52 protein-coding genes and 1 pseudogene (1 of these 53 only partly in view) are annotated in these 57,671 nt (G+C 54.2%); 23 read left to right on the forward strand and 30 right to left on the reverse strand.

The window, feature by feature from the left end:
- Nucleotides 1-21 precede the first annotated feature (21 nt).
- A complete protein-coding gene (locus AB9F27_RS09180; RefSeq protein ID WP_335586065.1) occupies nt 22-906 on the forward strand; it encodes a sulfotransferase domain-containing protein in 885 nt (294 codons plus the stop codon).
- Between the two features lie 71 nt (nt 907-977).
- Here the strand turns inward: AB9F27_RS09180 and proB are convergent, their stop codons facing one another.
- On the reverse strand, nt 978-2,138 hold the full coding sequence (proB, locus tag AB9F27_RS09185; protein ID WP_039003646.1) for a glutamate 5-kinase: 1,161 nt from the start codon (nt 2,136-2,138) through the stop codon (nt 978-980).
- A 273-nt stretch (nt 2,139-2,411) separates the two neighbouring features.
- On the opposite strand from proB, the gene proC reads away from it, so the two are divergent.
- From proC to AB9F27_RS09200, 3 genes are all read left to right on the forward strand, one after another.
- Entirely contained in the window at nt 2,412-3,191 is a 780-nt protein-coding gene (proC, locus tag AB9F27_RS09190; protein ID WP_335586064.1) for a pyrroline-5-carboxylate reductase, read from the forward strand.
- A gap of 38 nt (nt 3,192-3,229) precedes the next feature.
- Nucleotides 3,230-4,510, forward strand: a complete 1,281-nt coding sequence (locus AB9F27_RS09195; protein ID WP_335586063.1) for a glutamate-5-semialdehyde dehydrogenase — start codon at nt 3,230-3,232, stop codon at nt 4,508-4,510.
- Nucleotides 4,511-4,737: 227 nt separating this feature from the next.
- On the forward strand, nt 4,738-7,545 hold the full coding sequence (locus AB9F27_RS09200; RefSeq protein ID WP_335586062.1) for an AMP-binding protein: 2,808 nt from the start codon (nt 4,738-4,740) through the stop codon (nt 7,543-7,545).
- Nucleotides 7,546-7,549: 4 nt separating this feature from the next.
- Here the strand turns inward: AB9F27_RS09200 and AB9F27_RS09205 are convergent, their stop codons facing one another.
- Nucleotides 7,550-8,314 (reverse strand): SDR family oxidoreductase, encoded by a 765-nt coding sequence (locus tag AB9F27_RS09205; protein WP_335586061.1) that lies wholly within the window; start codon nt 8,312-8,314, stop codon nt 7,550-7,552.
- Nucleotides 8,315-8,658: 344 nt separating this feature from the next.
- On the opposite strand from AB9F27_RS09205, the gene AB9F27_RS09210 reads away from it, so the two are divergent.
- Nucleotides 8,659-9,228, forward strand: a complete 570-nt coding sequence (locus AB9F27_RS09210; RefSeq protein WP_335586060.1) for a hypothetical protein — start codon at nt 8,659-8,661, stop codon at nt 9,226-9,228.
- Nucleotides 9,229-9,252: 24 nt separating this feature from the next.
- Here AB9F27_RS09210 and AB9F27_RS09215 read toward each other — a convergent pair whose 3' ends face one another.
- From AB9F27_RS09215 to AB9F27_RS09240, 6 genes are read right to left on the reverse strand one after another with little or no spacing between them, the layout of a single operon-like run.
- On the reverse strand, nt 9,253-10,107 hold the full coding sequence (locus AB9F27_RS09215; protein WP_335586059.1) for a PfkB family carbohydrate kinase: 855 nt from the start codon (nt 10,105-10,107) through the stop codon (nt 9,253-9,255).
- On the reverse strand, nt 10,104-11,162 hold the full coding sequence (locus AB9F27_RS09220; protein WP_335586058.1) for a sn-glycerol-3-phosphate ABC transporter ATP-binding protein UgpC: 1,059 nt from the start codon (nt 11,160-11,162) through the stop codon (nt 10,104-10,106). The genes AB9F27_RS09215 and AB9F27_RS09220 overlap by 4 nt, the downstream gene beginning before the upstream one ends.
- A gap of 2 nt (nt 11,163-11,164) precedes the next feature.
- Nucleotides 11,165-12,643: an argininosuccinate lyase gene (gene argH / locus AB9F27_RS09225; protein ID WP_335586057.1), complete on the reverse strand. Its 1,479-nt coding sequence runs from the start codon at nt 12,641-12,643 to the stop codon at nt 11,165-11,167.
- Complete coding sequence (locus AB9F27_RS09230) at nt 12,640-13,509, reverse strand: carbohydrate ABC transporter permease (protein WP_335586056.1); 870 nt, start codon at nt 13,507-13,509, stop codon at nt 12,640-12,642. Before AB9F27_RS09230 ends, argH begins: the two co-directional genes overlap by 4 nt.
- Entirely contained in the window at nt 13,509-14,396 is an 888-nt protein-coding gene (locus AB9F27_RS09235; protein ID WP_335586055.1) for a sugar ABC transporter permease, read from the reverse strand. The genes AB9F27_RS09230 and AB9F27_RS09235 overlap by 1 nt, the downstream gene beginning before the upstream one ends.
- A 60-nt stretch (nt 14,397-14,456) precedes the next feature.
- Nucleotides 14,457-15,716 carry an extracellular solute-binding protein gene (locus tag AB9F27_RS09240; protein ID WP_335586054.1) on the reverse strand — a complete coding sequence of 420 codons (1,260 nt, stop codon included), beginning with the start codon at nt 15,714-15,716 and terminating at the stop codon, nt 14,457-14,459.
- A gap of 105 nt (nt 15,717-15,821) precedes the next feature.
- Here AB9F27_RS09240 and AB9F27_RS09245 point away from each other — a divergent pair, with 105 nt between their 5' ends.
- From AB9F27_RS09245 to AB9F27_RS09260, 4 genes are all read left to right on the forward strand, one after another.
- Complete coding sequence (locus AB9F27_RS09245) at nt 15,822-16,988, forward strand: ROK family protein (protein ID WP_335586053.1); 1,167 nt, start codon at nt 15,822-15,824, stop codon at nt 16,986-16,988.
- A gap of 12 nt (nt 16,989-17,000) precedes the next feature.
- Nucleotides 17,001-19,340 carry a PIG-L family deacetylase gene (locus AB9F27_RS09250; protein WP_335586052.1) on the forward strand — a complete coding sequence of 780 codons (2,340 nt, stop codon included), beginning with the start codon at nt 17,001-17,003 and terminating at the stop codon, nt 19,338-19,340.
- Nucleotides 19,324-20,187, forward strand: coding sequence for a DMT family transporter (locus AB9F27_RS09255; RefSeq protein WP_335586051.1), 864 nt, complete (start codon nt 19,324-19,326; stop codon nt 20,185-20,187). The genes AB9F27_RS09250 and AB9F27_RS09255 overlap by 17 nt, the downstream gene beginning before the upstream one ends.
- 585 nt (nt 20,188-20,772) lie before the next feature.
- Nucleotides 20,773-21,462 (forward strand): L,D-transpeptidase, encoded by a 690-nt coding sequence (locus AB9F27_RS09260; RefSeq protein ID WP_369757663.1) that lies wholly within the window; start codon nt 20,773-20,775, stop codon nt 21,460-21,462.
- 177 nt (nt 21,463-21,639) lie between these two features.
- Here the strand turns inward: AB9F27_RS09260 and AB9F27_RS09265 are convergent, their stop codons facing one another.
- The gene (locus tag AB9F27_RS09265) at nt 21,640-22,209 is read right to left on the reverse strand and encodes a hypothetical protein (protein WP_335586049.1); all 570 of its coding nucleotides are present in this window, start codon (nt 22,207-22,209) and stop codon (nt 21,640-21,642) included.
- A gap of 269 nt (nt 22,210-22,478) precedes the next feature.
- Here AB9F27_RS09265 and AB9F27_RS09270 point away from each other — a divergent pair, with 269 nt between their 5' ends.
- The 5 genes from AB9F27_RS09270 (at nt 22,479) to AB9F27_RS09290 (ending at nt 27,045) form a co-directional block, all read left to right on the forward strand.
- Nucleotides 22,479-22,685 (forward strand): cold-shock protein, encoded by a 207-nt coding sequence (locus tag AB9F27_RS09270; protein ID WP_039003630.1) that lies wholly within the window; start codon nt 22,479-22,481, stop codon nt 22,683-22,685.
- Between the two features lie 182 nt (nt 22,686-22,867).
- Nucleotides 22,868-23,743, forward strand: a complete 876-nt coding sequence (locus tag AB9F27_RS09275) for a lysophospholipid acyltransferase family protein (protein WP_335586048.1) — start codon at nt 22,868-22,870, stop codon at nt 23,741-23,743.
- 140 nt (nt 23,744-23,883) lie between these two features.
- Complete coding sequence (locus AB9F27_RS09280; protein ID WP_335586047.1) at nt 23,884-25,362, forward strand: DUF4173 domain-containing protein; 1,479 nt, start codon at nt 23,884-23,886, stop codon at nt 25,360-25,362.
- Nucleotides 25,363-25,402: 40 nt separating this feature from the next.
- A complete protein-coding gene (locus tag AB9F27_RS09285) occupies nt 25,403-26,077 on the forward strand; it encodes a response regulator transcription factor (protein WP_335586046.1) in 675 nt (224 codons plus the stop codon).
- Nucleotides 26,074-27,045 carry a HAMP domain-containing sensor histidine kinase gene (locus AB9F27_RS09290; RefSeq protein ID WP_335586045.1) on the forward strand — a complete coding sequence of 324 codons (972 nt, stop codon included), beginning with the start codon at nt 26,074-26,076 and terminating at the stop codon, nt 27,043-27,045. The genes AB9F27_RS09285 and AB9F27_RS09290 overlap by 4 nt, the downstream gene beginning before the upstream one ends.
- A gap of 1 nt (nt 27,046) precedes the next feature.
- Here the strand turns inward: AB9F27_RS09290 and AB9F27_RS09295 are convergent, their stop codons facing one another.
- The 9 genes from AB9F27_RS09295 to AB9F27_RS09335 form a co-directional block, all read right to left on the reverse strand.
- A complete protein-coding gene (locus AB9F27_RS09295) occupies nt 27,047-29,716 on the reverse strand; it encodes an AAA family ATPase (protein WP_335586044.1) in 2,670 nt (889 codons plus the stop codon).
- Entirely contained in the window at nt 29,713-30,828 is a 1,116-nt protein-coding gene (locus AB9F27_RS09300) for a DNA repair exonuclease (RefSeq protein WP_335586043.1), read from the reverse strand. The genes AB9F27_RS09295 and AB9F27_RS09300 overlap by 4 nt, the downstream gene beginning before the upstream one ends.
- A gap of 146 nt (nt 30,829-30,974) precedes the next feature.
- The gene (locus tag AB9F27_RS09305) at nt 30,975-32,105 is read right to left on the reverse strand and encodes a TauD/TfdA family dioxygenase (RefSeq protein WP_369757664.1); all 1,131 of its coding nucleotides are present in this window, start codon (nt 32,103-32,105) and stop codon (nt 30,975-30,977) included.
- A 209-nt stretch (nt 32,106-32,314) separates the two neighbouring features.
- Nucleotides 32,315-33,952, reverse strand: a complete 1,638-nt coding sequence (locus tag AB9F27_RS09310; protein WP_335586041.1) for an ABC transporter ATP-binding protein — start codon at nt 33,950-33,952, stop codon at nt 32,315-32,317.
- Nucleotides 33,949-34,767, reverse strand: a complete 819-nt coding sequence (locus tag AB9F27_RS09315) for an ABC transporter permease (RefSeq protein ID WP_039003624.1) — start codon at nt 34,765-34,767, stop codon at nt 33,949-33,951. The genes AB9F27_RS09310 and AB9F27_RS09315 overlap by 4 nt, the downstream gene beginning before the upstream one ends.
- Nucleotides 34,764-35,720 carry an ABC transporter permease gene (locus AB9F27_RS09320; RefSeq protein ID WP_039003659.1) on the reverse strand — a complete coding sequence of 319 codons (957 nt, stop codon included), beginning with the start codon at nt 35,718-35,720 and terminating at the stop codon, nt 34,764-34,766. The genes AB9F27_RS09315 and AB9F27_RS09320 overlap by 4 nt, the downstream gene beginning before the upstream one ends.
- A 9-nt stretch (nt 35,721-35,729) precedes the next feature.
- The gene (locus AB9F27_RS09325; protein WP_369757665.1) at nt 35,730-37,316 is read right to left on the reverse strand and encodes an ABC transporter substrate-binding protein; all 1,587 of its coding nucleotides are present in this window, start codon (nt 37,314-37,316) and stop codon (nt 35,730-35,732) included.
- 95 nt (nt 37,317-37,411) lie between these two features.
- Complete coding sequence (locus AB9F27_RS09330) at nt 37,412-38,860, reverse strand: carnitine 3-dehydrogenase (protein ID WP_335586039.1); 1,449 nt, start codon at nt 38,858-38,860, stop codon at nt 37,412-37,414.
- A complete protein-coding gene (locus tag AB9F27_RS09335; protein WP_335586038.1) occupies nt 38,857-39,780 on the reverse strand; it encodes a 3-keto-5-aminohexanoate cleavage protein in 924 nt (307 codons plus the stop codon). Before AB9F27_RS09335 ends, AB9F27_RS09330 begins: the two co-directional genes overlap by 4 nt.
- A gap of 141 nt (nt 39,781-39,921) precedes the next feature.
- Between AB9F27_RS09335 and AB9F27_RS09340 the strand changes: the two genes are divergently transcribed.
- Nucleotides 39,922-40,875 carry a GlxA family transcriptional regulator gene (locus AB9F27_RS09340; RefSeq protein WP_335586037.1) on the forward strand — a complete coding sequence of 318 codons (954 nt, stop codon included), beginning with the start codon at nt 39,922-39,924 and terminating at the stop codon, nt 40,873-40,875.
- Between the two features lie 21 nt (nt 40,876-40,896).
- On the opposite strand, the gene AB9F27_RS09345 is transcribed toward AB9F27_RS09340, so the two are convergent.
- Nucleotides 40,897-41,799, reverse strand: a complete 903-nt coding sequence (locus tag AB9F27_RS09345; RefSeq protein ID WP_369757666.1) for an alpha/beta hydrolase — start codon at nt 41,797-41,799, stop codon at nt 40,897-40,899.
- A gap of 523 nt (nt 41,800-42,322) precedes the next feature.
- Here AB9F27_RS09345 and AB9F27_RS09350 point away from each other — a divergent pair.
- Complete coding sequence (locus AB9F27_RS09350; RefSeq protein WP_335586894.1) at nt 42,323-43,483, forward strand: exo-alpha-sialidase; 1,161 nt, start codon at nt 42,323-42,325, stop codon at nt 43,481-43,483.
- A gap of 71 nt (nt 43,484-43,554) precedes the next feature.
- Here AB9F27_RS09350 and AB9F27_RS09355 read toward each other — a convergent pair whose 3' ends face one another.
- Nucleotides 43,555-44,901: a DHA2 family efflux MFS transporter permease subunit gene (locus AB9F27_RS09355; RefSeq protein ID WP_369757667.1), complete on the reverse strand. Its 1,347-nt coding sequence runs from the start codon at nt 44,899-44,901 to the stop codon at nt 43,555-43,557.
- Between the two features lie 90 nt (nt 44,902-44,991).
- On the opposite strand from AB9F27_RS09355, the gene AB9F27_RS09360 reads away from it, so the two are divergent.
- Nucleotides 44,992-45,900 (forward strand): LysR family transcriptional regulator, encoded by a 909-nt coding sequence (locus tag AB9F27_RS09360; protein WP_335586892.1) that lies wholly within the window; start codon nt 44,992-44,994, stop codon nt 45,898-45,900.
- 264 nt (nt 45,901-46,164) lie between these two features.
- Here AB9F27_RS09360 and AB9F27_RS09365 read toward each other — a convergent pair whose 3' ends face one another.
- Nucleotides 46,165-46,605, reverse strand: coding sequence for a hypothetical protein (locus AB9F27_RS09365; RefSeq protein ID WP_335586891.1), 441 nt, complete (start codon nt 46,603-46,605; stop codon nt 46,165-46,167).
- 590 nt (nt 46,606-47,195) lie between these two features.
- On the opposite strand from AB9F27_RS09365, the gene AB9F27_RS09370 reads away from it, so the two are divergent.
- Nucleotides 47,196-47,495, forward strand: a complete 300-nt coding sequence (locus AB9F27_RS09370; RefSeq protein WP_335586890.1) for a hypothetical protein — start codon at nt 47,196-47,198, stop codon at nt 47,493-47,495.
- A gap of 3 nt (nt 47,496-47,498) precedes the next feature.
- Entirely contained in the window at nt 47,499-48,275 is a 777-nt protein-coding gene (locus AB9F27_RS09375; RefSeq protein WP_335586889.1) for a methyltransferase domain-containing protein, read from the forward strand.
- 163 nt (nt 48,276-48,438) lie between these two features.
- Here the strand turns inward: AB9F27_RS09375 and AB9F27_RS09380 are convergent, their stop codons facing one another.
- The gene (locus AB9F27_RS09380) at nt 48,439-49,113 is read right to left on the reverse strand and encodes a gamma-glutamylcyclotransferase (protein WP_335586888.1); all 675 of its coding nucleotides are present in this window, start codon (nt 49,111-49,113) and stop codon (nt 48,439-48,441) included.
- Nucleotides 49,114-49,978: 865 nt separating this feature from the next.
- On the opposite strand from AB9F27_RS09380, the gene AB9F27_RS09385 reads away from it, so the two are divergent.
- The 3 genes from AB9F27_RS09385 (at nt 49,979) to AB9F27_RS09395 (ending at nt 51,844) form a co-directional block, all read left to right on the forward strand.
- Complete coding sequence (locus AB9F27_RS09385; protein WP_335586887.1) at nt 49,979-50,347, forward strand: Arm DNA-binding domain-containing protein; 369 nt, start codon at nt 49,979-49,981, stop codon at nt 50,345-50,347.
- Nucleotides 50,295-51,062 carry a site-specific integrase gene (locus tag AB9F27_RS09390; protein ID WP_335586886.1) on the forward strand — a complete coding sequence of 256 codons (768 nt, stop codon included), beginning with the start codon at nt 50,295-50,297 and terminating at the stop codon, nt 51,060-51,062. Before AB9F27_RS09385 ends, AB9F27_RS09390 begins: the two co-directional genes overlap by 53 nt.
- Nucleotides 51,063-51,352: 290 nt before the next feature.
- The gene (locus AB9F27_RS09395) at nt 51,353-51,844 is read left to right on the forward strand and encodes a fasciclin domain-containing protein (RefSeq protein WP_335586885.1); all 492 of its coding nucleotides are present in this window, start codon (nt 51,353-51,355) and stop codon (nt 51,842-51,844) included.
- Between the two features lie 426 nt (nt 51,845-52,270).
- Here the strand turns inward: AB9F27_RS09395 and AB9F27_RS09400 are convergent, their stop codons facing one another.
- The 3 genes from AB9F27_RS09400 to AB9F27_RS09410 form a co-directional block, all read right to left on the reverse strand.
- Nucleotides 52,271-52,906, reverse strand: coding sequence for a DUF3047 domain-containing protein (locus AB9F27_RS09400; RefSeq protein ID WP_335586884.1), 636 nt, complete (start codon nt 52,904-52,906; stop codon nt 52,271-52,273).
- Nucleotides 52,907-52,935: 29 nt separating this feature from the next.
- A complete protein-coding gene (locus AB9F27_RS09405) occupies nt 52,936-53,232 on the reverse strand; it encodes a hypothetical protein (protein ID WP_335586883.1) in 297 nt (98 codons plus the stop codon).
- Between the two features lie 553 nt (nt 53,233-53,785).
- A complete protein-coding gene (locus AB9F27_RS09410; protein WP_335584944.1) occupies nt 53,786-53,914 on the reverse strand; it encodes a hypothetical protein in 129 nt (42 codons plus the stop codon).
- 293 nt (nt 53,915-54,207) lie between these two features.
- On the opposite strand from AB9F27_RS09410, the pseudogene AB9F27_RS09415 reads away from it, so the two are divergent.
- Nucleotides 54,208-54,336: pseudogene (locus AB9F27_RS09415) on the forward strand (integrase); the annotation flags it as partial.
- A 324-nt stretch (nt 54,337-54,660) separates the two neighbouring features.
- Here the strand turns inward: AB9F27_RS09415 and AB9F27_RS09420 are convergent.
- The 5 genes from AB9F27_RS09420 to secD form a co-directional block, all read right to left on the reverse strand.
- Nucleotides 54,661-55,098 carry a pentapeptide repeat-containing protein gene (locus AB9F27_RS09420; protein ID WP_335584943.1) on the reverse strand — a complete coding sequence of 146 codons (438 nt, stop codon included), beginning with the start codon at nt 55,096-55,098 and terminating at the stop codon, nt 54,661-54,663.
- Nucleotides 55,099-55,164: 66 nt separating this feature from the next.
- Entirely contained in the window at nt 55,165-55,365 is a 201-nt protein-coding gene (locus AB9F27_RS09425; protein WP_335584945.1) for a zf-TFIIB domain-containing protein, read from the reverse strand.
- Between the two features lie 94 nt (nt 55,366-55,459).
- Nucleotides 55,460-55,618 (reverse strand): hypothetical protein, encoded by a 159-nt coding sequence (locus AB9F27_RS09430; RefSeq protein WP_335584942.1) that lies wholly within the window; start codon nt 55,616-55,618, stop codon nt 55,460-55,462.
- Between the two features lie 41 nt (nt 55,619-55,659).
- Nucleotides 55,660-57,450, reverse strand: coding sequence for an SLC13 family permease (locus tag AB9F27_RS09435; protein ID WP_335584941.1), 1,791 nt, complete (start codon nt 57,448-57,450; stop codon nt 55,660-55,662).
- 177 nt (nt 57,451-57,627) lie between these two features.
- Nucleotides 57,628-57,671, reverse strand: the end of a protein-coding gene (gene secD / locus AB9F27_RS09440) for a protein translocase subunit SecD (RefSeq protein ID WP_335584940.1). 2,419 nt of this gene lie beyond the right edge of the window; only the last 44 of its 2,463 coding nucleotides appear in the window; the start codon falls outside the window, past its right edge — the gene reads right to left on this strand; its stop codon occupies nt 57,628-57,630.

The raw sequence follows: 57,671 nt of genomic DNA on the forward strand, positions 1-57,671 counted from the left end.
GTTTAAAAAGAGGATTGAGAAATGCGTGATCAATTTCCAAGCCCAAGCCAAGTTTACAACTCCGATGTGAGTAATTCGGATATTTGGTCGCGTTTTGATAACCGCCCCGATGATGTCTTTGTCTGTACCCCGCCCAAAAGCGGCACGACTTGGATGCAGTCGATATGTGGTATGTTGATATTCGGCGACCCAGAGGTAAATCCCGGCATTGGCACGATTTCGAAATGGTTGGACAGTAAATTCAACGATGAAAAAGAATTGATGGACACCCTGAAGGCACAAACGCATCGCCGTTATATTAAAACCCACACGCCGCTGGATGGCATAACTTACGACAAGAATTGCACCTATTTGTCGGTGCACCGGCATCCGATCGATGTGGTTTTTTCGGCGCAAAACCACATCAAAAATATGGCCAACGGCACCCTAGATAAATTTATCGCAGACGATATCAACGAAGGCTTTCGAACCTTTGTGGAAACCCCGTTTTCACCGTTGCAAAATGGCGGGGAATCCCTCGAAGGATTGGCCCTTCACTTCAAAAGTTTCCACAACGGGCATGCGTGCGCCAACATTCACATGTTTCACTATGCAGATATGGTCCGCGACCTTAGGGGGGCGGTCTCGAATTTGTCGGAAATATTGGAGTGCAACGATGACGACGATTTGATTGACGCCATTGTGGAGGCCGCGACCTTCTCTAGCATGAAAAAGAATGCGGACAAATTTGCGCCGTCTGCCAACAGAGGGATTTGGAAAGACAACGCCCAGTTTTTTGAAAGCGGTACGAGCAATAAGTGGGAAGGTATTCTGAGCGCCGAAAACTTGTCTTTGTATGACGCCAAAATGAAGGAGTTTCTCACACCTAAGGAAAGAGCGTGGTTCGAATTCGGCTCCAAGGGATAGGCCTGTTTGGCAGCAAAAAGGCGCGGCAACCCAATGCCACGCCCAATTCTATGTCTAAATAGCCCTAAGGGTTACAATTGCACGACGATTTTCTGGTCATCCTCGGGCGCATCATGCTGGAGATGGTTTTCTTCGAGAACCAGTATGTTTTCTGCCGCGATGATGTCACTTTTGGTCTTGTACCCAATCAGGTCCTCGACGGGCATATCCAAATGGCGCGCCACCAGCATGGTTTCCTCGGACGAGAAGTTCGTGAGGCCACGGGCCACCTCATCCCCGTCTTCGGTGTAGACGTGCAGCACATCGCCCTTGGTGAAATCGCCTTGGATCGAAATCACGTCGCTGCGGGTGATCCCACAGTCACCGGCAATTACAGCGGCTGCCACTTCGTTTGAAATAACCAGCGTCCCTGCGACCTGCAGACGGTTGCTGAGCCAGACTTTGAGCGGCGAGGCCTTCTCGCCAGTTACAAGACAGCGTGTATAGCGACGCTCGTTTTTCAGGACAGAGGAGACAGGCCGCTCAATAATCCCTTCGGCGATGATTGTTTCAACACCTGCGTTCTGTGCCATGTTGGCAGCCTGCATTTTGGTTAACATGCCGCCGCTGCCCAATGCACTAATACCAGTGGTGGACTCAAGGTGCTCCGTAACATCCTCGATTTCCGAGATGAATACGGCATCTGGATCGGAAGGATCACGGTCATAAAGCCCCTCGACACTGGTGAGGATGACCAGAAGATCGGCTTGAACCATTTGGGCCACTTTGGCAGAAAGACGGTCGTTGTCCCCCACCCGCAAGTCACGCGTCGCGACGGAATCGTTTTCGTTGATGATCGGCATGATGTCGTTTTCAAACAACCGCAACATGGTGTTTTTGATGTTTAGGAAGCGGCGCCGCTCTTCCATGTCCTCGACCGTCACCAGCATTTGCGCGACTTCCATGTCATGTTCGGAGGCGACCTGACGATAGGCATTCATCAAGAGCGGCTGGCCACAGGCGGCGGCCGCCTGCTTATCCAAAATGCCCGCATCTTCGGGCCGTTTACCGACCATATTCAACCCAAGTGCCACTGACCCAGAGGACGTCAGAATAATGTCGTGACCTTCTTTTTGAAGTTGAGCAAGATCGCTCAATAATCCGTTCAAGAAAGCATAGCGCAGGGTCAGTTTTTCGCTGTTTGCCAGTAGACTAGATCCGATTTTAACAACGATTTTCTTTTTCTTCGCCATGGTAGGTCTCCGATATCTTTTTGTTTTGAAAGGATAAAATGTGAACGGTTTGCGTCTTGCGACGCTGACCTGTAGCACTAACCCTTTCATTGATTCGGTGCGTTATACCACGTCCGCAACATGAGAATGCAAACAGGTCGCTGCTCTAGCCCGCCCAAAGAGGCGCGTTATGGACGTTCAGCGATGGGATGAAAAACTGGGCGGGCCGACATCTGCATGCTGCAATGCAGCGCGACGGATGCACGGGGCCAGCCCACGTAAAGGGAGACACAGATGAACATACTTCTGATTGGATGCGGCAAAATGGGGGGCGCGATGTTGCGCCAGTGGGCCGCCAGAGATGAGAACCAGTTTACCGTTGCCGACCCTGCCGCCACCGGCCTTCCAGACGGCGTTACCCATGTGACGGACGCAGCAGATGTGCCCGCCGGTGTCTTTGATGTGGTTCTAATCGCGATCAAGCCACAGATGATTGTGGATGTGCTGCCCGACTATGTGCATGCGTTGAAAACGGGTGGATGCTTTGTGTCCATCGCTGCGGGCTGCAGCATCGAGACGGTCGCGAAAATTGTGGGCGATGCGGCGATCATTCGCGTCATGCCAAATATGGCTGCGATGGTTGGCCTTGGCGTTTCTGGCATTTACGCCAATGACGCCTGTTCCAAACAGCAAGTTACGGACGTGACCGCATGGATCGCCCAAACAGGTAGCTGTGTGCAACTGGCCAACGAGGACGAGATCGATCGTTTAACCGCCGTCAGTGGTAGCGGTCCGGGCTATGTTTTCGAATTAATGCGCAGCTATGTTGCCGCCGCGAAATCCGTAGGGTTTGATCAAGAAACCGCAGAAAAACTGGTTTTTGACACCATTACGGGCGCCGTCGAAACGGCCCGTCAGTCGGAGTCCTCCCTTGAAGAGTTGCGAAATTCGGTGACCAGCAAAAACGGTACAACGCAAGCTGGGCTGGAGGCGTTGATGCACGACGGCCAGCTGCACGCGCTTTTTGAAAATACCGTACAGGCCGCCTATCGCCGCGCCGCCGAACTGAAATAGAAACGGCCTTCGAGCCGCCGTTTTAAGGAGACACGAGAATGGATGACATGAGCACACCTACGGAAGAGATGAACGTTGAAACCCTCGTCGCAGACCTTGGCCAGCGCGCCAAGGCTGCGGCGCGCGGCCTTGGTATGGCAACATCAGATCAGCGCAATCTAGCCCTCACAGAGGCCGCTAAAGCTTTACGCGCCCGCGCCTCCGAGATCCTGCGAGCCAACGCCAAGGATGTCGACAGTATCCGCGACAGCGGCAAGGACGCAGCCTTCGTAGACCGCCTTACCTTGACCGAAGACCGCGTGGCAGGCATGGCCGACGCGCTTGATGCCATTGCCGCCCAAGACGACCCGCTTGGCCGTACCCTCGCGACATTTGATCGCCCGAATGGCCTCAAAATCAACCGCGTCAGCGTGCCCATTGGCGTCATCGCGATGATCTATGAATCGCGCCCGAACGTGGGATCAGATGCAGGGGCCCTATGTGTGAAATCCGGTAATGCCGTTATTTTACGCGGCGGTTCGGAAAGTTTGTATTCCTCGCGCGTGATTGTCGCTTGTTTGGCGCAGGGGTTGAAGGCGGCGGGCCTGCCCGAGGACGCCGTGCAATTGGTGAACACGCGGGATCGAGAAGCGGTGAAACTCCTGTTGCACAGCATCGATACCGTCGATCTTGTTATTCCGCGCGGTGGCCGTGGGCTGGTTTCACTGGTGCAAAAAGAAGCGCGGGTACCGACGTTGCTGCACCTCGATGGCAACAACCACACCTATATCCACGAAAGCGCCGATCTTGATATGGCGGTAGGCATTGTCCAAAACGCCAAGATGCGCCGGACGGGAATTTGTGGCGCAACTGAATGTGTGGTGATCGACCGTAATGTCGCAACAAGGGTCCTGCCCCATTTGGCACAAGCCCTCGTAGACTGTGAGTTGCGTGGGGATTCTGAAGCTAAAAAAATCCTGCCGGACTTAATTCCCGCGACTGATGAGGACTGGAATACTGAGTATTTGAGCAACATCATGTCGGTGAAAATTGTCGACGATCTGCAAGATGCCATCGCCTTTGTGCAGGCGCATTCGTCTGGCCACACGGATGCGATTGTGGCCGACGACATGGCGGCCGCTACGGCCTTCATGACCGCCGTGGATTCCGCCGTGGTGATGCATAATGCGTCGACCCAATTCTCGGATGGCGGCGAGTTTGGCATGGGCGCGGAAATCGGGATCGCAACGGGCAAGATGCACGCGCGCGGCCCCGTCGGAGCCGAGCAGCTCACGAGCTTCAAATACCTCGTCTTTGGCAATGGACAGCAACGTCCCTGAGGGCATTAAGGAACCTGCGCCACCTCAAAAGGGTGCGCAGGTTGCACATCGTAGGGGCAAACGCAGCAACAAGCCGTTTAACGCGGGCATCATCGATAGCCGCGTCCCAAACGATTTAAAATCGCTTGGCATCTTGACCTTCTTGTCCAAAATCAAGATACCAAGTTTATGTCGCATATGGGGCGAATAAGGTCGTTTCTTGTTTCGCGAATGACTTGGATTTTTCATTGACCCAGACCACAACAGTCCCGAGAAAACTGGCGCAAGCGCTACAGGATCATGCCGATTTGACGGCCCTTGTGGACTGCGACCGAACTCTCAGTTATGGGCAATTGGCGGATTGCATTGATCGGCTGGCAATTCACCTTCCGTCAAACGGCAAGGTCGCAATTTTTGGCAAGCCCTCGGTTATTTTCGGCGCGGTTGCAACGGCTTGCGTGGTTCTGGGGCGTCCTTTCGTTCATCTTGATCCCGCGATGCCTACCGATGTTTTAACGAATATCGTCGCCGAGCTCTCGATTGACGTGGTGTTCCTGTGCCAAGCGCCCAAGACTGGCCAATTGCCCGCGACCTGCCAGTATATCGACGCACCAACAATCTTGAAAAATCCCGCAAACAGGCCGCTACACCCGATCGTTGCGGCGGATGTCGCGCCAGATGATATAATTTATGTGGTTGCGACATCGGGCACCACGGGCAAGCCGAAATGCATCCCCGTGACACATCAATCTGCCCACCTGTCGTATGAGTGGCGCGATGAATTTACGCCCTATGATCCACAGCACACCGTCGGCATTTATATCTTTGCGATCTGGGAAATGTTTCGCCCTCTGCGTGATGGCGCGAAACTCTGTTTTCCGCGTTTTAATGAGCTCCTGAACCCCGATGATCTTGCGGCGTTCCTGACCCGCCACACCGTGACCGAGATGCTTTTTACCCCCTCCGCGCTTGAAAAAATCCTCCAGATCACGACCGCCGAGGTGACCCAAAATGTGCCCCTGCAACGGGTGATTTTGAATGGCGAAGTTGTGAGCGATGATTTGGTTGCGGCGGTACGGGAAAAACTGCCAAACGTCACGCTCTGGAACCTCTATAGCATTTGCGAAACCCACGATATTTCGATGACCAAAGTGTCGGGGCCGCAAGGCCGTGCGGGGGCTGCTTCCGTGGGCGTTGCGATGCCACATATCAAGGCGGTGGTTCTGGATGATAACGATCAAATCTGTGCCGCGGGGCAACCTGGATTGCTGCATTTCGAAGGCCCAAGGATGCTCGGCCCCGGTTATGTGAACCGCCCTGAGGAAACGGCGCTGCGGTTTCGCGAGTTGACCCTGAATGGCCAGTTTACGCGCCTTTATGATACGGGTGACCAAGGATATATAGCCGCGGATGGCAGCATACATGTGATGGGCCGCGTGGCGCATATGCTCAAGCTGCGGGGGCATAGCATACAAACCCGCGATCTGACGGAATCGCTGCATAGTTTCGTGGCCTTTTCGCAGGGAGTGCCATGGATTCAAGAGATAGATGGTCAAGGCAAAGCTCTCGTGCTCTATTATTGCGCCAACCCCGCACAGTCAGCCGAAAACCGTGCGAAATGGGGACTTGAAGCGGGCGAAAGTCGGCTTCCTGCCGCGCTCTCCCAAGCCCTGCGCGCGGAATTGCCTTTCTACTGTATTCCAAGCTTTTTGGTGCAGCTTGATACTATGCCCGTCAATGCGGTCTCGGGAAAATGCGATTACAAAGCGCTGCCTAAAATCAACGCAAGCGCCGCCATTGATACAGCCGCAACGGACGTCTTGCCAACGGTTGCAAAAGCTGCCGAGATTATGGTCTGTCCCGCCGCAACCCTCGATCCCAGCCTGTCGTTTCACGACCAAGGCGGCGACTCCCTGATGGCGGTGAATCTCCTCCTCGCTCTTGAGGCCGCCTATGGCTGTCGCGTCGATTTCGACTTTGCGCTGAACGTTCCCTTGGGGCGTTTGCACGATATTCTCTCGTCATCTGCAACCCGACCACAAGCGCACGGCAGCTTCAAACGCTCGGGTATTTTACTGACGGGGGCCACGGGGTTCCTCGGCAGTCGAGTGATGGCCGCCGCCGCGCGGTCTTTGCCGGACGGCGATGTCATCTATTGCCTCATCCGCCCCAAACGCCGCGACGCAATCGACCGATTGCACGCGATTGCAGCCGAACAGGGCGTGGATTCCGCGCGGTTGGTCCTTATTCCCGCAGCACTTGAAGACGTGCATTTCGGCCTTGATACCGCCGATTATGAAACTCTCACATCCCGCGTCCGCAGCGTGATTCATTGCGCGGCGATGGTAAACCTCGCGGTCGATCGCAATCATATGGAGGTCTGGTCACAGGCTGGCATCGCCAATATTCTTCAGTTTTGCCACGATGCTTTTGCTGATTTGCGGTTCTCGTCCACTTCAGCGGTTTTTGCCGATACAGGAGGCCCTTACGATGAGGCCGCGACAGCGATTTATCCACATTGTTCGGGATATGGCGCGGCCAAAATCGAGGCCGAACATCAGATCGCCAAGTCAGGCGTGGCGGCGGCAATTGTCAGGTTGCCGTCTTTGTATGATCTGGACGCGCCCAACAGCAAAGACATCTATGAGGTCATTATGGCCGCTTGCTCCCAAATCAAGGCCGTTCCCGAAGGCTTTGCTTTTCGAATGATCGATGTTCACGCGGCGGCACGGTTTCTCGCCGATCTGATCCCCACCGAGGGGGCGCGGTATTTTAACCTGACGCCAAATCAATACGCCACAACGGCACTATTGCCAGAGGTCGCAGAAATTGCCGTGATCCCCGTTGAGAATTGGCTGCGCGCAGCGCCCTTGTCCGATGCGGAACGGGCCCTCATTGCCTCGGACCTCACAGCACTAAAAGCAACCGCAACCCTGACCCACGACGCCGCACAAAAAATGTGGGAGGGCATAACGGAGCAGTCGTTTGCGTCTCTTTCTAGCCCCGCCGAACTTTTGGCCCGACGGGTTATTCCTCGCGCGAAATCAGTGAATTAACACCCTACCAAAGCGATCCCGCGTTAACTTGAATGTCTTCCATGGTGATCGCTCGTCCAGCATCGCTCACAATGAAGGCTACAAGCTCGGCTATCTCTTCGGGTTGTACGAGCGCGCCTTGTGGATTGGAGGCTTCATATTTCGCCTGTACCTCAGCGCGCGTGGCGTCCGTTTCGGCCACTTCCTGATCGACAAAATGTTTGAGCATTTCTGTCTCAACCCAAGTTGGGCTGATGCTGATGCAGGTAATCCCATGCGCGGCGCCCTCAAGGCTGACACAGCGTCCCAAGCCCAAAAGACCCGCCTTGGACGCGCAATAAGCTGCATTGTCGATCATGCCATTGTGCGCCGCGACAGAGGCGAGGTTTATGATCCGGCCCCAGCTTTGTGCCTTCATCAATGGCATCACCGCGCGGATCATTTTAAACGTGCCGGTCAGGTTGGTGTCAATCGTATCGTCCCAAAGCTTGTCGGAATGATCAATAACGCTCGCTTCTTCATAGACGCCAGCCGTGTTGACCAAAATATCCACTTGGCCATGCAAGGCCACGACGTCCCCCACAAACTTAGCAACGCTTTCGCTGTCGCGCACATCAAGCGGCGCAACGTGAATTGGCGCACCAACCGCGGCATGTAGCTTCGCCACGACCTCCGCGTCACCACCGCGCCGCGCCCCAATGCAAACCACCGTTCCAGAGGCATGTAACCGCTTGGCAATCGCAAGGCCCATGCCCGACAGGCCACCACTGATGATCGCAATTTTTTTCATATCTCGTTCCGCCTATTCGTCGTTGCACGATTGGTCGCCCTTCGTCTTATGTCGAGGTAGGCGGTAAATTTCAATCAACGAATAAGCTTGCTAAAATGGCGGGTATTGCATCAACCACGATGCCGCGCGATATTTGATTGCTGTCGCACAATGAGGCTACAAAATCGACATTGCTCACGAATGCGTTACCGAAAGGTCGCATCCCTTGTTTATCGAACTGTTACAATTATGTGTGGTGGCCGCTTCCTTGATATCAAATAATTGAGCCCCCACCGATGTACACTTTTTTGTCCGGTAACAGCCGCAGACTATGGTATTGGCTACGCATTGCATTTGCGATGGGAATGGCTGTCGTGGTGGTCGGAGTTGCGAACCAAATCTTCCCCTTAAATACAAGTGAGGATGGCTTTATTGAGGCGGCGGAGTTGATCGTCATTATCGGCATGGTGCTCGCCTGGGCCATTGCCGCAGTGAAGGCCGCGCTAAGCCATGTCGAGTTTCGCGCTGGCATCGTGGCCATTTGCCTAACGTTCACCGCCGTTTCCTTTGCGGGGGTTGGGCGCGAAACGACTTGGGGTGCGATATACGGACTGGACCCCGCAACCGTGAATGTCTTGATGATGGCGTCTGCGATAATCGTGATTTTGTTGCTTGCAGGCGCCTTTACACTGATCGTGACGCACCTCAAGGTCTCCAAAGCTTTCCTAAGGAACTTCATCACGTCGCGCCCGATGGGTTGGATTCTATGTGGGTTCATATTGTTTGCCATTGGCGCGGCGTTTGAGGAAAACTTTTTAAAGGTCGAGCCGCATCAACTTTTCGAGGAAGTCTTCGAGTTCTTGGCCTATTTCTGTATTATTTTCAGCGCCGTATCACTCGTCTCGACGCTGGGCGTCAAACATTCCTCCAGTTAATGACAGCGAAGGAATGAGCACGTCTTAGCCCCGTTTCAAATAGCTCGCACCACCAAGGGATTGCACCGCCGCGGACCCGCAGGCGTTGCCTTTGGCCAAGCATTCGCTCAACGGGGCTTGCTCTAGCCAACACGCTAAGAAACCCGCGTTAAACGAGTCGCCTGCACCGGTGGCATCAATGACCTCAACTTGGGCGGTGGTGCTGTGGGTCCAAGCGCTGTCTGTTAAGGCCCGCGCACGGGCGCCATTCTTGCCGCATTTCACAACGGTGAGCGGCGCGCAGACTTCTGGTACGCCGATGGCCACAAGGGCGGCAGCCTCGCTTTCGCTGGGCAAAAATACGTCAACGGCGGCGATTAACGCTGCCACATCTGCATCGAACACGTCCTGCCAACCACAATCCAGCGAAACCGTAAGCCCTGCGGCCCGCGCGTGGTCCAGCAAGGAGGGCGTTTCACGTAATGTACTTAATTCGCCGATGTGCAAATGTGAGAAGCCCGTAAAATCAACCACCGCCGGATCAGGGGTGGCAGGACCATCGGCGCGGGTCAAAAAGGCGCGATCCTCCGCGTTGGCCATCACGACGGTTATCTGTGGATCGGTGCCAATAGCGGCGCGTTTACAGTCGGTTGCGGCAATCCCGTGCGCGTTCATATCCGCCAAAACGGTCGCATCGAACGGCGCGGCAGGCAGGGTCGAAAACTGCCGAACCGGATGCCCCAAAGCAACCAAAGTGGCCCCCGTAATGAAGGCCCCTCCTCCCGCATGCAAGGAAAGTTTTGGCGCAAAAACCTCGGTTCCAGCCGTCGGAAGACGGGGCGTGTTTGCGAAAACCAGATCACAGTAGAGCCTACCGGCACACATGATCGGCTTCTTCATGTCAGCGCCTCTCCACTTTCGGTGTCAAAGACATGCAGGTTTTCGGCATCCGCACCAAGGTGCACCGTTTCCCCGACTTCGGGCGGCGTTCTGCCATCTGCTTTGGCGATGATTTCGCCGGAGGGTGTTTCGACATAAATCAAGGTCTCAGACCCCAAAGGCTCGCGCAGAACAACCTTGCCTGTGAGAATCGGATTTGCGCTAGCAGGATGCAGATCATCTGGACGAACACCCAAAAGAACACTTTGGTTTTTGTTCGCGGTGAGCGTCGGCACATTGACGGTTTGACCAGAGGCAAGCGTCACGACCGTGCCGTCAATTCTCCCTTCCAACAAGTTCATAGAGGGCGCACCGATGAAGCGTGCCACAAAGGTATTTGCGGGTTTGTGGAACACCTCGGCAGGGGTTCCGACCTGCTGAATATGCCCGTCTTTCATGATGACAATCCGGTCGGCCATGGTCATGGCTTCGACCTGATCGTGGGTCACGAAAATAATTGTATTGCCAACCCGTTGGTGGAGTTTTTTGATCTCAAGCCGCATTTGCGTACGCAGTTGCGCATCAAGGTTCGAGAGGGGTTCGTCAAACAAGAACACCGCAGGATCACGCACCATCGCGCGCCCAATCGCAACCCGTTGGCGTTGGCCGCCAGACAGTTGGTTGGGTTTGCGATCAAGCAGATTGACCATATCAAGAATTTCGGCAACTTCTTGAATACGCTTCTCTTTATCTGCCTTCGGCATCTTAGAGGACCGCAAACCAAAGGCGATATTCTTTTTGACCGACATATGCGGATAGATTGCATAGTTCTGGAAAACCATCGCGATATCGCGTTCTTTGGGCTCAAGATTGTTTACTTCGCGCCCGCCGATTTCGATGATACCTGAGGAGGTTTCCTCAAGCCCCGCGATCATCCGCAGGGTCGTCGATTTACCACAGCCAGAAGGGCCAACAAAGACCACAAATTCGCCATCGGCAACATCCAGAGAGATGCCATGCAGCACCTCTGTTTTGCCGTAAGATTTCGTTAGGTTACGCAGGGCAAGATTGGCCAAGGTCAGATCTCCAGCAGTTGAGTGAAGGCATTGGTGCGAGCGGTATCGGCGGTGGAAATGCGCTGTTTTCGCATATCGCCGGAAGTGCAGAGGGTTTGCGTGGCGCGCGCACTGTCATCGAGCGCGCTTGTTAGTGCCGCAGGGGCTGGGCCGCCGATGCGATCTCGCAACGCCACGAAATTTTCAGGGCTAACTGCCGTGCGAAACGCTGTGTCGTCCATTACCGTTGCGCGGTCTGTCGCGGTTTGAAATGCCGCCTGAAATGTGGTGAACCCCTCGGAAAGTGGCGCACCGTCAAGGTTGCGAGCAACATGGGCCGCGATCTCGTGGGCTTGACGAAAGGTCAGCCCCGCGTCGCGCACAAGCGTATCGGCAAGCTCGGTGATCGTGATGCTCGCGGCATCGGTATTGCGGCGCACTTTTGCGGCATTGATTGAACACGCAGGGAGGAAAGAGGTTAGAAGTTCGAGCACCCGACCGCCACTTTCAAACGCCGCATAGCCCGCTTGTTGCACCTCGCCTTCGCTGTCGTTCATATCGGTGAACGGCGTGTTGTGCATCGTGTTCACCACCATATCGCAGCGTCCACAAGTGACGGACGCAAGGTGGCGCATATGTTCAATCGGCACCGGATTGCGCTTTTGCGGCATGATCGAACTGACCTGCACCAGCGCGTTGGGCACATAGAGTTGCGCCACTTCGAAGCTGGACCAGAAAGCCAGATCTTGCACCACGCGCCCCAAATGCAGGAACACAAGTTTAACGGCGGAATAGAGCCCCGTGACGTAATCCACACTGGCGATACAGCCGTAGGAGTTTACCAGCGGCCCTTCAAATCCAAGCAACTCCGCCATGCGGGTGCGGTCGATAGGGAACCCAGAGGTGGTGATCGCGGCGGCGCCCATTGGACTGTGGCCGAGGTTGTCGATCGCAGCGGACAGACGTTCGCCGTCTCGGTTCAATACTTCGATCATTGCCGCAAGGTAGTGGCCAAAAGTCGTTGGCTGCGCAGGTTGGCCGTGGGTATAGGCGACGATCAACGTGTCGGCCTCTGCGCGCGCTTTTTCGATCAGCGCATCAGTTAAGGTTGTAAGCTGATCCAGCATTGCTTCGGCGCGGGTGCGCAATGCCATTTTGAACAGCGTATGATCCATGTCGTTGCGGGATCGCGCGGTGTGCAGCGCCCCGCCAAGGTCGCCCAAGCGACGGCGCAACTCGGCCTCCACAAAGAAGAAATAATCCTCGTATTCGCCCGTATAAGTTAGGGCCGCAATATCGGTTTCCGCGTCAATCGCCGCAAGGGCCTGCGCGATTTTGCGCCCGTCCTGTGCCGACAAAATCTTGGTTTCGACCAGCATCACCAAATGGGCGCGGTTGATCGCCGCCATATGGCCTGCATAGTGGGTTTTGACCCCCTCAAACAGCGGTGCAAGCACGGTGTCTTTGTAGGTCGGGTCGGGGAAAATTGAGTGATCTGTCATCCTTTTAGTCCCGCCATTACTACGCCTCTGATAATAAACCGCTGAAAAATGAGGAACACGATCAGCGTCGGAATCGTCGAAATAGCTGCCCCCGTCATAATCAACTCCCACGCCACATCCGCCTCGTCGCCAAAGCCCGACAGGCCAACGGGGATGGTGTACATATCAACCGAATTGGTCACGATCAGCGGCCAAAGGAACGCTGTCCAATTGCCGAGAAACACAAAGATCGCAAGCGCGGCCAACGCGGGTTTCACCAAAGGCATGGCGACCGTCCACCAGATTTGCAGCTCGTTCAACCCGTCAATGCGGGCAGCTTCGATGAAATCATCTGGGACGCTTTCAAAGAACTGTTTCATCAGGAAGGTACCGAACGCGGTCATCAAACCGGGGAACATGATGCCCCAATAGCTGTCCAACCAACCAAACGATTGCGACATCAGATACCACGGGATCACCAACATTTCGGTGGGGATCATCAGCGTCGACAGAATGGCGATGAAAATAATTGTGCGCCCCGGAAAGCGGAATTTGCACAAAGTATAGCCGACAAGACTGTCAAACAGCAGATTACAGATCGTCGTGATTGTGGCGATAATGGTCGAATTCACAAACCACCAATAGAAGCGCCCGTCCTCAAGAACATAGGCGTAGTTATCCAGTGTCGGCTCATCAGGGATAAGGTTGATATTGTAAACTTCATGCGGCCATTTCAGCGAGGTCGAAATCATATAGGCAATCGGCATCACCATGATAATCCCGCCAAGAAACAACAGCAGCCAACGGATGATCTGGCCCATATTGCGTGGGCGTTTCGCGGGTTGCGCCGTTAGTAAAGTTTCGGCGGTGGGAGCGATATGAGACATTATGTGCTCCTCAGCAGGCGGAGTTGAATAAGCGAGACGATCAGCAGGATCGTGAACAAAACAACGGTTTGCGCGGCGGCATATCCCATGTCAAAACCGTTGAATGCGGTGTCATAGATCATCAAAACCAGCGGTTTCGTGGCGTTCAACGGCCCCCCCGGATTATTGGTGGTCATGTTAAAGACGTGGTCGAAAATCCGCAGAAACCCGATGGATGAGAACACAACGATAAACACTATCGTCGGGCGCAGGAGCGGCAGCGTGATCTGTGTGAGCACGGTAAACCAGCCCACCCCGTCGATCTTGGCGGCTTCGTAATAGCTGGTCGGGATGGCGCGTATACCCGCCATAAAAATGATCACCTGAAACCCAAGTCCTGCCCAAACGGCAGGCGCCAAAACGGCAGGCAACGCGTTGGTGGTTGAATTCAAGAAGCTGATTTGAGGGATGCCAAAACCAGCGAGGATATTGTTGAACAGGCCAATCGGCACGTCCTGATAAAACCAGCGCCAAACCCACGCCATCGCCACCGCAGAAGTCATAAACGGCAGGAAATACAGCATCCGCAAAAAGCCATGCATGAAGCGCAATTTATCAAGATGGTAGGCAATGATAAAGGAGAGCACGAGACTGATCGGGGTGCCAAGCAACAGGTAAAGAAAGGTATTCTGGAACACTTTCCAGAACACTGCGTCGTTCCAAAGCTTCTCGTAATTATCAAGGCCAGCCCACGTGCGACTGCCCAGTAAGTTCCAATTCTGGAAGCTAATCAGAATCGCGTTTCCCGTCGGATAGAAACGGATGATGCTATAGAAAAGCACGGGAATTGCCAAAAACGCCCAAGCCCATACGATCTGTTTTTGGCGAATAGTGAGGTTGCGATACATGGGGGCCCTACCTTCTTAAAATCCGCCCCGACAGGATATATCGGGGCGGATGTTTCGATTTTACTTGGCGTAATATTCGTCGAGCATGACTTGCTCGGCTTCTGCTGCAATCGCGAGGCTTTCCGCAGGTTCCATGCCTTCAAGCTGGATCCGCTCCACCATCTCAACAAGCAGTTGACGCTGGCTGGATTCATTCACAAATTTGGTGGTGTGCGCGTATTCCAACCCACGGATGAACGGACCAAAGACCGGATCATTCGCATTCGCTTCGGTCATACCAACGGAAGGTTTCGCAGGCAGTTCGCCCACGACATCAAGCCAGATCTGCATGGCCTCATCAGAGGTGAGATACTCCATGAACTTTACCGCAGCATCGTACTTTTCGCCCTCAGCTTTGGATGTGATCGCGTTCACCCAATAGGAGGAATAGTTGGATTGCACCCCATCTAAACCGGAGGGCAACTCCGCCACGCCCCACTCAAGTCCGCGTTGATCAGCAAGCGAACCGATACGGAAAGACCCGTCAATATGCATACCAGCACGGCCCGCTTTGAACGCCGCCTGAGGCTCGTCCATAAAGCCGATTGAGGTCACAGCGGAGTCGTTCATGAACAAGTTGGTGTAGTAATCCAATGCCGCAACACCCGCGTCAGTGTTGTAGTTTACGGTTTTGTAATCATCCAGATACGGCTCACCGCCATATTGACGTACCAGACCTTCGCGCCACCAGTGGTGATCTTGCGCAGTCATCCCCGCCGTGATGCCAACCGTCGTCAGATTGCCCGCACCGTCACGTTTTGTTAGGGCATTGGCGGTCTCAAGCAATTCATCTAGCGTGGCTGGTGGACCTTCAATCCCCGCCTCTTCAAACAGGCGCTTGTTGTAGAACAGCGCCAAGCTGCGAACGGCCGTTGGCAGCGCCCAATATTGATCGCCATCCTTCATCGCCTGAACCATCGGGAAGAATTCCGCGTCGATTTTATCCGCTGGGAACACATCCGCAGGCAAGGGCTGGATCAACTCTGCTTCAACATAGTCGTTCAACCAACCGTAAAATAACTGAACCACATCGGGGCCTTCGCCTGCGGGAATCGCGGCGGCAACCTTGGTGCGGTAGCTGTCATAGGGGAAGTGGTTCATCGTGACCGTAATGTCGGGATTTGCGGCCTCAAAGTTGGTGATCAGCGTCTCCATCGCGTCAACGCGTGCGTCAAAGAAATATTGCCAATATTCAATCTCAACGGCGCTCGCCGTGCTCGTGAACAATGCCGCAGATGACATCATCCCTGCAAATACTAGGCCTTTCAAACGTGTATTCATTTTTAGTCTCCCATTGGTGGCTGTAGCGGTCCATTTTTCGAACTCATGCATCAGGCTTAACTCAAATCAATTGATAATTCAAATGAATTGAGTTAAGTCCATTCCATGGTAGTTTTAAACTTTCAAGAAGGCAGCAATGCCGAACGGTCACGGTTCCGAAATCGTCAAGCAGTGCTGGGGCAAGTACGCACAGCGGGCGCCATTGGGCGTGCCGAAATTGCCCGCACCCTATCGCTCACAACCCAAACCGTCAGCAACATTATCGCCGAGCTGTTGCAAGATGGGATGCTTTTGGAAAATGGCCGCTTGAACGTCGGGCGAGGCCTACCTGCGATGCAGTATACGCTGAATCCCGAGGGCGGGTATGCGCTTGGAGTTGAAGTGCGCCCCGATGCGATATTTGCCGCGTTATTGGATTTGAACGGTCAAGCCGTCACTACCGAGCGGATCGCCCTTACCAAGACCGAACCAGATGTTGTCATCGCGCATGTAACCGATCTCTATGCCCGCGCGTTGGCCCAAGTACCGACGGCCACGGGACGGATGCTCGGCGCTGGTGTCGTAATGCCCGGCCCTTTCGGTGTGACGGGCATTACGGGTATGGGGACCGATCTCACGGGCTGGCAGGAAGTCGACGCGGAGGCGCTTTTTACCTATGCGTTGAAGTTGCCAGTCGTTCTGAGCAATGACGCCAACGCCGCCGCGATGGCCGAGCGCATCAATGGCGTTGCACAGGAATTCGCGTCCTTTGCCTATCTCTATTTTGGGGCTGGTTTGGGCCTCGGTCTGGTCAACGGCGGGCAACTTGTTCGCGGCGCTTATGGCAACGCTGGCGAAATCGGGCACATCCCGATCAATGGCCACGGCGGCAAACTTGAGGACGGATTGAGCCGCCACTCAGTACAGCGACACTTGCAACAGGCGGGCAAAGACGCCCATGATATCGACGCGCTGGATCGCCTCTTTCAACAAAACGATCCCGACCTGATGGCGTGGCTGGAAACGGCCAGCTTAACCCTTGGCCACGCGATCACCATTGTTGAAAACCTCTTTGATCCGCAAACCGTCGTGCTGGGCGGCGCGATGCCAGATGGCATTCTTGATTATCTGGTCGCAAATGCGCCCCTGCCCGAGGTCTCGGTTTCAAACCGTCCCGATGCGCCACACACCCGTTTGATGCGCGGCGCCTCGGGGCGGATGACCGCGACAATGGGTGCGGCGGCCCTCATTTTGAACCGAGCGCTCAGCTCGCCTCTTTCTCACGCTCACTAAAGGACGCGCACCATGCCATTATCCAATCAGGCGCGGATTGCCGCCGAACGAGATCGCCCCCGTATTGTCGCCCTGTGGCAGGCGCTCACCGCGCTAAAATCCACCGTGTCGTTTATGAACACCGGCGCGCATCCTGATGATGAAACCTCCGCGATGCTGGCCGCGATGCGGTTTCGCGACGGGGTGGATATAACTTATGCCTGCTCGACCCGTGGCGAGGGCGGCCAAAACGATATTGGCACCGAAACCGCCGCCGCTCTCGGTACTCTACGTACCGCCGAGATGGAGGTCGCTTGCGACCGTCTTGATCTACGGATGTATTGGCATTCCACCAGTCCCGAAGACCCAATCACCGATTTCGGCTTCTCCAAATCAGGCGTTGAAACGCTGGGGAAATGGGGCCGCGAGCGCACCCTTGCGCGGTTTGTTGATATTATCCGCACAGAACGCCCCGATATAATCTGCCCCACCTTCCTCGATGTCCCCGGTCAACACGGCCACCACCGCGCCATTACCGAAGCCGCGCATTTGGTCATGGACCTCGCCGCCGATCCTGAATTCGCTGGCAGTGATTTACCCGTCTGGCAGGTCAGGAAAATGTATCTCCCCGCGTGGTCGGGCGCTGGGCAAGCCTATGACGACGATCTGCCGCCGCCGCCCGCAACCCTCACAATTGCCGCAAGGGGCAAAGATCCCGTCACGGGCTGGAGTTATGCACGGATCGGCCAACAAAGCCGCATGCTACACGCCACACAAGCCATGGGCCGCTGGGTGCCAAACGGCACAGAAACCGATTTCCCATTGCACTTGGCGCATACGCATGTTGCGGGACCAGATGCGGACCTCGCCTCTGGCTTGGCCCAAACATTGCGCGATCTGGGCGGGGCTGATTTGACTGCCGCCCAAGACGCTTGCGATGCCGCTTTGGCTGCCTTCCCAAACGCGTCTGAGGTTTTAAAACACGCGAGCCTCGCCTTACAAGCCCTTCGCAACGCTTCGGAAAATGCCTCTCCTGCACAGTTGTCCGAATTCGGCCACAAGCTAACCCGCAAAGACCAACAACTTTCCCGCGTCATCCAACTTGCGGCAGGTGTCGACGCGCGCGCGTCGCTACAGGACGAAAAACTCCACCCCGGTGCGAGCACGACTATATCCAGCGAGTTCTCCGCCGACACGGGCGAGGTGACGCTTGCCCCAAGGCTCCCACAAGGCTGGAGCTTGGATGGCGCGACCGTGACGCTGGCAAACGACGCGTCCATCAGCGATCCCTACCCCGCCATCTATTTGCCCGACCAACCTGCAGCCCCTTGTGTTGACGTGACCCTGACGACACATGGCGTCACTACGACAACAAGCCTGCCGTTTGAGGTGCCGCCCGTTGTTGTGCCGCAATGCTCGGCCGCCGTGTCACCCGAAACAGATGTGATCAATCTAGCCCATAGCCGCAGGTCTTTTGTTATTGACGTTAGCGATATTTCCCCGCCTTCAGCGCAGGCAGGATTGCGCGTGCCTGACGGTTGGCACGTGAGCGAAAGCGAAGGGCGCCTCACCGTCACGGTTCCTGAAAATGTTGCGGTTGGACTCTACGATTTAACCCTGACGCTCGACGGCTTAGAGGCCAGCAGTGTGCGCCATATCCGTCATGACCATATCGCACCACGCGTCTTGGTGCGCCCTGCAATCGCCCAAATCCGTGTTGTGAATGCGGCCCTGCCGGATGTGCGGGTCGGATATATCGGCGGCGGCAATGATCGCGTTGCTACATGGCTGGAACGCATGGGGACTGAGGTGACGGACCTGTCCAATGTGCCGCTCACCGATGCCGCCCTCGCCGCTTGCGACACTTTGGTGATCGGTATTTTCGCGATGAAGTTCCGCGCTGGGCTGGCCGAGGCCATGCCCCGCATCCACGATTGGGTCCGCGCGGGCGGCACGCTGGTCACGCTCTATCACCGCCCTTGGGACAATTGGGACCCCGAGACGACAGCGCCCTATCGCCTTGAAGTCGGCCAACCTTCGCTGCGCTGGCGGGTCACGGACGAGACCGCTGCCGTCACCGTGCTCGCGCCCGATCACCCGCTGTTGCAGCACCCCAACCGCATTGAAGACGCGGATTGGGCCGATTGGCACAAGGAGCGCGGGCTGTATTTCGCCAAGAACTGGGACGATGCCTATACTCCGCTCCTCGCCATGAATGACGCCGGCGAAGCGCCGCTAAAAGGCGCAATCCTTGTGGCCGATGTTGGTTTGGGGCGGCACGTGCATACCTCGCTCATACTGCATCACCAGATGGAAAAACTAACCTCTGGCGGGTTCCGATTGATGGCCAACCTTCTTGCCAAACGAAGCTGAACACTCCCGCAACGGGCTAGCCGCGGGCTGGTTGCTCACGGATATGGCGCTGAATATTTGGGCGTTGTCGATCGTTAAGGCCTTGGGGCTTGGCTATCCTGCGTTTCAACTGGTGTTTCTGCGCGCAGGAGTCGGACTTCTACTCATGCTGCCGTGGATTTGGCGCTATCGACGGGCATTCATCGGCCTCCAAGACCTCCACCTGCATGCGCTGCGGGTGGCGTTTTCCGCCACAGCCCTCACCGCGAGTTTCTTTGCGATCACGCGGTTGCCGCTGGCGCTGTTCACTGCAGTAAGCTTTACGCGGCCGATCCTAACAATGCTTGCCGCCGCGTGGTTGTTGCGCGAAGTCATCACCCGTGACCGCTGGATCGCCGCAGCCATTGGCTTTGTTGGCGTTCTCATCGCCGTTGATCCGTCGGGGTTTTCTGGCAACTGGGGGCTGGCCGCGCAAGTCTTGGTGGTTTTCGCCGCAACGGGTGCGGTGATCACCACCCGCAGGCTGGTCGCCGCGCCGACCGTGGTGATGATGACCTTCTACACGGCAGGCCTGACCGTGATCACCGCGCCCTTCGCCGTTCTGGCTTGGGAACCCGTGCCCCTGCTGCAATGGCCCTTGCTCCTCGCAATTGGTGTCTTCGCGCAATCCGCACAGTTTTGCTTTCTCCGCGCACATCGCTATGGGCAAGCGGGGTATTTATCGGTTCTTTCCTACGCCAGTTTGGTGTTCTCGACGACGGTCGGGTATCTGGTCTTTGACGAGATACCCAAACCTGCATTTTGGGCCGGTGCCGCGCTGATTATCGCCGCCACATTATGGATCACGATGCGGCGGCACCAAAAATAGTGGGTAAAACCCGTCCGCCTGCTTTCAACTTTCGCGCAAGGACGCTGTCGGCGGAATGATGCCAAACGGCCCTTAAAAGTAACGGAAACGAGAGCGATTTGTTATGCTGATCGTTTGATAGCACATGGACAATGCGCGATGGATTGAGGATAAGGCGCGTATGCAGATGGCTCGGACCTCTTTATCATTATTGTTGATGCTGATTATGTTGCCTTGGGGCGCATATGCGGGCGGCGCTATGGCCTCGAAGCCTACGCCATATAAGCATCAATTATCATCGGTAAAAATTGGCCATTCGACCGCGCAGACGCTGGTGGTTTGGCTGCCAAGCCCCGCAAAGATCTCTGTTCAGAAGAAATGCCGCACCGCGACCCTTACGGGATCCCATTGTGGGCACGATCGTGCGCTGCCGGAGGCCACGAAAACCTCGCTGAAGCTCTCACAACCGACCCAGGCAATGTACTTCACTGTTTGGCGCGCGCGAGGGCGGGATATCGCTCCGCCACGGGCCCCTCCTCGCCTGTTCTGACTGGCTCCTCGGCGCATGGCGTCACACTCCCGTTCAGAACGTAAAAGGAAGACCTCATGTTTACCCGACGCTCCTTCGTCGCTTTCGGTGGAATGGCTGGCCTCGCGGCTTGTGCCAAACCTCCAGTAGTGCCAATTCCCCCACCCGCACCTGTGATCCCGCCACTACCCGCCTTTTATGGGGCGATTACCGATGAACGCTTTCCAATTCCTGCCGTTCGGGAAGGTGTCATAAAGCCTGAACTCTGGCGGCAGGAGGTTGCCAATCCGTGGCCAAATTACGAACGCGGCACGATCATAGTTGACCCCGACAGGGCTGTTCTTCATTTCGTCGAGTCTCCCGAAACAGCGATGCGATATGGCGTCAGCGTTGGGGCTGCGGGCTTTGAGTGGAAAGGCACGGCGCGGCTTCAGTTTTGGCGCGATTGGCCACGCTGGAATGTACCGGAATCTATGATTGCACGACGGCCTGAACTGGAACCCTACTCCGTTGCCAATGGCGGCATGGATGCGGGGCCGGGAAATCCAATGGGCGCGCGTGCGCTCTATCTCTTTAAGGACGGCGTCGACACACTTTACCGCATTCACGGCGATGCATCCGCATTGGAACTTGGAAAATCGGTCTCGTCGGGCTGTATTCGGATGCTCAATCAGGATGTGATCGACCTGAACAATCGCGCCATTCACGGCGCTTCTGTGATCGTGCTGCCATCGATGATGCCTGAGGGCCTTTCGGGCCTGTATTGACGGGCCAAATCACCCTGTAGGGAGTAAAAGTGCTCCCTACAGTCGGCGCCGTTAGAGTAAAGAGGCGGGCTTGATAGGCCCGCCCGTTCGTCTGAGAGAGCACGGTAAACGCCTTGACGCACATTCAATAGAGCGGGAAGTCCATTCAAAACCCACCAACCTTAGCACCTATCGCGGCTAATAAGCGTCAAGGGATCGGCACAGATCATGCAGATTGGACAGTTTTGAAACTATCTCTGCATCCAGACCTTCGGGAAAGAAAAGGCTCATGTCTTTTGGGGAGCCAATTGACGGCAAAACCGCACCATCACATTGCTTATATGTCTTGGTCGAGGTGATCCCTTTCATTTGGTAGAGCGAAAGCGTTCGCGCTATTTTGATGTCGTTCGTCTCATCACTGCGTAGAATTTTTTTCACATCAGCTCTTGTCGACGCTGTTTCCTCGGAAAAATAAAACGCCAGCCGCGCACGCCCCGTTGGAGAAAACTCTTTTATTAATTCGACTTCTCGTAAATCAATCAATTTTTCACTGAAATCAGTGTTTCCACCGTTTGCACAGGCCAATTGAGGAACTGTTTTTTGGTAAATCCGACAGTTCTTTACTTCCAAAAATGAGCCATTCACCAAATACATTGCCGCGCTCAAGTCTTTCTCAAGCTCTCCTTCAAGCAGCGAACGATCTATTGGCTCCTCTGGGTTTTGCCCAACAGCAAACGCTACCCCACCGATAGCTACCAAAAGAAGCACGAGTATTCGCGTGACGGGGGGGATTAACGTTTGCAGTCTGAGACAATTTGTTATCCTTAGGTACATTTCGATGCATTCACCGTAGTATTTGCACCTCTTGATCGAAATCTGTTGATAAAACTACTTGTAATTTTGCTCGTTTAGCCCCATGTGATGCGTGCGACGTTACCACTATCGGCTATACTGCTCCTTTTGGCACAGTCTTTCGATCTTGAACTGACTTAGCTTCACTGTTGCATTTCGCGGCAGTTTTTAAAAGGAGAACGACAATGGCTACTGGAACCGTTAAATGGTTTAACTCGACTAAAGGCTTCGGATTTATTGCACCAGATGGTGGAAGCAAAGACGTATTTGTTCACATTTCTGCAGTAGAACAAGCTGGCCTTACTGGTCTTAACGACGATCAAAAAGTTACTTTCGATATTGAACCAGGCCGCGATGGCCGCGAAAGCGCGACAAACATCGTTCTGGCTTAAAGGTTATCCTTTAATCGGAAGCAAAACCTTCTAGGTTTTAAGTGGGCGCATCGGTGACGGTGCGCCCATTTGCGTTCTCTCCCGACTCGATTGTGGATAAAAGAGACACTAGAGATGAACTGAGGCAATACGCCCTAAGCGTTTGCGGTTGGCATTGCACCGAAACCCGATCATACGACGCTATGCTGTCAACTTCTCTGAAATCGGTTTTGCACTACTTTAGGTACTTCCCGTTGTGGTCGGCCCTCACGGCTCTGCGCTGGCGTGCGTTTGATTTGCGGTCCCGTGGTTTGGGGACCACGTTTGGCATCCTCATGCGTTGGTTTCCACCTGCGAGACGCCGATTTGATCGCGAAGCCAAACGCATATACCCCGAAATGAATCGGAGCGCCCGTGCCGCCTTAGGCCAGAATATGGGCCGAAACATGGGGCGCACGCTTTTTGAAATTTATCACGATGCTGAATTTCAAACCCAACACCACAAATTTCGCGTTTCAGGCCCCGGCCTTGCCGCCCTTAAAGAGGCGAACGCGGCGGGCAAAGGCGCGATCATCGTTTCCGGTCACTTTGGCCAATGGGAAGCCATTCGTGCCGTGATCAAAATGCACGGACTTGAGAGCGGAGCCGTGTATCGCCCCCAAAAGAACAGCCATTATGAACGGCGTATCCTCGCGGGTATTGAGGCTGGCGGGAAACCGATTTTTGCCACGGGTCGTGTCGGAACGAAAGCGCTCGTGCGGCATGTGCGCGATGGCGGTATTGTTTCCATTTTGTTGGATGAAAAATACTCGGAGGGTGTGCGCCTACCGTTTCTGGGCCTTGATGCCCTCACATCCCTGTCTGCCGCCCAGCTTGCGCTTAAATATGATCTGCCGATGATCCCCGCCTATGGTATTCGCATTCGGGACGGCAACGCATTTAACGTGGAATTTGAAGCTCCAATCCCCCATACCGACAGCACCACCATGACCCGCGCCTTTAATGACAGCCTTTCCGCGCGCATCAAAGCGGACCCAGAACAATGGTATTGGATGTTGAGACGTTGGGACGGTTCGTGAATTACTGTGCAGTACACTTTTGTGCGGGCAGCTCACAACCTTAAGCCTAACCGATTGCATCTGCACATTTTCTGCACACCTCCTAAGCAAAATCTGCAGATTATTGCGCGATAACCGCTCCGACATTAACGGAGTTTATTATGCAAAATCACTTTACGGTTCGGGGTGTTCCCACATCCCTTGCGATGGATGGCTGGTGGCTGAATTGTTCGGCAAGCGCCTTACCTGCCCAAGACGTCGAGACCAAAAATCCAGCTCATTTCAATATAGCGCGAAAACCTTGGTTCCCCATTTTTGCGGCCCTTTTATTGGTCCTCTTGGCGGACTTCCTGTTCTGGCAGCACAATTTAGGCCTGTCTTTGGTGCTCTATGCGTTCGCAATATTTGGCGTCTCGACCCTCAATTTGCCAGCAAAACAACGTATACGACCAACTGTTTTGCTTTTGCTTGGCGGGTTGCCCGTTGTGGAATATGTGCAGTTGCTGTCTTTGGTCTTCCTTTGCGCGGCGCTGCTTGTGGCCTTGGTGTGGGCGCACGGGCCTAACACCCAAGCTACCAAATATATCGCCTCCGCCTATCGGTTGCTCATTACGATCCCGTTTTCTGGAGCGCGTGCCTTGCTTGGGTCGTTCAAATCCATTCGCGCCGATACCAAAGGCAACAGCGCGCGAACCGTTAAGCGGATTGCCCGCAACTGGGCCTTTCCCATTGGCGGCTCTTTGGTTTTCCTGACGTTATTGATGGATGCAAATCCGATTTTTGCACAACTCCTCTCCCTAGACCTCGATTTTGTGCCGTCGATCAATCGCGTTCTTTTTTGGCTGGGCATGGGCTTACTAATATGGCCACTGATTGAGGGCATAAGGTTCGATGATCGTGAATTTGCCTTTCTCACGACGCCAAAAAACCTGCCCAACCTTGGCCTCAACGCGGGGTCTGTATTACGTGCGCTAGTTATGTTTAACCTGCTGATTGGCGTACAGACCCTCTTGGATTTATCAATTTTCACAGGGGGAACCGCCCTTCCTGACGGCATGACCTATGCGAGCTATGCTCACCGTGGGGCTTATCCGCTTGTGGTCACCGCCCTGCTCGCTGGGGCCTTCGCCATTGCTGCGCGGCCCTTTTTGGGGGAGCATCGTTGGTTGAAACCATTACTGATGCTTTGGCTGCTTCAAAACACCGTTCTCTGCTTTTCTGCTGGGTTACGTTTGGACCTGTATATAGAGGCATACGGGCTGACGTATCTGCGCATTCGGGCGCTCATTTGGATGGGCGTGGTCGCGATTGGCTTGTCCCTGACCGCGTGGCAAATCCTGAAGGCCCATTCAAATCGTTGGCTGGTTCTGCGCTGTGCGACTCTGGCTGTTGGCGTGCTTTATATTTGCTGTTTTGTGAATTTTGCCGCGCTGATTGCTACGGTGAATATTGTGAATAACAAAACAAATGCAAACTACCTTTGTGATTTCGGACCAACGGCGGCCCGCGCCATTCAGGATGCCGCCAAGGCCACAGGTCAACCAGATTATATTTGGAACACCCGTGCGTGCGGTTTCCAGCAGCATAACATTGACGGATGGCGTGATTGGGGGGTACGCAAGTGGCGCACGCACGTGTAAATCGATAGGCGCGCGGGTTGGCAAAACAGGACATTAAACCATGAAAATTCTGCTCGTTGATGACGATCCCCGCCTGCGTGATCTCGTTGGCTTGTCACTTGAACGGGCAGGATATCAAGTTTCGACCGCCGCCAATGGGCAACAGGCGCTCACTTGTGCCCTGCGCGACACTCCGGATCTTATCGTTTTGGATGTCGGCTTGCCAGAAATGGACGGCTTTGACGTTTGCCGCCGCATCCGCGCCCATTCGGATGTGCCGATTGTGTTCCTGACCGCCCGTGACGAGGAAATTGACCGAATTCTGGGGCTTGAACTGGGGGCGGATGACTACGTTGTAAAACCCTTTAGTCCCCGAGAATTGGTCGCCCGTATCAAAGCGATTTTAAAGCGCAGCGGCCAAGCCACCACGCAACACACCCTTCGGCATGGCTCCTTGACCCTCGATTGTACCGCGCATACTTGCCGCGTGAAGGATGTGCAAATTGCACTCACGGCCACCGAATTTCGCATCCTTGAATGCCTGTTGCAGCAGCCTAATCAGATCCGCTCACGTGCCCAAATCATTGCCGTCGTTTGGGGTAACCATAGTCAGGTGTCCGATCGCACGCTCGACAGTCACTTGCGCAATTTGCGTCAAAAATTGGCAAGCGCTGGATGCGAAGATGTCATTGAAACTGTGCATGGCGTGGGCATGCGCTTGAGGGAAATCCTGTGACACAACACTGGCGCCCTCCCCTCATTCTTGTGCTGGCTGGCGGACTTTCCGGCACCCTTGCCCTGTCCTTTGCGGGGATTGTCGCGCTTCGCTATCTCGGTCCGGAAATTGGCTTTCGCAACGCGGCTATGGTCTTGGGCGTGGCCATCACCTGCGCCACTGCGGTCCTCGGCTGGCTGCTATTGCGCCTCATCTTACGCCCGATCTTGGCACTCGAACGCTACGCCGCAGAGGTCAGATTTGACAGTACCTCACAGGTTGACGCCCCCGTTCGCTTTGGCACACGCGAGCTGCATCACACCTCTCAAAGTGTCATCGGAATGGCGACAACATTACGCGACCGAGAAGCCACAATTCGCAGTTTCACCGATCACGTAACCCATGAGATCAAAACCCCCGTTGCCGCAATCAGGGCTGCGGTCGAACTGCTTGAAGACGGTGGAATGTTGAGTGCAGAAGACTTGAAAATAGTGCAGGAAATTGATGGGGCTCAGGCACAAATCCAAACCCAACTGGATGCCCTGCGTCGTGCCGTGCAAGCCCGCGAAACACGGTATTTGGGCACGTGTACACTGGTAGATATCCGAGATGCCGTCGTTGCAAATTTCCCCATGCTAGGTTTCCACTTCTCTGGGGAACATACAAAAATTCCGATATCTACCAATGGGATGCGCATCGTTCTTCAACAGTTACTTCAAAATTCCGTTGAGCAAAATGCGTCTCAGATCAACCTTGTTGCTGAAGAAACTCCGGACGAAATCCACATCACAATCCAGGACAATGGATCGGGTATTTCTGTTGGCAACGCAGACCGGATTTTCAATGCATTTTTTACCACGAAACGCGAAAGCGGTGGCACAGGAATGGGCCTTTCCATTGCCCGAAATGTCATTGTCGCCCACAACGGGAAAATCACATGCAAAGCATCTGACAGCGGCGCACAGTTTCAGATTGCTTTCCCAGGTTAGCCTATCGAGCAGAAACTTCCGTTGGGTGTTCTTCGGCCCCGTCCTTGATTGTAGTGATGAAGGCACGCGCGCCGCCAAGGTCAGAGAAGGCGCGGGTTCGGCAGCTCAAAACGATGATCTGCTGATCCCGAGCGATTTGGGCCAACATGTTGAACATTGTCGAAATGCGCTCGTCATCGGTGTGAACCAACGCGTCGTCCAAAATGATCGGCACGTGATTGCCATGCTTTGCAAATAACCTCGCGAAAGCCAGCCGTGTGAGGATCGCAATTTGCTCAAAAGCCCCGCCAGAAAGCACTTCGATTTTGTCCGTCACGCCATTGCGTGTAATCGTTTCGATCAGAAGCTTGTCTGGGTCAATTTGAAATTCTGCACCGGCATGCAATTGCCGCAACAAGGGCAACAACTCTTTCCGCACGGGTTCAAAATAGGTTTCTTGCGCGTCTGCTCTGGCGGCCTCAAGGTGCGCAATTAGCAGCTTTAACGCTTTCGCATGGTTGGCAAATTGAGCGGCTCGCTCTTCGGCGCGCACTAGTTTACCTTCGACCTCCGCCAGTTTTTCTTCGACGGCCCCTTCTGATTGCGTGTGAATGACCCCATCCAACCGGGCCAGCTCTCGTTCTAGGAGGCTGATTTCTTTTAGGTCCTCGTCGTCCGCTTGAACCGCGCGTTCATGCTTGGCGGTCGCGGCCAAAAGGTCAGAACCCGCCGCCTGTAACTCTGCAAGCGCTGTGCGGGCGGTGGCGATCTCGCCTTCCTTTCCTGTCTTGGCCTGAACCAGAGCTTGCAGCGTCGCGTTTTCGTCCGCAGATACCTCCAGCGTGGCCTCGTCTTCGCGCAAACGGAGCAAATGCACCTCAACCTCAGTCAATGCGCTGACGGCTTGGGTCAAACCCTCCTGAAGCGCGGGCAATGCGTCGCGCAATTGCGTAAGGTCTTCATCAAGATTGGAAATCTCTCGCTCTTTGGCTTCCGACGGTTTTTCCTTGTTGCCGCCCTCGGCCACAGAATTAGCAGGCTCATCCGCTGGATGGCTCAACTCGGCGCAAAGCGCACTCCATTCCGTTTCTAATGCGCCTACTCCATCAGGAGCCAGCGCCCTGATCTGTGTTTGGGCTGTCTGCCGATCCTGAAGGGCTGTCAGTTGTGCCGCAAAGGTCTGTTGCGCAGCCACGACTGTGTCAAAACCTAATGTTTTCAGGTCGGTATCTAGGTCCGATTGGAGCGCTACGGGGTCGGCGATGCCCTGCCCCACACCCTCTGCTGGTTGCAGGGCTATCGTGCCAAACCCAGGCAAGGTTACGATCAAAGACTGGTCAATCAGGCGGGGTTCGGCGTTGGGTATATCCACGCCATTTATAGTTGCATGCGCCGTATCTGCGGCCACGATAAACCGTGCAAAATGAATTTTACGGGTCTCGATCGCGATATCGCGGCGACGCTCTAGGTCCGACAGCCTGTCGATTGCGGCCTTTGTTATCTCGTCTCCGCGTAAGATTGCGTCGGCTTTAGCCCGTTGCGCCTTCGGAGCCTTCAATTGCTCCGATACATCAGACAGGATCGCCAAACGAACCCGTTTTGCCGTCTCGCGTTCATCCTGACGCGCCTGTTGTAATGCTTCTGCAAGGTTTCGGCGCTGTTCCTCTTTTTCTTTGATCGAGCCTTGTAGCGCCCCGATGGCATCTTGCGCGATCGTTTTGGCATCAGTGGCCTTGCTCGCGGCGGTTTCCTTTTCCGCAATCGCAATCGCAGTCGTCTTGCGCCGAACTTGTGCGTCAGTAATGGTTTTGATGTCGCGTTCAAGGTCCTGTTCGGCGCTACAAAGAAGTTGAATATCCTTCTGTGCATCCTGAATTTTGCGATCCTGCTCCCGTGTCGCAGTCAAATGTTCGGATGCTTTTTTGATCGCGGCTGATCTTTGCTCGCGAAGCTCTGGCGCTTGAAGCTCCCGCAAGCGGGTTGCGACCCGTTTTTTCAACCCCAGATCGTGGCCAAGGGCTTCGACGGACCTCGCAAGTTTGAATTGCTCTTCGCCAAGAAGTTCCACTCGGTCCACGGCCTCTTTCCACGGACTGCCGGCTTTTGGCTTGTCTTGCTTGGTGCTGATGGCGTCAAGGTCTTGTTTGCAGCGCTGGACAATACTATCCATCCGACGCCCGCCCGTCACCGCGTCTATCTGGCCACGCACACTCGACATCACATCTCGGCGCGTCTCAATGCCATCTGCGCTGGCATCAACACCAACGCTCCCCTGACGGACCCAAAGCAACCCGAAAGGCCCATTGTTTGCATTCAGGATATTCTGTTGAATCCACTGTTCGGCATCGTCTGCCTGCTTCAGGATCGTGCCGCTCGTCATGACAGTTACCGTCGCGGATGACCCCGCTTTTTTCAGGTTAAAAACCTTCTCGATCAGGTAATCTGCCCCATCAAGTTCGATCTCGGCCGATATCCGCATCGCCCCGCCTGAATAGGGCTGCATATCCTTCAGCTCTTTCTTTCCTGACCCATACTCATAGAAAAACAGCGCGTGAAGGGCTCCGAAAAAGGTGCTTTTGCCGCTTTCATTCTCGGCGGTGATTGTTGTTAGGCCATCGCCAAACGGGCCAAGGACCGCCGTTTTATCAGCAAAACGACGGACATTATGCAGGGTTAGCTTGCGCAGCTTCACGACGCTGTCTCCTGCGCAAGAAAGAACAGATGCGACAACGCCATCTGGGCTATGCGCGCGTCTTCTTCGGTGCGGCCCTCAAGTGACGTTGCCTCAAAAATGCTTTCTGCGGCCACACGCAGCGCCCCCGCTTCCGCAATCAAGTTCAGGTCGTCGACATTTTGCTCGATACCCACTTTCACCAAGTTTGCTTCGAAAAAGTGGAATTCATCCTCCAGCTTTTCGCAAGCCTTCCGCAGGGCTGCGAGATCTGACAGGCCCAAACGACCTGTCCCGATGAACCGCACAAGGGCGAAGTCACGACCCGTTTTTGGTAACGCCTCTTCCAAAATTGTCACGGGATCAATGCCAGAAAAGAATTCGACTTCAATGCGGTGCCACGTGTATTTCCCCAAGGGAACTTGCTCTACACGCGGCGCCTCGCCGTGCTTGTCGATTTCAACAACCAAAGCACCAGCAGGCGCGTGCCCCTTGAAACCATCCGCCTCTGGTCCCCCCGCATACCACGTCCGCGACGTGATACGCATCTGACCATGCCAATCGCCCAACGCGAGATAATCAAGGTTCGAGGTCTCTGCACGATCTGGTGGAATTGTTGCCAAACCGCCGTCTTCTGATCCGAAATCCGTCACGCCACCATGCGCCAAACCAATCCGGATACGTGTGCCCGTGTCGGCAGTTCCCATCCATTCCGTCAGGTCGTACCCTGAGGCTCTGACCGAGGGGGGCGCTGGAAGAATAGCCACATCGGGCCCAATCTCAAGAACTTCGGCGGACGTCGCCAAAATCACATTGGCGGGCTTGTCCCGTTCCAACCGTTCCCAAAGATCAACGGCCGCCAGCGAGTCGTGATTTCCGGGCATCCAAACCCAAGTTAGATCAGGAAAGGCAGCCATCGAGTCCAGTGCTCGCTTCACCAATCTGGATGGTGGCGCCTCGGCATCAAACGTATCGCCTGCGATCACCACAAACTCCGCGTTGCGGCTTACTGCAAGCGCGCCGGTTGCTTGCAACGCGTCAAGGCGCGCTGCCTTTAATGCAGCACGCGTGTCTTCATCAAAATTTCCGAAAGGTTTTCCAAGGTGGAAATCAGCCACATGCACAAATCGCATTATTCTTAGCTCTCCCCAAACCTGATGGAAGCATATTGCCCTCGAAGTGACCAACTGTAAACGGATGCACCTATCTTTTTTTGAAGCCCGCTAAAGGCTCCCGCGCATTTTGCGCAGGAGCGGATTTATGCGTTCAAATACGGCGATTATGCCGCGTCAACGGCACCGATGTCGCGGCAAAGTAAACGCAGACGCGAGGTGAATTCGCCGCGATCCACATAGCAGCCTCGCAGCTGCCTAAAGCCTGAGGACGGATCAAAAGCCTCGCGGCCATGCAGCACCCGCCGATTGTCAAAGACCACCATTTCGCCGGCTTTCAGCTTTAAGGTCAGGCGATATTTTGGGTCTCGCGTTTTGGCCATATAGGCGCGATAGGCACGGTAATAGGCGGGCATGATCTCGGCAGGCATATCAAAAACCCCTGCAATATGGGCGTTGTAGCGGATCTCGATCACGTCGCCCGCGCGGTCCAATGTGATCACGGGTTCATGGACAGCGATATCAGCGTCACGGTCGTGAAAACGAAAGGGAATAGGCACCTCGCAGAGCAGTCGAAAGGCCTCGGGGTCGTCTTCCCGCAAATCCTCGGCCATGGCAAACCCATCCGCAATCAGAGAGCCGCCACCTGTCGCCTCATTAGCGAGGCAGTGCAAAAATTGATACCCCGGAGGCACCTCTTGGTTTGGTAAGTCCGTGTGAAGGGGCAAAGCGACCGAGGTGTACGCGAGGTTGTTGGGATCGGGTTTATTGATCACGTCAAAGGTTGTACCAAAATTGGTTTCCCGCAGAAAACCGATCCGCTGGGCCACGTCGATGCCAGCGCTGACCCTGTCTTCAAGGTGGTCAACAATCGTGAGGCCGAAGGCGGCGAGGTTTTCCATCCAAGATTTAAGCTGTTGATCATCCGCCAAAATCGGGGCGGCTGGGGCGCGCGGAATGCCTGCTGCGGTTATATCTGCTCGCCAAAGTTTGGGTGCAATCACGCCCGCGTCTGCTGCGGGTTGGCCCGGTCGATGGGCGCTCAGCAATGCCACGGGAAGGTGGCTTACGTGGTCGTCCTCATAGCGTAACGCAACGGTGTCACCGTCAAGTTGCGCCGACAAAAGCACGGGGGACGCGTCAAGCGCCAACAGGTCCAGCAACCGTTCGTGGGTTTGTGGATGCAGCCCCGAAGGGCAATTATCACGCAGCCAGATGGTTGGAAAAGAAGTCGACGTAGTGTCCGGCCAAGTCACGACAAGCGTGTCAGCACGGACCAAAAGGTCAGTGACAGTCATAGGAAATCCAGTTCATTTTGGGGAATTGATCGCAGAAATAGCAATCAATAACAGGGCGGCGGCCACCATTCCTGCGTCTTGCCGTAAGGCGTGCCAATCGCGCGCCACCCCAGCATGAAATTTTTGGAGTCCAAAATCATAAAGTGACGCTAAGTGAGTTCAGTCGTTTCAACAAGCGAGAACGGGATGCGTGCAAGTTGGGTCGTTTTTCAATTGCCCGCACTTTCCATTTTACGATGCGCGATGACCTCTTCCAGCCACCCCAGTTTCATCTCAGGAATTGAGCTAAGCAGCAGGTCGGTATAGTCATCAAACGGCGGCGAAAGCACTTCTGTTTTGCTGCCATAACGCACGACCTCCCCTTGATACATCACCGCAATACTATCCGCGACGGCACGCACCGTGGCCAGATCATGCGTGATAAAGAGATACGCGACATCCTCCGTCTTTTGCAGGTTCAAAAGCAGCTTTAGGATGCCATCCGCGACCAAGGGGTCCAACGCCGATGTGACCTCATCACAGATGATCACCTTGGGTTTGGCCGCAAGGGAACGCGCGATGCAGACCCGCTGTTTTTGCCCACCGGAAAGCTCGGCTGGATAGCGGTCGATGAACTCTTCGCCCATCTCGATTTCATCCAACAACTCGATGATCCGTTTACGCTTTTCGGTGCCGCGCATCCCAAAGTAAAACTCAAGCGGACGCCCAATAATGGTCCCCACCGTTTGGCGCGGATTCATCGCGACATCGGCCATTTGATAGATCATCTGTACTTCGCGTAAATCATTCAAATCGCGGCTTGCCAAATCTGGGCTAAGGGTGCGCCCCGCAAACTCAATCCGCCCTTCCGAGGGTGGCAATAACCCTGTAATAACGCGCGCAAGGGTCGACTTCCCCGACCCGCTTTCGCCCACCACCGCCAATGTTTGACCGGGGTGCAATTCAACATTCACATCGCGCAAGACATCAAAGTTTGTGCCTTTGTAACGCGCCGTTATCTGTTCAACTTTCAGCACAGGCTCAGACGATGGTGCCTTTTCTTCGTGACGGATCGAGCGCACAGAAACCAGTGCACGGGTGTAGTCTTCGGACGGGTGGTTGATGATCTTATCGGTGCTGCCGTATTCAACCATTTCACCCATTTTTAGCACCATGATATCATCCGCAACCTGTGCCACGACCGCCAGATCATGAGTGATATAGATCGCGGCGACGCCTGTAGCGCGGATCGCATCCTTAATCGCCTTCAAAACTTCGATCTGCGTGGTCACATCCAAGGCTGTTGTGGGTTCATCAAAAACCACCAAGTCGGGTTCGGGGCAAAGGGCCAGAACTGTCATACAGCGCTGTAGCTGGCCGCCCGAAACCTGATGTGGAAACCGATTTCCGATAGTCTCGGGATCGGGCAAACCCAACTTGTCAAACAAGGTCACCGCTTTTGCAATCGCCTCTCGGCGCGTGAATTTGCCATGATGCACGGCAGCTTCGATGACTTGCTCCATGATCCTTTTGGCGGGGTTGAACGATGCGGCGGCCGACTGGCTCACATAGGTCACCTCGCTCCCGCGCAACTTGCGCACGTCGCGTGGTCGCGCCTGCAAGATGTCGCGTCCATTCACCCAAACTTCACCACCGGTGAGTTTCACACCGCCACGGCCATAGGCCAACGACGCCAAGCCAATGGTCGATTTTCCCGCGCCAGATTCGCCGATGAGGCCCAGAACTTTGCCCGCCTCTAGGTCAAAATCCAATCCATGAACAATCTCGATGTCATGGGCTTTTTCGTTTGGAGGAAAAACCGTCGCGCCGATTTTCAGACCGCGCACTTTGACCAGTGGTGTGTTCATCCTCGGCCTCCTTTAAGGGACGCGGTGCGGTTCAAAACCCAATCCGCAACAAGGTTGACCGAAATCGCGAGGGTCGCAATGGCGAAGGCGGGCCAAAGAGCGGCTGGAATACCGTAAACGATCCCCTCCTTGTTCTCTTTCACAATGCCGCCCCAATCAGCCTCTGGAGGTTGAACCCCAAGACCAAGGAACGACAGCGTCGAAACGAACAACACCATGAAGATGAACCGCAGGCCCATTTCGGCAACCAGAGGGCTTAGAACATTGGGTAGGATTTCACGAAAGATGATCCATCGCGTGCCTTCGCCGCGCAGTTTCGCGGCCTCGACATAATCCATCACGTTGACGTCCACCGCGACCGCGCGCGACAATCGATAGACGCGAGTTGCGTCAAGCAGGCCCATCACGATGATCAAAACAGGGATCGTCACCGGCATGACCGACAACACAACCAGCGCAAAAATCAGCGTCGGGATCGACATCACAAGATCAACAAAACGCGACAACACTTGATCAACCCAGCCCCCCAAAACGGCAGCCGTCAGACCGAGGACCGATCCAAGGCTGAAGGACAAAACCGTCGCCGCAGTTGCGATAAAGATCGTTGTGCGCCCGCCATAGATCATGCGGGTCAAAAGATCGCGTCCGATGCTATCAGTGCCCAACCAGTGCTTGGCTGATGCGGACTCCCAGATGTCATTACTGACGATTTCGGACATGCCATATGGCGCGATCCACGGGGCAAAAATCGCCATCAGAAAATAGAGAGACGTGAAGAAAAGGCCGATGGCCGCAGAAAGGGGGATACGGCTCATTTCGGATGCCTCAGTTTTGGATTGGCAAGAATTGACACGACGTCGGCCACCAGATTTAGCCCAATATAGACTGCGGCAAAGATCAATCCGCAGGCTTGAACGACGGGCACGTCCCGTTTGCTCACATGGTCAACAAGATATTGCCCCATCCCGGGATAGACGAACACCACCTCAACCACGACCACGCCAACCACAAGATAGGCGAGGTTCAACATCACCACGTTCACGATGGGGGAAATGGCGTTTGGAAAGGCGTGTTTTGCGATCACATTAAAGCTGCTGAGCCCTTTGAGTTCGGCGGTTTCAATATAGGCCGATTGCATCACGTTCAGGATTGCAGCACGTGTCATCCGCATCATTTGCGCCAAAACAACGAGGGTCAGGACAATGACGGGCAAGGCAATCGCACTCAATTTCTCGCCAAAACTCATGCTGTCATTGATCATGGCAACAGAGCTGAACCAGCCCAGCTTTACGGAAACGAAGTACATTAGAATATAGGAAATAAGGAATTCAGGGATCGAAATTGAGGTCAGCGTGACGGCCGAAATCAATTTGTCGGGCCAGCGATCCCGATAGCGCACTGAAAGAAGTCCGAGAAAAATTGCCAGTGGCACCGAGATGAAGGCCGCCCAGAAGGCAAGAAACATCGTGTTGCTCAAGCGGCTACCAAGGCTTGTGGCAATATCCGCGCCGTTTGTCAGGGCGGTTCCCAGATCTCCGTGCATAACCCCGCCAAGCCAACTGAAATAGCGGGTCAAAGCGGGCTCATTCAGACCCAACTCCTCTCGCAAGTTTGCAAGGGATTGCTCGGTGGCGGATTGGCCAAGGATTGATTGCGCCACGTCGCCGGGCAGAATTTGTGTTCCTACAAAGATCAGCGCAGAGGCGGCGAACAGGAGGAGTATGCTCAGCGCTAGGCGCTGAGCAATCAGTTTAAGAATAGGATGAATCACCTGATACTATGCCTTCCAGCATTTCACAGCCGCAAATCCGTTCATCATTTCAAGGTTCGGATCGGCTTCCCATCCTGCGATATCGTCGCGTACACCCTCGACAAAATCGTTGAACATTGGACAGATCACTCCGCCCTCATCGCGCACCAGCATGGCTGCTTCGCTATACAGAGCCTTGCGTTTCACAAGGTCCAATTCTGAGCGTGCTTCTAAGACAATACCGTCAAAGGTATCGTTGAAGAACCGCGTGTCATTCCAGTCAGCGCCCGTCGTATAAGCTGTGGAATACATTTGATCCTGCACAGGACGGCCACTCCAGTAAGACGCACAGAACGGCTGTTTGTTCCAGACTTCCGACCAGTAACCGTCGTTTGGTTCACGCTTGATTTCCAACGGAATGCCCGCCGCTGCCGCAGATTGCTGGAACAATGCCGCCGCATCAACCGCACCAGGGAAGGCGCCATCGGCTGTGCGCAGAATAATCGGGCTGCCGTCGTGGCCGGATTTCTTATAGTGGAAAGCGGCCTTTTCAGGATCATAGGTGCGCTGAGCAATGGTATCGTCGAACAGGGGATATGCCGCGTTGATTGGGAAATCGTTGCCGATGCTGCCATAGCCAGAAAGGATTTTTTCGACCATTTCTTCACGGTTGATCGCATATTTCAGCGCAAGGCGCAGGTCGTTATTGTCAAACGGTGCCATGTCACAATGCATGATGAAGACATAGTGTCCCCGTCCGGAAACGTTGCGCACGCTCAAGCCCGGCGAGCGATCAAGCAAGCCTGCAACATTTGGATCGACTTGGTTAATCATCTGGACCTGACCAGATTGCAACGCGGCGCTACGGGCCGTCGCGTCGTTGATCACGAGAGTTTCAACGGTGTCGAAATGACCGATGCTATCATCCCAATAGTTCGCAAAACGCTCGCCTACATAGCGGATACCGGGTTCATTGACGGTGATCGCATAGGGGCCCGTGAAAATACCCGCCGTTGGATCATCCATGCCGCCATTGGGCTGAATGACCAGATGATAGTCAGCCATAAGGAATGGTAAATCGGCATTGGGTGTCGTGAGGGTGACCTCAACTGAATCGCCGTCGACCCGCATGGATTCGATGCCCTGCATGATCCCAAGTGCGCCGGATTTTGACTCTTCGTTTGAGTGGCGTTCCAGCGTCGCAAGAACATCCTCTGGTGTCAAAGTCTTGCCATTGTGGAACTCAACACCCTTGCGGATTTTGAAGGACCATGTCTTTGCGTCGGCGGTGCTCTCGATGCTTTCTGCAAGGCGGAAATCGATCTCACCCGATGGGGATACATTGACCAAGTTTTCGCCCGATTGGCGCAAAATGTTGAAGATCACTTGGGAGGTTGCCGCCGCTGGGTCGAGCGAATTGGTACTTTCACCACCACCAAGACCAATGCTCAGCGTGCCACCACGAACGGGGCCAGCGGCATGGGCCGCGGAGGAAAGCATCGTGTTCGCGGCCACAGCGGTAATGCCAAGTGCGCCTGCTTTGCCAAGAAAAGCGCGGCGATTGTATTTGCCTTGTGCGGTGCGAGCCAGAAGGTATTTCAGTTCATCGTTCATGGTTGTTTTCCCAGTTTTTTTGAGTGATTGATAGAAATCGCATCTTCGTGTTTTCGTCCGAGGTCCCTTTTCTCACCGTTGTCCGGCGACGTATTTCAGCTGCGATCTGATTGACCGACATAACGACCTGCGCCTTCTGGTGGTGGCATCCCTGAGTGGGATTGCACAAATGCCGCGAGGCAATCTGCGACCGCGCGCGAAGGCAGGCTTGTTTTTCTAGCATTTAGATCCATGTGTAACAACAGAGTTTCAGATGTCGCGACCAAAGTTTCCCCCTGATCCTTATACATCCGGTGGAATAAATGCATTTTTTTGCCCGCAGCTGAGAGCACTTGCGTCTTTATTTTCAACACGCTGCCTTCCTTAACCTCCTCAAGAAAACGCAGGTGGGACTCTACGGTAAAATAACTGCCGCCAGACGCGACATACGTAGCGTCAACGCCGATCATTTCCATGAATCGATCCGTCGCCTGTGAACTTGCTTCTTGGTATTTGGCCTCATTCATATGGCCATTGTAATCGGTCCAGCTCTGCGGAACTTGGCGCGAAACAGTTACCGGAAGGTCGACAAAATCCGGTGTTGGCAACGTCGCTTCATGGGAATTAATCGTCCCGCCTGCCCCGCTCCCTGATTTTTTCAGCGCCCGCATCATGCCAACAAGATTGTCATCGCGAAGGCGTTCCAGCTCGCGGATCGACATGTGGCCAGATTGGGCGTCTGATTGACCCGCAATGAGATCGACCAACTCATCGGTAAACTCCGGCACGTCCATCAATTTGGTCCACGGCCATTTCAGCGCGGGGCCAAATTGCGCCATGAAGTGCTTCATTCCCGCCTCGCCGCCCGCCACGCGATAGGTCTCAAACAGACCCATTTGCGCCCAACGCAGGCCAAAGCCATAGCGAATGGAGTCGTCGATTTCCTCGGTGGTGGCGATGCCATCGCTGACAAGCCAAAGTCCTTCGCGCCAAACAGCTTCAAGCAAACGATCCGCGATATGTGCGTCAATTTCCTTACGCACGATGAGGGGCTTCATGCCGATAGAAATCAGGATATCGCGCGCCCGTTCTGTGAGCGCGCTTGGCGTCAATGCCGAGGGGACGACTTCAACCAAGGGCAGCAGATAAACGGGGTTAAACGGGTGTGCCACGATGACCTGTGCAGGGCGATCTGCGCCATCCTGCAATTCGGAGGGTTTGAAGCCCGAGGTTGAGGAGCCTAGGATCGCATCATGGGGCGCATGCTCTTGTATTTGCTTATGTATCGCGTGTTTTAAGTCAAGGCGTTCGGGTACGCTCTCTTGTATCCAATTGGCCCCTGAAACCGCATCAGCCATCGACTCATGGAACGTAAGCGCCCCTTCCGGCGGAAGCGCCCTGTCGTAAAGCGATGGCAAACTGCGCCGCGCATTGGCTAGAACATCCCCAATTTTTCGTGCCGCATCTGGGTCAGGATCAAAGACAGAAACATCCCATCCATTCAGCAAAAAACGGGCAACCCAGCCTCCGCCAATCACCCCACCACCAACTATCGTCGCTTTCATCCGCGCGCCCCTTTCGGTGCTCGTTTTACCAGAGCCAGTTTTTCCCGAACCTCTTGCGGACCCATAATCTTGGCCCCCATTCCCTCAATCACGCCCACGGCCTTTTCGACCAGCTGCGCATTGGTGGCGAGGACGCCGCGCTCCAAAAACAGGTTGTCCTCAAGTCCGACACGGACGTTGCCACCCGCCAAAACAGAAGCCGCCACATAAGGCATCTGATCGCGGCCCAATGAGAAGGCGGACCAATTCCAATCCGCTGGGATGTTGTTCACCATCGCCATGAAGGTGTTCATGTCATTGGGCGCGCCCCAAGGCACCCCCATGCAAAGCTGTACCAAGGCGGGTGATTTCAGAATGCCTTCCTTCACCAGTTGCGTGGCGAACCAAAGGTGCCCCGTATCAAAGGCTTCGATTTCTGGCATGACGCCCAAGTCCGTCATCATCTGCCCCATAGCACGCAACATTCCCGGAGAATTCGTCATCACATAGTCGGCCTCTGCGAAATTCATCGTCCCGCAATCAAGGGTGCAAAGCTCTGGCAAACACGCGGTGATATGGGCCATGCGCTCGGTTGCGCCGACCATATCGGTTGCCGCAGCATTTAGCGGGAACGGGCTTTCCGCCGAGCCAAAAACGATGTCCCCGCCCATGCCCGCCGTCAGGTTCAAAACGACGTCGACTTCGGCGTCACGGATGCGATCCGTCAACTCGCGGTAGTGGTTCAAGTCGCGCGAAGGGGCGCCCGTTTGCGGATCGCGCACGTGGCAATGCACGACAGCGGCCCCCGCCTTTGCGGCATCAATCGCGCTTTTGGCGATTTGTTTTGGGGAGCGCGGGACATGCGGGGACTTATCTTGGGTCGCGCCCGCCCCCGTTACAGCACAGGTAATAAAAACGTCGCGGTTCATAGTTAGAGGCATGGATGCCTTCCTCTTCGATCAGATGTCATGGCATAGAAGCCGCCCCAAGGCAGATTTTGCAGGGTGCCGATGCTTAGGAAGAATTCTAAAGGGTGCAATAGGGCAGATACTTTACATAAAATGCCATAATATGTACGAATCATGCCAGATAAGTCACCAACCTTCTGTTTCCTACTGTTTGATGGATTCTCAAACATGGTGCTCGCCAGCGCTCTTGAGCCGCTGCGCGTGGCGCATGGCCTTCCCACGGGGCCGGATTTCACATGGGAAACGGCGAGTGTTTTTGATCAGCCCGTTCAAAGTTCCAGTGGCCTTCAGATCACACCGAGCCTCGCTTTGGCGGAGGTGGAAAACGTCGATTATTTGATCTTGGTCAGCGGCTATGGGGTTCGCCAACACGCGACACCAGAGGTGTTTTTAAAGCTGCATCAGCTTCGCAACAGCGCGCGTCATATTGTTGGAATTGATACCGGCGCTTGGCTCATGGCTGAGGCGGGGTTTCTAGAAGGTCACGAGGCCACCATCCACTGGCAGGAAATGAATGCATTTGGCGAAAGGTTCCCCAATGTAACGCTCTCTGAGGACCGTTTCGTGCAATCGGGAAACCATATTACATGTGGCGGGGCCTCCACCGTCATGGATATGATTTTGAAGCTCATTCAGGATCAATATGGGGCCGCCCTCGCCTTTGACGTCTCAAATATGTTTGTGTTTGATGTGAACTGGAAGTTTGGGATCAACCAAGGGGCGGGGCTGATGAAAACCGCAGGATCACCTGCCCTGCGCGCTGCTGTTAACACCATGGCGGACAATATTGAGCACCCCATTTCCCTCTCGGATATTGCCGATGCCACCTCGACATCCCTGCGAAGTTTGAACCGCATTTTCTTAAATGAGCTGCAAATGCCGCCCGGAAAATACTACCAGCTTCTGCGATTAACGCGTGCGCGGGACATGGCGGTGGAAACACACCTCTCGGTAATTCAGATTTCGCTCCTGACGGGCTTTTCTTCGGCTTCAGCGCTTAGCCGCGCCTTTTCCATGCACTATAAAATGCGCATCAGTTCCGTGCGTAAACGAAAACAGGTTCTTTAGATACCAGTGCGAAGGGGCTGTTCAGGCAAGAAATACCCGCGCCGCCGCAATGATCGCAGCAAAACTGTCGCGCGCCCTCTGACTTCGGTGGCGAGCCCGTAAATACCCATGGATAAGCTGCGGCTCGTTGCGCCAACTGGCCTCTACGCCCGCGCTGCGCAATTTCGCAATATAGGCAGGCCCCTCATCGCGCAAGGGATCCACATCCGCCGTGACGACAAAGGCAGGCGGTAAGTTGGCAAAATCCCGCGCCCGAAGAGGCGAAAGCTCGGGGTCGTCTTCATCCTGACAATCGCCCTTATAGAGGGTTTCATAATGCGCCAAATCGACAGTCCGAAGGAGCGGAGCCTCCGCGTTATCCACAAACGAAGGCAACGTCTTGTCGCCGCCAAGCCCCGGATAAATCAAGATCTGTGCCAGTGGCATTGGCCCCCCGACCCTGCGCAAACGCAAACACAGCGCCGCACTAAGTCGCGCCCCCGCACTATCGCCAACAACGATGGCTCCTCGCCCATCTGCGGTTAATTTCCGCCAAACCGTTTCGACATCATCCAACGCCGCCGGATAGCTATGTTCCGGACACAAACGATAATGACTGGACCAAACCTCGACCCCCGTCGCCGCCGCAAGTTCCGCGCAGACGTCATCGTGACTGTCCAACGACCCCACGACGAAACCACCGCCGTGCGTATAAAGTATTGCCCCCTTGCCGGAAGTTTTCGATCGGTATTGGCGCACAGGAATACCGCCAACTTCGATATCTAGAACCGCTACACCTTCGGGGTGCGGCGCCCAAAATACCGCGCACATGGCATCATAATACATGCGGTTTTCCTCCGGTGTGGCCAGATTGGCCTCGGACGGGTATGCCGCTTCTGTATCTGCGATGAATTTTAAAACCTCTGGGTCGGTGACTTGTGCCATCAGCGCTCATTTCTTTTCATATATTTAGGTGCCGCGCGAAGTCTGCCTTCGCTCTCTACAATGCGATTAACTGCGTTACACAATGCCGATCCGCGTTGGCTCCGACTATAGAATGCTAAACTTTGACGACAACAATCATCCAGTGCGGTTATCGGCCTTTATTCCATGGTGAGGCGTGCCAATAACGAAACGCACACGCCCCATTTTTCACCCCACCTTTAATGTCTCCCATCGCGGGCGACGTTCATTGCATAGTCATCAACAAATCTCAGTACAGAGTCGACAATTAATCTCGGTTGCGCGGCATGCTGGCACATAGTGTTCCCCCTTTTGAGTTCTTGGCGACTTTTCATCTCCTAGGGCTGAATCAAACGGAGTTTATTCCGTAAAGTTTCTGGGTCCGCAATTTCACACATATCGCGTACCATCGGCGCGGTCCGAGACGGGTACGACGACAAATTTACACTAGGCGCTTGGGGGCGTGATTGCTATTATGTGTGTAGTTCTAGGGAGTGTAAATCTCATGTCTGTAAACAATATCAATGTACTTGTTGGCACGACCAAGGGTGTTTTTCTATTGTCTGGCGGCACCGACCGCGAGGGCTGGAAGGTGCGCGGGCCTTACTGTGACGGCTGGCCAATTAACCACGTTGTGGGAGATGCCAAAACCGGGACGCTGTGGGCTGGTGGTGGAGGTGATTGGCACGGAGCGGGCATTTGGCGCTCAACCGATGGCGGTGAAAGCTGGCAGGTCACCCGCTTATCAAAAGGCAAGATGGACGAATGGGCCGCCAACGATCCAGACTTCGCCAAGATGATCGGCTGGACCGATGAGGCGCTGCCCTTCACGGATGATTTTTCTCAGATATGGTCGCTAAACTTCAGTCACGGCAAGCTTTACGCGGGAACCAAACCTGCGAACCTGTTGGAAAGTAAAGATCGTGGCGAACAATGGACCAAGGTTGAGGGGCTCACGGATCATCCTTCGGTTGAAGCGTGGATACCTGGAGCCGCGGGATTGGTGCTGCATACAATCGTGCCTGAGCCGTCGAACCCGGAGAAACTCTGGGTCGGCATATCCGCCGCAGGTGTCTTCGCCACAGAGGACGGCGGTACCACGTGGGAGCGCCGCATTCGCCTTTCAAACGCTGAAGCCTGTCAGGGGCATGACCATCCCGCCGCGCCCCAAAACGGTGAACTTGGGCATTGCGTGCACAATATGGTGCGGGCGCCGGGGCGCGAAGATGTGCTTTATCAGCAGAACCATCACGGGGTCTGGCGTTCCTCAAATGGCGGGCGTAGTTGGGACGACATTAGTAACGGCCTACCGTCGCTCTTTGGCTTCCCGATCGCGGTCCATCCGCGCGTTCCCAACACGGTCTGGACCCTCCCTTTGAATGGCGACAGCAAAGGACGCTTCCCGCCCGATGCTTCAGCGGCGGTATGGCGTTCGCAGGACGGTGGGCAAAGCTGGCAGGATATGCGTCAGGGATTACCGCAAGACGCGTGTTATTTCACCGTTTTGAGACAGGCCATGGCCACGGACACCCGCACCCCAGCGGGGGTCTATTTCGGGACAAACTCTGGCTCGGTCTTTGCCAGTTCCGACGAGGGCGAAACATGGCAAGAGATCGCGCGACATCTGCCGACAATACTTTCGGTGGAAATCTTAGACGGCCCATAAAGAGCTAGGTCCCCTTGCTCCTGCAATAGGATGGCTTGCGGAGCATTGCTTTTGCTATGAAAATTATCCCTTCATTTCACGGCAGGGTTCAAACTGACCTTCATCGCGATGGCACCGAGGAGGAAGCTTGCGCTGATTGTTGCCAATGCCACGCTTGGCGATGCCGTGGCAATCAGAGTTCCAAGAACGGCCACGCCGAAAGCACCGCCAGCCTGACGCGCGGTGTTGAGCACTGCGGATCCGACGCCCGCTCTTGCGGACGGCACGTTCTCAAGGGCTGTGGCCACGATGGCAGGCAGTGTCGCGCCGCCAATTCCGATCAGCAGGGAACCAAGCAGGAAGATTGTGGACGTAAAACCTCCGAAAACCATGAGCGCCGCGCCAACCGCGCCAATGCTCAAGGTTATCATTCCTGGAAGGGGCGCCCCAAACTTTGCGACCATACGGCCAATCGCATAGGCTACGATGGCTGTGGTGGCTGTCATGGGGGCGAACTTAAGTCCGACAGAAACTGGCGCGGCCCCATCAGCCTGAAGGATGATCGATAGCGAAAATAATGCGCCGTAGTAGGCAAAGTTGTAGAGGAACGCGGCCATGATCGCACCAGTGAAGGCGCGTGATCTAAAAATCTGGAATGGCAGCATGGGATCGACGTGGCGTCGCTCTATTATCACGAAGGCCGCGACGGCCACCACACCGACGACCGCCGTCGCCAGCACGGGAAACGACATCCAGCCCAATTCCTGACCTTCCGTGGCCGCGAAAACTAGTGCGATGAGGGCCAACATGCCAAATGTCTGACCAAGCGGATCAAACGCACGTCGCTGCTGGTCGGGGTTTCCAACAGACATTGAAGCCGCAATATAAGCCAAAAGCCCAACAGGCAGGTTCAAAAGAAAGATCGCGCGCCACCCTAGAGTTCCGGCAAGAAAGCCACCCAGCAAAGGCCCGGCCACCAGCGCCACGGCCGAAATCGCGCTCCAAGTTCCAAGGGCGTACGCGCGGTCTTTTGGGTTCGGAAACGCATGCACAAGGAGTGCCATAGAACTTGGAAGGATCGCAGCGGCCCCGATACCTTGAATGGCCCGTGCCGCGATCAAAACTTCCGTAGAGGGCGCAAGGCCGCACAACGTCGATGCTCCCAAGAAAAAGAGGAGCGCCGCGAGGAAGACCCTGCGTGCGCCAAGCCGGTCGGAAAGCGCCCCCGAGGACAGGAGTAAACCAGCAAAGACCAGCGTGTAAGCATTGGTAATCCATTGAAGGGCTGACAACCCAGCGCCCAACTCCTCTGCAATTGTGGGCAAAGCCACATGCAAGGCCGTCGCGTCCAGCGTAATCATGAACGAACTCGCGCCAAGTGCAGCAATCGCAACGGCGGGGGGTAAACTGCGGGTGGTTTCAACTGAACAAGTGGTCATGGCTGTCTCCTTTTCCATGTTCTACTGGCACAACGATCATACAAGTGATACTTATGGAGAAAGATAGTGGGTATAAGTAGGACTTATAGTATGAATTTATCGCAAATCCGTGTGCTCGTGGCCGTTTCGGATACAGGTAGCCTCACCGCTGCCGCCCAGAGGTTGGGCCTGTCACAATCGGGTGTCAGCCAAGCCTTGGCGGCACTTGAAACCCATCTTGGGGTCATGCTCATATCTCGGACACAACGCGGTGCTGAAGCAACGGCGATTGGCGACGAGGTTCTCGCAGAAGCGCGTGATGTGCTTGCCAGTCTTGACCGGATCAAACGCGCCACCGATTTGGCCCGTGGCGTTGAACAGGGGCGCCTGCGGCTTGCGGCGTTTCCGTCTGTTTTTCACACACTTCTGCCGCCGCTTCTGCGCCGCTTTCAAGAATTACATCCGGGCATTGAGGTCGTGACATTAGAAGCCAGTGATACCGAAATCGAAGCTTGGCTCGCCGCAGGCACGGTGGACCTCGGGGTGACCGCCGTCGAAAGCTATAGCGCCACCCAATTCCCGCTGGGGCAAGACGACTGGGTGGCCGTCCTGCCTTCCGGCCACGCGATCGCGACGGCGCCTATTCACAGCGTCTCTTTGGCGCGCCTCTCAAATGAGCCATTTATATTGGCGACGGGCGGGTGCACGATCCACGCGGGAAGCCTTGCGGAGACCCTCGGTTGTGGGTTGCAAGACGTTCGGATGGAGGTGCGCGACTGGATCAGCTCCTTCGCCCTCGTGCGCGAAGGATTGGGCGTCACAGTGGTGCCAGAACCCACCCTGCCCTCCGACCGTCGCGGCATAAGGGTTCTGCCGTTAAAAGAAGATTTGCACCGGTATTTTGCGCTCAAACCTTCATGTCTGGCCGAAAATAACCCCGCGGTATCGGCTTTCCTAAATCTAGCTCGATCACAGGTTAAGATGCTGCAGACTTCGAATTCGGAAAAATTGCTCGTTTAGCTCGAAGTGGGTCGCACGCAAATTATCTAACGACAACTTAACACCTAAAAACGTTTATTTTCACAACGTTAGAACTCACAGTTCAGAAAGAACCTATGGGCGTAGTTTCGCGCCCGTCAGCGCGCCGTAACTGCAACGAACGATGAATTCAGATTTCACATGGTCGTCGAACTTCAAGTCCCCTTTTCCCACGTGAGCAAAAAGGGGACTTTAGCGCCAAGTTATGACTGTAGTGGTGGTTTTTTGAACAAGCGTATGTCTCTCTTAGGGCCGCTCGACAACTACATATGTCCCAGCTTCAATTTGGTACCAATTGTACCCATCATAACAATACTGAACCCCCTGAACCACTTCCACAGCACAGCTTGGAGGTTCCGACGTTAACGCGGTACCAATTGCCATTCCTGCGACAATCCCGAGCGCGATTCTCGCGGCATCGGTGTGATGATCGTAATGGTGATCGACATCGTGGGAATGATCATCTTGATAGTGGTCATCATGGTGATCGTCATGGTAATGATCCGCCCCACCACCATGTCCGCCGCCATATCCACCACCATGTCCGCCGCCGCCATGCCCACCACCTCCGTGTCCGCCGCCACCATGTCCGCCGCCGCCGTGTGCCATACCGACCGAATATTGAGCGAATAGCAGCACTGTAGAAAGGGCCGTTATAGATGAAATTTTAAGTACAGTTTTGAACACAGGTTTTCTCCTAGGTTTAAATCTTCGCCAAGTTTAATTCAGACGGGTCCAACGACATCAAAAGTAATGGTTCTATGACCGAAACAGACCCTCGATACTTGTAATACCACACTTTAGCCTATTCAAAGTCTTTGTTGAAATGTTTACGCACTGGCATCCCCCCACGCAGAACGATGCCCCTTTCAAACTGGCCGACATGCGGCGACCGCTCAAATCGGCAAGAAGCCCCACCTAGAAAAATGCATGTAAGCCATCGACGGCCCGAGCGTTGCCTTGCCTCCTTCAACCCCTGAAATCACCGTGAACTAGGGGATAAAATACGCCGCGGATTAGGGCATAATCCAGACAAGAGGATTAAAAACAGTTCAGAGCGCCTATTGATTTTCATATTCAAATATATCGGCAAATGATTGGCGTAACTCCGCAATTCGAACTCGGCGCGACCGATCGCTTTTGTCGCAGTTGTTCTACTCTGCGCCACGATAGCAACGGCGAAGGCCCCTCAAGCTGACTTAGTCCTAAAAATATGCTATATTACCTTAAGTTGGTAGGTATTTGATGGCAAAGGCGGCGATTGGGAGGCTTGCGATATGATCATCCGAATATTTCAAGTGGTTGCGAGATCGGGTAAAGAGGAGGAGTTTAGTAAATTCTTCCACGAGACTGCGATCCCAATGATGCGCGCAACAAAAGGCATCGTCCAAGTGTTGCCCGGCGCCCCTCGTCCGGACTCTCCAAGGGAATTTAGTTTTGTGATGGTTTGGGACAGTCTGGACGCATTAAAAGCCTTCGCCGGTGAAGACTATCAGAGCCCCCATATTGACCCTGCCGAGGCCGAATTGGTCGAAACTCGGAGGATAACGCATTACGACCTCGTTGAGGCGGGCTAAGCGATGTTGGAGTTCGACGCCAAAACAAACCGATTGCTGGAAGTCGCCTATCAAGGGGCGGATGTCACCCGAAGACGCCAAGCGTCCTTTGATGCCCTGCAACCTGCCCCTGGCGAAACCATTCTGGATATCGGCTGTGGCAATGGTCTTCTAACATTGGAGTTAGCGCGGGCTGTTGGAACCGCGGGAAAAGTGGTCGGTATTGATCCAAGCCCTGATATGCGAACGGCTGCGATTGCGCGGTGCAAAGAGTTTGAAACCGTCGATATTTTGGATGCTCAAGCCATCGGAATACCGATGAAGAATGGGAGCGCCGACAAAGCGGCCTCAATACAGGTGTTCGAATATGTGGAGGATTTGCCCGCCGCATCAAAAGAGGTCTTTCGGGTGCTGCGCAAGGGGGGACGATTGGCGATTGGGGATCTCCATCTCGATAGTCTGATCTGGCACAGTGATGATCCGGATCGCATGGCGCGGATGATTGCAGCTTGGGACCACCATTTTGTGGAGCGGCGTATCCCCGCGGTTCTGCCTTCGTTTTTACGGGAGGCCGGATTTGTCGTCGACGAGATAAGGCCCGTGACCGTCTGCGATTATGTTTTAAAAACAGACGGGCTGGCAAATTTGATGATGCACGTCATGGAAGCCTACGTCGTAGGCCAAGGCCACATTTCTGAAAATGAGGGTCGCTTATGGAGAGAGGAACAACACGCTCTTGCAAAAAAGGGTCGCTTTTTCTTTTCGATCACGCATTTCGTCCTTTGCGCGCGAAAGCCTTGATTCCTTAAGGTCAACGCGTCCGCAAAACCTCCGTTGGGACGTTTTTAGGTTTTAATTGCTGTCGCCACAGTTCGAGAGCACGATGTTTTGCCCTGCCCTTACTGCCTACCCTCGATTAGTTTCAACAGCATAGATTTTGGTCCGCTTACACATTGCGGGGTGGTCAACGGCTCAATCGTGCGGCCACCAACTTCTGCATCTTCCAAAGATAGCCATCATGAATACCGCGATCTTCCAAATGCTCCACCGTGCTGCGTAGGTACTCGGCCATTGATCCGCGCTCCCCGGCCGCCGTCGCAAGCGCCTCGACAATTACGTCTTCCGCGAGGTCTGGAAGATAAGCTGGGTGCGACGTATCGAGCACGACAATAAGGGCGCGAATTGGGCCACTGTCAGTACGGACGTCGGCCCATTTCATATGCAATTTCTCCCACTGGATCGGGTGTTCACGGCGCACTACTCGTTCGAGGTTTTCTCTGAGGGTCACATTGGGCAATCGAAAGGCCACACCGCGGCAAGATCCTCCACTTTCAAGGCCCAACATGATGCCGGGTCGTTCTGGAGTGCCGCGATAGATCCGCACCCATCCGAGGCAAAAAGAACGTCGATAGCCAGCAAGTGTGCCCAATCGCTCTTCCACGAAATCAAATTCTGGGCTCCAGATTAGCGAACCATAGGCAAATATCCAGACCTCACCTGAAGGGGGTGCGCCGGCCAACAATTCCTCAACAGCGCCTGCATAATCTACGTCCGTCGGCAAATCGTCCCGTGAGGAGAGTTTTCCGCTTTCTCCTTCAAACGGAGGAACGCGGGAGACAAGCTCCTTGGTTAAATGCATTTGGTGGGGCTCCATTGCTTGTTACTCCATTTTATTGTCACAACTTTGCGTATTAGAAATCGCGGGGAAAGAGGGCCATAAATACCGTCGCGCCCTCTTTGCTGCCGCAGCTAAAACAGTCCAATAACAAAAGTTTAGTCAGAGTCTCTCGCCGAAAGCTATTTTGCAAATAGAGTGAAGCGATGCCGCGTAATCTCTCTTATTATATGCCTTAAACAGTATCTGGCAACATTTTTTCTGCTCCAAATACATTGACGCATTGGTCTGGATTAGGCAGAGGCGCATTCGCGCTGGGCCAGATTTCCTGAGGTAATTCCTCCTTGGTGAGGGCACTCCTGAATATCTGCCAACTCATGCAACAGGTGCCTGCAGCCTTTTCACCCACATCACCCTCACGCCGGACAGGGTTTCCTTAGCCATTGAACGGGCTGTAAGATTTTTGGCTATGGAAACGCTTGTAGGGGGCCAAAACGTAGAAACCCACGCGAAGATGGCTTGCCATTTATCAATGGTCGGGAGTGACAGGTTTAGACTATGTTTTCCATTTTCAAGAATAAAAACTTCAATTTAGATAGGATAGTCGGGTCACAAAAATGGTACAAGATTAAGCAATCCTGACGACGGCAAGTACGAAGGATTGCAAGGCACGGCCGCCACAGTTCATTCAGGGGAAACACTCTATGTGTTTCTGCTCCGACGTGTACAAGTCAACGGTGATGTATCGTCGTCGTGCACGGGCAGACGTAACTCAAATCCCAGCAAATCTAACACGCTGCCAGTATTCCTGCCTTCCCTTGTATAGTATGTTCGTCTTATTCTTAGGAATTTCGCGTTTAGGTGGGGGACGTTTTGGGGTATTTTAAGAATGCCACAAAAGAACTTAAGGCGACCCGAGAAAGCATTGTCGCCAAGGTTCGTCGAAACCGTGAACAAACTGGGCAAATATTTCGATGGGCAAGGCTTGTTTCTCCGCGTGGCAAAAAACGGTGCGCGGCAATGGGTGCAGCGCATCACCATTCGTCGTAAAAGATGTGAAATTGGGTTGGGCAGCCTGCCCACAGTATCATTAGCGACTGCACGCAAGCTTGCATTTAAAATTCGCGGCAAGGCTATGCTCAGGGGAGACCCTTTGGCCGACAAGCGCAAAACGCGCAAGGTTTTTACCTTTGCAGAAGCAGGATTTGGAGACCACCGTACAGGATGTGTTGCGCGTTCTGGAACCGATTTGGCTTGAAAAGACGGAAACCACACCACGTCTGCGCGGGCGGATCGAGAACGTCCTATCGTGGGCGACTGTGGCCGGACACCGGTCTGGAAACAACCCCGCGCGCTGGAAGGGCAACCTGTCAAAAATCCGTCCCAAGCCCACAAAGGTCGCCAACTCCAATCACCAACCGGCGCTGGCCTTAGGTGGTGTACCCCGCTGGTGGGTGAGCCTTGGACAGCGCGACGGGATGGCTGCACGCGCGTTACGGTTTCTTAGGCTCACCGCTGCACATTCAGGTGAGGTGCGTGGAATGACGTGGGATGAACTCGATATCGGCGAAGACGCTATTTCTAGCATGCCCACTGTTTGGAGCATTCCGGCCGCTCGCATGAAAAACGGCAAGCTGCATCGTGTGCCGCTGACAGAAGAAGCCGTAACCCTTCTTGATGCTTTGCCACGGTTCAATGACACACCTTGTTTTCAGCGCCTCAAGGCGGCATGCTATCGGATATGTCGATTTCGGCCGTCATGCGGCGAATGCAGGACGGCTGGTCGGTTTGAATGTCGCGAACGGCCCCAAGCGGCCGTTGGGCAGATTTGCGACAAATGGCGGCTAGTTGGCTGTTGCTGTGAAAACAATGGGCGGGATTGGCAACGTCCACGGACCTTTTGTTTCTTATATGGATTTGACTTAATCGGTCATCGCCGCTCGGATGTTGGTCAGCGCGTCGAGTTGCCGTGAAGGTATAAATATTGCCCGCCGTTTCATCGTGCCAGGCAATGTATGCCACAGTGCCGCCTATTTGCGTAACATCCAATTCAAAGTTCATACCCAGATCAGAGCTTTCCTCGATTTCTGCGAAACACTTTGCAATTTTTTACTGCCAAGCCTGACTGTTCGTTTACTAACAATACTTTTCGAGACTCCGTTCGAAGCTGTTGGAGAGCGCTCATCAAAATTTAAAATATAAAAATGATCCATTTTTGGATGCGATGCGTAACCCATACATTAAATCAAATGGGAGATAGATTATGAAACGAAGAAATGCGCTGAAATCGATTGCCGCAGTTGGACTGATTGCGCTGACAGCAGGCTGCTCGACCGGAAATATGAAGGGCGATGACATTGTTGATGTTGCATCATCTAACAGTGATTTTACGACTCTTGTAGCAGCGGTTTCGGAAGCTGGACTCGTCGAAACACTTAAGGGGGACGGACCATTTACTGTTTTTGCTCCGACCAACGAAGCATTCGCAGCGTTGCCAGCTGGTACAGTTGAAAGCCTTCTAAAACCAGAGAATAGGGATCAACTTGTCTCCATTTTGACATACCACGTTGTGTCTGGGTATTACTCAGCAAGCGCTCTTTCGGGGAGCAATGGACCTTTGACGACGGTCCAGGGTGGCACAATTAGTGTTAACGGGTTGGACGGAGTTAAAATCAACGACTCGACTGTAATTATTGCGGATGTTCCTGCGTCCAATGGAGTGATCCACGCGATAGACAAAGTGCTCTTACCCTAAAAGGCAAGTACAATTTGAAGTGGAAGCCCCGATGGTTTTCGGGGCTTTTTTTTTTGCATTCGTTTTTCAATTTCATAGAGCGTCGATTTACAGGAATTAATCCTTTGAACAACGAGAATTTTGCGTTTGGATTTGTTTCAAAATATGAGAGAACAATTATTACTGGTCCTGCGGTTCTGGAAAATCCGTCTTTATCGAAGGTGCCCTTCGAAAAGTAGCGGGGACCAACCTGTACTGCGCTTATTGTCGAATGCTGCATTCGCAGACACAGGGCGACGTGGTCTTCTCTTAGGCCCCCAGCCTTTTTATCTAACTGAAACTCCTCGCGCATTAAGGCAAGCGCTCGCTACCAAGAAAAAGTGATACTCGAGTTTTGGGCCCGTATGACAAGACAAGATAGGAAAAAATCGCCATCGGAAGACTTTGCTATTCGAGACGAAGGTCTTGCAGGCCTGCGCGTACCATTGTCTTTGTATCGTCGCTGTCGGATGATACGGCGAGGCCGACCAGAACGGTTTTTGGCTCACCGAAAGCCCTTTTATAGTCTGCAGCCAGATCTACGCTTTCGCCAAATTCACCAGTCCCCGCGGATCGAAGTATGATCGTTTTCCCGCGCATTCCCAAGTAGGGTGACGGAACAATGTCGCCCCGTGCGTAATTGCCCCCCCAAACATACATCAAGATACGAGCGTCATTCACCTTTAGCAGTTTTCGAATATTGGAATTTCGGTTTTTTTCAGCAACCTCAGGCGGCACAAACACAAAGTAGAGCGCAAGATTGCGATCGTCACCGCCCTTTTTCGAGAGCGTCGTGGGAGGAACACTGTTATCGACGGACCAATTCCACTTCGCGGTAACTGCACTACTGTCCGAGGCGGGCAGTCGAGTCCATAGCAGCGATACTGAGCCGTCCGATATCACCCTTACGCCTTGGCGCGACTGAGTCCACTTGTTGCTGGAGAAAAGAGAAAACTTCTGTTCAATCCAGTTTCCAAAAAACATGGCGTGTGTTTCAGTAGCGGTCAAACCAAACGCCAGAACAAAAATGAGTATTGCCTTCATTTACCCCGCCCTATTTGTGATCCAAGGATTTACTCGTGCTCACCATCAGAGCGGCGACCTGAACCCTTTGTGAATAAATTCGGTTTCGTCGCTGCAGCGGTATAAGTCGCGACCGTAATCGCTGCGGCCCCTATCAATACTGTATGTCCAATAATGCTCGCAGCAAGTACCGTGTAGCTTCCGATTGCGACGGCAAAAGCAGCGGCCCACATTAGCCCCAACGCTTGCAGAACATAATGCCGTGTCGAGACATCTGAAATGTGACGAAGCGGGCTTACTTCAGAATTAAATATGAAGTTCCATCCATTGACCAGTAACTGTCTCATTTTACTTTCCTTCCAATCTAGGCATTCCTGAATTTGAACACCGTTAATTAAAACTTTCTGACTAAAATTTAAACTCATCTACATTACGGGCAAATAGCGTTTTCGGATCACTTTTAAAATCATCAAGGAATGTGGCTTCTCCAAGAGCCTGTGGGGGTACGGAGTTGCATGCGCTTCTTTTAGCAAAGCCGACGTTCACGAAAATTGCAGCGAAAGGCCGCATTCCGCCCAAACTGACCATGTCTGCTCACTGCCCAGAGCGGCCACTCATCGCCATAGTGCAACTTCCCTGAAGCAGACATCATTTAGGATGTCAAAAAATTGGTTTCACCGGTTCAGTTCGGTACCTCTTTTTGAACTCACGGAGCACCATCTCAAGCGTCGCCTCAAAAATGCTCTGGTCAAACATCATCGTTTTCTTTGGCTCGTGGAGATAGCGCCAGTCTACGAATGCGTCTTTGTGCTGTGAAAGAATGTCGCGAATACCATAATCGACGAAAACGACGCTAGAATGAGGCGAATTTACCGATCGTTTAAACGCGTCATCGAGCCGCTAATGACTTTCAGGCAGCAAGCCATCAAACAGCTTTAACAGATCATGTGACTTGATGACTTTTGGATCGTCGTGATCGAAAACGAACCACGCCTTTAGCGCCAATTCCATCGACAGCGCTAACAGCATGGGCTCTACACCAACATGCCCGAGATCACTCCAGTCATCAATCTCTTCAAAACGCTGATCTGGAAAGCTCTTCGTTTTTTTGCAAAATCGCCTTGGAGGCATCACTAATCCGGATTGCCGTTGATAATCGAGCGCTCATTTTGGTTCCCGTTGTTTGTCCATTCCCAAATTGGAAGCCGAGCAGAGCTAACTCAAGAGGATAATTCCATGGATTTCGGCCCAAAGCACTTTAGCTCAATGGATTAAGCGCCATAGTTGATAGAGCGCAATACCAGACGCAGGCACGGCCAGAGACGGCCATCCACCGTAAGACAGGCAATCTTCGCGCGGTCCAACTTTTGCTTGGACATACCAAGGTGGACAGCACGGTGCGGTATTTAGGTGTCGAGCTTGAAAATGCGTTGAGAATTGCCACGACGATCGGCTTTTTGCCGTTCGTCTTTCCGGGCAGATCTTGCATCAAGGCTGGGTCAGTGACTACTCAGAGCCCACCTATCCAGTTTTCCGAAACGTACTGAATGAACGCTGTTTCGCACGTCAGCCGCCATTTCAAGAATTTATTGTACCGTTTGTGTCTATTTGGGGCCACCATCCCCTTCCGTTGACCTGGCCTTTGCCGACGTCCAAAATTGTCAAGTGTTCCACCGGCTGGCTTGAGGGCAGGTATTTGTAAGTTTACCGATCACGGGATGAGCACAACCGGACTACGCAAAGCATCGATCCCCATCGGATATTCTTTTGCACAATCAGTTGCAGTCTGAATTGTCCATTAAATCGTTGGGCATCTGGGTATTGCAGAGCAGTGCCGGTTGGAGGTCAGTATTCTCCATCAAGGCACCCTCAAACACAGCACCGCGCAAATCGGCACCTTCAAAGGATACATTGATAAGGGTTGCACCGGTAAAACTTGCACCTCGCAGGTTGGCAGACGCAAAATTTACGTCTCGCAACACAGACCCAATAAAGACCGCGATACTGAGTTGAGCCGCGTGAAAATCAACCGCGCTCAAGCGTGATTCCTTGAGGTTTATTCCCGTCAATCTGAGTTCGGAAAAATCCACGTCTTCGAAGCTGCACCCCCTGCAATTTCCGAGCATTCGCATTTCTTCCGACTTGTCGGCGTCTTGGGCGTAAGCGAAGTTAGCGATCACAAACATTATCATGACCATTGCCGTTTTTATCATTTTTGATCTCGAGTCCGCTCACGCGCAAATGTTTCATTTCAGGCCTCACAAGATTTATTTGGCCGTTCAAAAATCGAATAGCTCACCCAGAAGGTATCCGCGCCGCTTATTCCGAGGCTTGTCACGTTCCCTGCGACGGTAACCATCGTCCCAGTCGCGATCCTCAGCGCCTGTTGTGCTTGTCCCGCGGGAAGTTGGGCAGTAATCAATTTCCACACCGCAGCGATCAGTCATCACTAGGGTTTCGCCATCAACCGGACATTTCATCGTATTTTTGAACCTTTGGTTTGGGGTTATGGCTGTCGGAAGGCTATTTGGTTCAGTTAAAGCAATCAAATCGGGATTATCCCTTCGATACACTTCAAGTGTTCCTCATTTTTCCCGCGCTCTTCTCACTAATCAAAATGGCTACTGCTCTTTGAATTTCAATGACGTCACCGGGACGTAGGCGTTGTTTTGCTGATCCCAGAAAACCTTTTTTACCCCATTGTTCCGGCATCAAAATTTCGCTTTGAGCCAAGATAGACCTTCTTGACGGCGAACGAACGCTGATATCTTTTTCTAGGGCACCAGTGGCCAAATGAGCGGGATCAGTAACACCGTCGTTGTCCCGGTAATGATATTCATCGGAATACCGATCTTGAGGAAATCAGTGAATCTGTACCCACCAGCGTTATAGACGAGCGTATTGGTCTGGTAGCCGATTGGCGTCGCAAAGCTTGCGCTTGCAGCAAACATCACAGCTACAACGAAAGGACGCGGATCAAGGCCAAGCTGGATTGCCACGCCCGCAGCGATCGGTGCCAGCAGGACGGCGACTGCATTGTTGGTGACCAGCTCCGTCAGGATCGACGTCAGGGCAAAGACCAGTGCAAGGGCGACAATCGGTTGGACCGTGGACAGCAGCGGCGATACCTTGGCGACGATCAGCGCAAGCGCCCCCGAATTGTCCAATGCGCTCCCCAATGTCAGCATCGAAACGATCAGCAACAGCAACCGGCCATCGATCGCCCCCACTCCTTCATCCGCATCAATGCAGTTTGTCAGCAAAACCACCGCAACCCCGATCAGCGCAAGGGTCAGGATCGGGGCCACATTCAGGGCCGCCAAAACAACAACGGCAACCATGGTGGCAATCGCGATGGGGGCTTTCTTGCGGCGAAAGCCCCGCGAGGTCACGGGGGAAAGCTCGATCAACTGTTCTTCGACGGCAAGCCGCGTGATATCTTCCTGCGCACCGTCAAGTAGGAGAGTATCGCCGACCTCCAGTTTCATCTTCGCAAGACGCATGTCGACCGCTGCTCCCTTTCGGTGGAGTGCGACCGGATAGACCCCGAAACGGCGGCGCCACTGCAAGCGCCCGACCATCCTGTGCAGCGCTTTCGAATTCGGGCCGATCAGGACCTCGACAATCGACGTGCGCCGGGCGGTCGACGGCTCGGTGCCCAGAACGGCGTTGCCCACAGCAGCGCCGTCGCGAAACCCCATGATCTCGGTATCTGTGGTCTTCACAACCACAACATCACCAGCCGCCATCGTCGATGTGGCGAGGGTTGCGCGCAGGGAAAGGTCGCCACAGACAAGATCAACGACCCGACTTCCGGCCTTCTTAAAAGCGTCAACTTCCAGCACAGTCTTGCTGATCAATGGCGAGCCCGCAGGAATAAACAGTTCAACCAGCCAGGTGCGGCCGTCGCGCTTGGACTGAACCTCTCCGACCGTCTGTCGCACGGGCAGAAGGCGCGGAGCGGCGATCGCCAGAAAAGCTCCGCCAACGATGGTGACGACGATTCCGACAGGCGCGATCTCGAACAGACTGAACGGAGCCATCCCCAGATCGCGTGCAACGCCATCCACCAGCAGGTTCGTCGAGGTCCCGATCAGCGAACAGGTGCCGCCAAGAATAACCATGTAAGACAGCGGGATAAGAAGGTGCGAAGCCGCAATCTTCATTTGACGCGCAAGGGTGATCACGACCGGAATCAGCACAATGGCCACCGGTGTGTTGTTCATGAAAACCGAGGCCCCGGCAGCGGCACTGAAGAACAGCGCGAGTGTCAGGACCGGACGGGTCGACGCATATCGACCAAGGACATTGCTGAGGGCCTCAAGTACGCCCGTCCGGACAAGGGCCGCGCTGAGGACGAACATCGCGCCAATGGTTGCAGGTGCAGGATTAGCGAGCGCATCCAGAACATCGGTCGGCTTGACAAGTCCGATGGCAAGAGCTGTTGCCGCCCCGCAAAAGGCGACAACATCCGGGGATCGCAGTTCCAGAACAAAGGCTGTAAAAACACCGAGGAACAAGATTACGGCAACGTAAGGTGCCAGTGTCAAAAAGTCGATTTCCATGATGTGTTCAGGCTCCTTTAGGCCAGTGGCGACGCGGGTTCAGGCTCTCTCGACTTGAACTGCATCCTTGTTTTCTTATCATTCATTCAGGTGCAATAAACGGTCAGAGTGACCTTGCCCAGTGAACTGCGATAGAGGTATCTCGCCGGGGGATTGCGCCCCCGGCGATGGTCGTTTTCAGGCCAGATTGCGCAGGTCATCCGGCATAACCGCAACCTTGT

Source organism: Falsihalocynthiibacter sp. CO-5D18 (genome assembly GCF_041205445.1).
Lineage (GTDB): Bacteria > Pseudomonadota > Alphaproteobacteria > Rhodobacterales > Rhodobacteraceae > Falsihalocynthiibacter > Falsihalocynthiibacter arcticus.

Excerpts from the sequence above, each read along its gene's own strand:
- AB9F27_RS09180 (WP_335586065.1), top strand. The coding sequence starts at position 22 with ATGCGTGATCAATTTCCAAGCCCAAGCCAAGTTTACAACTCCGATGTG.
- proB (WP_039003646.1), bottom strand. The coding sequence starts at position 2,138 with ATGGCGAAGAAAAAGAAAATCGTTGTTAAAATCGGATCTAGTCTACTG.
- proC (WP_335586064.1), top strand. The coding sequence starts at position 2,412 with ATGAACATACTTCTGATTGGATGCGGCAAAATGGGGGGCGCGATGTTG.
- AB9F27_RS09195 (WP_335586063.1), top strand. The coding sequence starts at position 3,230 with ATGGATGACATGAGCACACCTACGGAAGAGATGAACGTTGAAACCCTC.
- AB9F27_RS09205 (WP_335586061.1), bottom strand. The coding sequence starts at position 8,314 with ATGAAAAAAATTGCGATCATCAGTGGTGGCCTGTCGGGCATGGGCCTT.
- AB9F27_RS09210 (WP_335586060.1), top strand. The coding sequence starts at position 8,659 with ATGGCTGTCGTGGTGGTCGGAGTTGCGAACCAAATCTTCCCCTTAAAT.
- AB9F27_RS09215 (WP_335586059.1), bottom strand. The coding sequence starts at position 10,107 with ATGAAGAAGCCGATCATGTGTGCCGGTAGGCTCTACTGTGATCTGGTT.
- argH (WP_335586057.1), bottom strand. The coding sequence starts at position 12,643 with ATGACAGATCACTCAATTTTCCCCGACCCGACCTACAAAGACACCGTG.
- AB9F27_RS09230 (WP_335586056.1), bottom strand. The coding sequence starts at position 13,509 with ATGTCTCATATCGCTCCCACCGCCGAAACTTTACTAACGGCGCAACCC.
- AB9F27_RS09235 (WP_335586055.1), bottom strand. The coding sequence starts at position 14,396 with ATGTATCGCAACCTCACTATTCGCCAAAAACAGATCGTATGGGCTTGG.
- AB9F27_RS09240 (WP_335586054.1), bottom strand. The coding sequence starts at position 15,716 with ATGAATACACGTTTGAAAGGCCTAGTATTTGCAGGGATGATGTCATCT.
- AB9F27_RS09245 (WP_335586053.1), top strand. The coding sequence starts at position 15,822 with ATGGTAGTTTTAAACTTTCAAGAAGGCAGCAATGCCGAACGGTCACGG.
- AB9F27_RS09250 (WP_335586052.1), top strand. The coding sequence starts at position 17,001 with ATGCCATTATCCAATCAGGCGCGGATTGCCGCCGAACGAGATCGCCCC.
- AB9F27_RS09260 (WP_369757663.1), top strand. The coding sequence starts at position 20,773 with ATGTTTACCCGACGCTCCTTCGTCGCTTTCGGTGGAATGGCTGGCCTC.
- AB9F27_RS09270 (WP_039003630.1), top strand. The coding sequence starts at position 22,479 with ATGGCTACTGGAACCGTTAAATGGTTTAACTCGACTAAAGGCTTCGGA.
- AB9F27_RS09275 (WP_335586048.1), top strand. The coding sequence starts at position 22,868 with ATGCTGTCAACTTCTCTGAAATCGGTTTTGCACTACTTTAGGTACTTC.
- AB9F27_RS09280 (WP_335586047.1), top strand. The coding sequence starts at position 23,884 with ATGCAAAATCACTTTACGGTTCGGGGTGTTCCCACATCCCTTGCGATG.
- AB9F27_RS09285 (WP_335586046.1), top strand. The coding sequence starts at position 25,403 with ATGAAAATTCTGCTCGTTGATGACGATCCCCGCCTGCGTGATCTCGTT.
- AB9F27_RS09300 (WP_335586043.1), bottom strand. The coding sequence starts at position 30,828 with ATGCGATTTGTGCATGTGGCTGATTTCCACCTTGGAAAACCTTTCGGA.
- AB9F27_RS09305 (WP_369757664.1), bottom strand. The coding sequence starts at position 32,105 with ATGACTGTCACTGACCTTTTGGTCCGTGCTGACACGCTTGTCGTGACT.
- AB9F27_RS09310 (WP_335586041.1), bottom strand. The coding sequence starts at position 33,952 with ATGAACACACCACTGGTCAAAGTGCGCGGTCTGAAAATCGGCGCGACG.
- AB9F27_RS09315 (WP_039003624.1), bottom strand. The coding sequence starts at position 34,767 with ATGAGCCGTATCCCCCTTTCTGCGGCCATCGGCCTTTTCTTCACGTCT.
- AB9F27_RS09325 (WP_369757665.1), bottom strand. The coding sequence starts at position 37,316 with ATGAACGATGAACTGAAATACCTTCTGGCTCGCACCGCACAAGGCAAA.
- AB9F27_RS09330 (WP_335586039.1), bottom strand. The coding sequence starts at position 38,860 with ATGAAAGCGACGATAGTTGGTGGTGGGGTGATTGGCGGAGGCTGGGTT.
- AB9F27_RS09335 (WP_335586038.1), bottom strand. The coding sequence starts at position 39,780 with ATGCCTCTAACTATGAACCGCGACGTTTTTATTACCTGTGCTGTAACG.
- AB9F27_RS09340 (WP_335586037.1), top strand. The coding sequence starts at position 39,922 with ATGCCAGATAAGTCACCAACCTTCTGTTTCCTACTGTTTGATGGATTC.
- AB9F27_RS09345 (WP_369757666.1), bottom strand. The coding sequence starts at position 41,799 with ATGGCACAAGTCACCGACCCAGAGGTTTTAAAATTCATCGCAGATACA.
- AB9F27_RS09350 (WP_335586894.1), top strand. The coding sequence starts at position 42,323 with ATGTCTGTAAACAATATCAATGTACTTGTTGGCACGACCAAGGGTGTT.
- AB9F27_RS09355 (WP_369757667.1), bottom strand. The coding sequence starts at position 44,901 with ATGACCACTTGTTCAGTTGAAACCACCCGCAGTTTACCCCCCGCCGTT.
- AB9F27_RS09360 (WP_335586892.1), top strand. The coding sequence starts at position 44,992 with ATGAATTTATCGCAAATCCGTGTGCTCGTGGCCGTTTCGGATACAGGT.
- AB9F27_RS09370 (WP_335586890.1), top strand. The coding sequence starts at position 47,196 with ATGATCATCCGAATATTTCAAGTGGTTGCGAGATCGGGTAAAGAGGAG.
- AB9F27_RS09375 (WP_335586889.1), top strand. The coding sequence starts at position 47,499 with ATGTTGGAGTTCGACGCCAAAACAAACCGATTGCTGGAAGTCGCCTAT.
- AB9F27_RS09380 (WP_335586888.1), bottom strand. The coding sequence starts at position 49,113 with ATGCATTTAACCAAGGAGCTTGTCTCCCGCGTTCCTCCGTTTGAAGGA.
- AB9F27_RS09385 (WP_335586887.1), top strand. The coding sequence starts at position 49,979 with ATGCCACAAAAGAACTTAAGGCGACCCGAGAAAGCATTGTCGCCAAGG.
- AB9F27_RS09395 (WP_335586885.1), top strand. The coding sequence starts at position 51,353 with ATGAAACGAAGAAATGCGCTGAAATCGATTGCCGCAGTTGGACTGATT.
- AB9F27_RS09400 (WP_335586884.1), bottom strand. The coding sequence starts at position 52,906 with ATGAAGGCAATACTCATTTTTGTTCTGGCGTTTGGTTTGACCGCTACT.
- AB9F27_RS09405 (WP_335586883.1), bottom strand. The coding sequence starts at position 53,232 with ATGAGACAGTTACTGGTCAATGGATGGAACTTCATATTTAATTCTGAA.
- AB9F27_RS09410 (WP_335584944.1), bottom strand. The coding sequence starts at position 53,914 with ATGCTGTTAGCGCTGTCGATGGAATTGGCGCTAAAGGCGTGGTTCGTT.
- AB9F27_RS09420 (WP_335584943.1), bottom strand. The coding sequence starts at position 55,098 with ATGATAAAAACGGCAATGGTCATGATAATGTTTGTGATCGCTAACTTC.
- AB9F27_RS09425 (WP_335584945.1), bottom strand. The coding sequence starts at position 55,365 with ATGAAATGTCCGGTTGATGGCGAAACCCTAGTGATGACTGATCGCTGC.
- AB9F27_RS09435 (WP_335584941.1), bottom strand. The coding sequence starts at position 57,450 with ATGGAAATCGACTTTTTGACACTGGCACCTTACGTTGCCGTAATCTTG.